Genomic DNA, 56,026 nt, shown 5'->3' with positions numbered 1-56,026 from the left:
GCATCCCCACCCGGCGGCTGGTCCTGCTGGGGGAGCCGGGCTCGGGCAAGACCGTTCTCCTGATCCGTCTGCTGCTGGGCCTTCTCGCGCGGCGCGGGCCGGGGAACGGACGGGTCCCGGTCCTCTTCTCCGTCGCCGGGCTGGACGCCGCCACCTTGCCCGGGGCCGACGCGGAGGACCGCCTGCACACCTGGCTCGCCGGACAGCTGGAACGGGACCACCGGATGCTTGCCGATCCGGCTCCGACCGCGCACGGCGATGTCAGCCTGGCCCGTGCGCTCGTCGACGGCGGCCTGGTCATTCCGGTGTTCGACGGCTTCGACGAACTGCCCGGCGCGCGGCGCGGCCCGGCGATGGCGCTCGTGAACGAGGCGCTGCGCGCGGACCAGCCGGTGGTGCTCGCGTGCCGGTCCGCCGAGTACCGCGACTTCCTGGAGGAGTCGGCACCCCTGGCCGAGGCGGCCGCGGTCGAACTCCTCCCTCTCGACCCCGGGGAGGTCGCGGAGTATCTGCGCGCCACCGCGCTGGGGAACGGGCCGCGCTCGGCGGCGGCCGTCGCCGCCGTCGAGGAACGGTGGGGCGCGGTACTGGAGCGGCTGGGCGGGTCGGATCCGGTGGCCCGTACGCTCGCCACACCGCTCGGTGTCTTCCTCGCCCGTGCGGTCCACGGCCCCGACGGCGAGGGTGGCTCCCCGGCGGAGCTGCTGGCCCTGACCACCCGTGAAGAGGTGGAACGCCACCTCTTCGGCGCCTTCATCCGCACCGCCTACCGGCCGAACCACCGGCGCCCCTGCCGCTGGACCGCCGCCGAGGCCCACCGGGCGTTCGTCGTGCTGGCCCGGCACCTGCGCGACACCCTGGACGGCAGTACCCAGATCGCCTGGTGGGAACTGCACCGGGCGCTCCCCGCCCGGTCCGTGCAGCTGCTGGTGGCGGGGCTCGGTGCCGTGGCGGTCGGGGCCGTCCCCTGGTACGTCGCCGGTCCCGGCGCCGGGGTGGGAGCCGCCCTGATCGTGGGCGCGGTGGCGGCCCTGGCCACCGGCCGGCAGCCCCGGCCCGCGAGCCGGATCCGCTGGTCCTGGCGGGGCGTCACCCTCGTCCCCGGCGCCGTCGCGGGCCTGGTGACCGGGTTCGCCGTCGGCCCCGCCGCGGGGCTCGCGCCCGCCCTGGCCTCCGTGCTCGTCTGCGGTTCCGTGGTGGGCTTCCTGACCGGCCTGAGCCCCGAACCCCTGGACGTCACGGCGGCCGACCCGGCCGGCTCCCTCGCCCGCGACCGCCGTACCGCCCTCCGCACCATGCTGCTCTGGACCCTGGCGGCCGGATCGGTCGCCGGACTGGTCGCCGACCGGGTGGCGGGCCCCGTGGCCGCCTTCGTCGCCGCTCCCGTCGTCGGCACCGTGATGGGCCTGGCGATCGGCTTCGGACAGACCGCCTGGGGCCTCTTCACCGCCGCCCGCGGCTTCCTCCGCGTCCGCAAGGGCCTGCCCCGCGACCTGATGGCCTTCCTCGCCGACGCCCACGGCGAACGCGGCGTCCTGCGCAGGACCGGTGCCGTCTACCAGTTCCGCCACCTCTCGCTGCAACGGCATCTGGAGGGGCAGGAGCTCGACTGAGTCCTGTGAGCCGCGCCCGCTCCTCGCCGGGGAAGGTACCCGGCTGCCTGCGCGGCGGCCTCAGCCGAGGGTCTCCCGCAGCCACGCGCGTTCCGCGCGGCTGGTGGCGCGGGCGATGGTGAGCATGCCGCGCCGGTACGGGTCTTCGGTCTCCTCGGCGCTCAGAGGTCGGTCGCCGTCGTGGAAGAAACTGGTGGGCTGCTCCAGGAAGTCCAGCCGGCGGCGCAGTACGGCGTGCTGGTCGCTGGTGTCGGGCAGCAGGGACAGGAAGGCCAGGACCGTGAAGAAGCGGGTGCTGTCGCTGATGTCCAGGTCGCCGGGGTGCCGGAGCCGGTGCAGCAGCTCGGTGCGGCCGGAGGCGGTCAGGCTCAGGGTGTGCCGCCGGGCGGCCGATGTGCCCGGTTCCGTCCGCCGGGCCAGCAGGCCCGCCTTGACCAGGCGGTTGATGGCCGGGTAGAGGCTGCCGTCGCTCACCGGGCGGGTGTGGCCGGACAAGTGGGCCAGCCGGCGCCGCAGTTGGTAACCGTGCAGCGGCCCGTCGGCCAGGAATCCCAGGATCGCGAGCTCCAGCATGGTGCTAGTCTCGCACATCGAATCGAGGTACCTCGAAGCGAGGTATGAACGGGAGGGGGAGCGGGATGGCCTACACCGAGGAATGGGTGACCGCGCGGGCACGCGACGCCTACGCACACGGCCGCGCGTCCTTCGACGTACGGGCGGAGCGCACGGCGCTCCTGGTCATCGACATGCAGGACGAATTCGTCCGCCCCGGCTGGAGCCCCTACTGGGTGCCGGAGGCGACCCGGATGGCGCCGCGGCTGCGGCGGCTGGTGACGGCCTGCCGGGCCGCCTCGGTCCCGGTGATCTGGACGATCTTCGACGACACCCACCTCGGCCTCGACCGGCCGCACGCCCTCCGGTACCTCCCGCACGCCGCCACCGACTGGCGCCGGCCGGGGCCCGCCGAGGTGTGGGAGCCGCTGGGGCGGCGCCCCGACGAGGCCGTGATCCGCAAGCCGTCCTACGGCGCGTTCTACGACACCCCGCTCGACACGATGCTCCGCAACCTCGGCCGGGACACCGTCGTCGTCACCGGGACGCTCACCAACTACTGCTGCGGCACCACCGCCCGGCAGGCCTACGAGCGCGGCTACAAAGTCGTGTTCGGATCCGATGTCACGGCCACCGACGACGAGTCCCGGCAGGAACCGGAACTCGCCGTGCTGCGCAAGGGGTTCGCCCTGGTGCTCACCGCCGAGGAGATAGCCGGCCGGCTGGCCGCCTGAGCGGGTTCACCCACATCACCTGATGTCCCCTCGCGGCCCCCGCTGCGCGCCGTAGGTGTTCGAGGGAATGGGCAGCCGCTCGCCAGTGGCGCGAGGACCGATGGAGCGGACGGAGAGGAGTCGGCCGGCCCATGTACGCAGGTGCTTCCTCGGAGGCTCTCGAACAGCGCTACGATCTGCCCGTCGCGTTCTTCCAGCAGTGGCTGGACCCCTCCCTCACCTACAGCTGTGAGGACCGGTTGCGGTCGCGGCGTGAGGAGGCGCGGTTCCTCGTGGGCGAGGCGGCCAGGGCCATCGCCGCTTCCGGCTCCGCGGGCGGGTCGGCCTCCAGCAGGAACACCCCCCCGCGGGGACCGGCCGCCTCGGGCCAGCACCTCGTGCCAGGAGTCCGGGGTGATATCGGCCCGCGGCAGGACGGTGACGCGTGGCGCTCCGGGCAGGGCCCGGCGACGACGCGCGGCCGGTCCCCGCCGCCCGCCTCACCTATCCCGCCGGGCCTGCCCCGCCGGGGCCGCCGGTCCGGAGCAACGGCTCGATCGCGCCGCGTCGCCCGGTCCCGGTCGGGCTCCTGTCACCTGCCCTTGTGCTTCTTCTCCGCCGCGTGCCGGGCCTTCGCCACCGCGTCGTGGAGCTCGCCCTTGGCCTTCTGGAGGCGGCCCTCCGACTGGGTGTGCCGGTCGCCGGTCATCCGGCCCAGGGTCTCCTTCAGCCGGCCCTTCGTCCGGTCGGCCTTGGCCTTCGTCCTGTGATGCTTGGCGGTCATGTCAGGGCTGCCCTTCGCTTCGGGAGATCGGGGTACGGAGAGAGGCGGGACGCCGCCTGTCCGGCCGCGCGCACGCGGCCCCCGGCCTCCAGTCTCGGCCGATAGGCCCCCACGTGCACCCCGTGGAGCCCGGCGGCCGGGGGCGGCCGTGCTCAGGACGGTTTGAGGGGGTCGTGGCCGATGTTCATCAGGCCGTGTCGCCACTGCGTCCCCCCGGCCGCCGGTTCCCGGTCCGGGCTCCGCTGGGAGCGGACGATGTCACGGACACGGCGCATGACCCGTGCGTCCTCCTCGGTCAGGTCGGTGCGCCGCTTGGCGAGGATGTCGAGGACCTGGCGCCCGGTGGGCGGCCCGGCCCGGTCGGGGAACTCCTCGGCCCGCTCGCCCGCGGCCTGGACGTTCAGCCAGTCCTGAAGCTCGCGTGATGTCATGTTCACAGCCGTGTGGAACTCGTCCCACAGCTCGGTGCTCACCTTGTCGGACGCCGCCACGGTGCCTCCTCATGGCCGGAAAGTGCGGACGAGGCACGCGTTGCCGTTCGACGGCCCGGTAAACGGGGCGGGGGATGGGGATGTTACGCCGTGGTGATCCCCGGGCGGGGCGCCGGCACAAGGCCGATGCGACGGCGCCGCACGTCCACCTCCGTGATCCGCACGGTCATCTCATCACCGATACGGACGCCGAACCCGTCACCCGCCCGCGCCGGTGCGGGGGCATGGACCAGACCGCCGACTCCGTCCTCCAGGCCGACGCCCACCCCGAACGGGAAGACCTGCGTGACGCGGCCCCGCAGGACACGGCCGACCTCGTCGGCCCACGCCACCCACGGGTTGGGGCGCAGGGCGCACAAGGACAGCACGACCTGCCCGCGCGTCACTGTGTCCACCGCGAGGACCTCCGCCGTCACGCGCATGCCGCGCGTCACGACCTCGTGGCAGGAGGAGATCCACGACCAGGAGACCTCGGTCGGCGGGATGAAGCCCACCGAGGGCTCGGGGGCGCCGTCGAGGTCGACGAGGACGCCGAAGCCCTCGACCGCGGTGACCGCGCCGGTCCGGCGCTCGCCGGGAACGACCGTGGCCAGGAAGGCCCGCAGCGCCGGTGAGAGGGGCGGGGTGGTCATGTCGCGGTTCAGGCGCCCACTTCCCCGTCGACCGCCTCCCGCAGGAGGTCCGCGTGGCCGTTGTGGCGGGCGTACTCCAGGAGGACGTGCACCATCACCATCCGCAGGGAGACCTCCTTCTCCCAGCGCGGCTGGTAGCCCGTCATGTCAAGGGAATCCGCCGCGCGTTCGACGCGCCGCGAGACCGCGACCTCGGCCTCCCAGGCGGCGAAGGCCTCCGCCCGGGTCGACGCGCTCGCGTCGTACGCCGCCTGGAAGTCGGCCCCGTCGGACCAGACCAGGGGAACCGTGTTGTCCTCGAACACCCGCCGGAACCAGGTGCGTTCCACCTCCGCCATATGACGGACCAGTCCGAGGAGCGTCAGGGCCGACGGAGGTGACGAGCGCCGGCGCAACTCCTCGTCGGTGAGTCCGGCGCACTTCCTGGCCAACGTCGCGCGGTGGTAGTCCAGGTAGGCCCGCAGGGTCTCCCGCTCGTCGCCGGCGGTGGGCGGGGCGGTGCGCTCGTCGGGGATCACTGGCCGTACTCCTGTTCGCTCGGGTCGCAGAGCAGGTCTATCCCGTAGCGCTTCCCGGGACAAGCCCCGCCTTCCGGTGGCGGAACCCCGTACCGGCCCGGTCGTTCTCAGGGCGGCAGGTCGCCGAGCGGGGTCACGGGGAAGTGCGGGGAATGGCCGACGACATCCAGGAAGTGCGCCGCGGGTGGGACCGGCTGGGTTCGGAGGTCCTGTACCGCGGGGAGCATCTGACGCTGCACCGCGACCGCGTCGTGCAGCCGGACGGCGCGGAGGGGACGTACGAACGGCTCACGCTCGCGGACGGCGCCCGTGTCGTCGCCGTCGACGACGGGGGACGGGTGGCCCTGGTCGAGGACGCCTTCGCCCCGCTGGGCCGGAGGCTCCTGCACGTACCGGGCGGGGGTGTGGCCGCGGGGGAGGAGCCCGAGGAGGCGGCGTCGCGGGAGTGCGAGGAGGAGACGGGCTGGCGTCCCGGCGCGCTGCGGCCGTTGGGCGTCTTCCACCCGCTTCCGAGCCGGACGTCGGCCGTGACCCACCTCTACCTCGGCACCGCCCTGCGCCGGGGGAGCGTCCGGAGGGACCCGACCGAGGCCGGGATGGCCGTGCGCTGGATGCCGCTGGACGAGGCGGTCGGCGCGGTGGGGTCCGGAGTGGTGACGGAGGCCGGTACGGTGATCGGCCTCCTCCTGGCGGCCCGGCTCCTGCTGGTCCGACCACCGGCGCCGCCCCTGCCGTGACGGTACAAGGCCGCGCCGCCCCGCCCGGCCGGCGAAATCCCGTCGCCCGCAGGGCGGTTCGCGTCACGCCCGTCCGCCGGTGCCCCTCGCGCCGACGCGTTTGCTGGAGATGCTTCTGCTATCGAGCCGGGTGCGCCCGGCCGAGGCGTGCGCCCGGCCCCCGCTCCGCCCCGTGGCGGCCCTCGCGGACGGCGGCGCGGGCCCTGCCGTGGTGGGCCGTGTCGGCCCCGGTGAGGACGACGAGCCGGGACTCGGGGCACTGGATGGGCCGCAGCACATGGCTCGTCACACCGATCTCCCGGTTGCCGTGGCACGGCAGGCGGAGGCGGAAACGGTGACCGGAGCGGTGCTCCTCGACCGTGGTCTCGGTCTCCCAGAGGCGGCGGCACACCGCGTCGCCGGCGAGGATCTCGTCGGTGAGGGCCTGGAGGGCCGGGTTTCCCGGCTGGCGGCTGTGGGCGAGCCGCAGCATCGCCAGATAGACGCGCGCGAAGTTGTCCTCCCAGTCGAGCAACTGCTCCCGTGCCTCGGGAGCCAGGAGCGCCCAGCGCATGAGATTGGCGTCACTCTTTTCCGACCACGGGAACCATTCGGTCATGGCGGAATTCACCGCGACGATATTCCAGGTGCCATCGGATATATAGGCGGGATAAGGGCTCTGGTGCTCCAGGAGTTCTTGGAGGTCGGACGCGATTTCGGCGCGCGGTTCATCGGGGTCGGCCGGCGGCCGGCGTCCCGCGACGCCGTGGAAGAGGGTGAGTGTCTCGGCCCTGCTGAGTTGCAGGACTTCCGCGACGCGCAGCAGAAAGGCGTCGGAGAAGTCCTGGCGCGTCCCGCGCTCCAGCGAGCGGTACCACCCCTCGCTGGCGCCGGCCAGCCGGGCAACTTCCGCCTGTGACAGTCCTGTTGCCGCGCTGCGACGCCCGTTCCGGCCGGCCAGGCCGGGCTGGAGCCCTCTGACGTCGCGCCGGACGACGCGGCTCCGCCAGGCCCGCAGAAGGCGGTTCAGCGATTCGTCGGCCTCCCGGCGCACCGGAGGTGCGGACCCGTCCCGGGATGTTGTCGGTGTCGTTTCCGCGGATCGCGCGCTAATGGCGTGCATTTTCTGTGCCCCCGTTGACTCTCGCGGAGAGGTAAAGCGATCCCCTCCGTCTCCGTGATCTTAACAGGGGGGTACGACAGCGGTCCGGTCCTCGGAACCCAAGCCGTAGAACCACGACTGAAAGTGATGGTCCGTTTGGTGCATGCTGGGTTCGGCCGGCGGCGCCGGGGGCTTGCCTCCCGAAATGGCTGCCGTCTGCATTTATTCAACAGAAAACTTTCGAATGCGGGGGAGCGGAATTTCTGTGCACTCAAACGGGGGCAGGCGTACGGGCGGGAACGAACCGCAAGGCGCCCCGGACGTCGTGGCCTTGGTGGCCCACGACGCCAAGAAGGGCGACCTGCTCGCCTGGGCGGAACGCCACCGCGAACTGCTGCGGGGCTGCCGTCTGGTGTCCACCCGGACCACCGGCGACCTGCTCGCCGAGCGGCTCGGTCTCACCGTGCGGCGGGTAGCGAGCGGCCCGATGGGCGGCGACCAGCAGATCGGCGCGATGATCGTCGAAGACCGCATCGCACTGCTCGTGTTCTTCACCGATCCGTTGCGACCGCAACCCCACGACTGCGATGTCAGGGCGCTGAACCGGCTGGCCGTGGTGCACGACGTGCCGACCGCGCCCAACCCGGCCTCGGCCGACCTGCTGCTGGCCGACATTTGCGCGAGCATCGGCAGGCCGGTGCTGGCGGAGGTCGACATCGCGTGAGCGCGCGGCGGACGCGGGACCGGGCCCCGGAACGGGTCCGGCCGCAGAACGAAGGGAATGGAACATGTCGTACTGGCTCATAGCCGGCGGTGCCGGATTCATCGGCGGACACGTCGTCAGGGCCATGCAGGAGGCCGGTGAGCGGGTCGTCGTGGTGGACGACCTCTCGACCGGGTCCCGGGACGCCGTCCCGGACGGGGTCCCCCTGGTCGAGGGCAGCGTCCTCGACGCCGGGGTGCTGGCCGACGTCTTCCGCCGGTTCCCGGTGGAGGGCGTGGTCAACCTCGTCGCCCGGACACAGGTCGGCGAGTCCGTCGAACTGCCGCTGCTGCACTACCACCAGAACGTCGAGGGCTTCCGGATGCTCCTCGCGGCCATGAAGGACGCGGGGGTGCGCAAGCTGGTGTACTCCTCCAGCGCCTCCGTCTACGGCATGGTCGACGACGACCTGGTCACCGAGGCCACCGGCTGTGCGCCGATCAGCCCCTACGGGCAGACGAAACTGGTCGGCGAGTGGCTGGCCGCGGCGGCGCACCGCGCCGACGGGGTGGACTTCGTCAACCTGCGGTACTTCAACGTCGCCGGCGCGGCCGAACCCCGCCTCGCCGACGAGCGGGTCCTCAACCTGGTGCCCATGGTCTTCGAGAAGCTCACCGCCGGCCAGGCCCCGGTGATCTTCGGCGACGACTACCCGACCCCGGACGGCACCTGTGTCCGTGACTACATCCACGTGGCCGACATCGCCTCCGCCCACCTGGCCGCCACCCGCCATCTGCGCGAGCGGCAGGGTGTGGCCCGCACCTACAACGTGGGCCGCGGCGAAGGACTTTCGGTCCGCGAGCTGATCGACGTCATCACCGAGGTGACCGGTCACGCCATCGAGCCCGTCGTCACCGACCGCCGGCCGGGCGACCCGGCGCGGGTGGTCGCCGACGCCTCGCCCATCGAGCGGGAGCTGGGCTGGCAGGCCCGGCACGGCGTCCGCGAGATGGTCGCCTCCGCCTGGGCGGGATGGTGCCTGCGGCACCCCGAAGCCCGGCGCGACAACGAGGCCCGGTGCGACAGCGAAGCCCGGCGCGACAAAGGGACCCGGCCCGCGGCCGGGGCGTGAGTTCCCCACTCTTCCGCCCCGACCGCCCCACCGGTCATCCCACTTCACTTCTTTCAAAGCTTTCTTCGAGTCTTCTTCCTTCCGGAGATCTTTCATGAGCATGCTCTTCTCGCCGCTGACCCTGCGCGGGCTGACGATCCCCAACCGCGCCTGGATGGCCCCGATGTGCCAGTACCAGGCCGACCCGGTCGGGCCGCAGAGGGGTGTCGTCAACGACTGGCACCTCGGTCACCTCTTCTCCCGAGCCGCGGGCGGCGCCGGCCTGATCCTGCTGGAGGCCACCGCGGTGGCCCCCGAGGGCCGCATCACCCCCGGCTGCCTGGGCCTGTGGAACGACACGCAGATGGAGGCGCTGAAGCGGGTCACCCGCTTCCTGGAGGACCACGACGTGGTCCCGGCGATCCAGCTCGCCCACTCCGGGCGCAAGGGCTCGTCCGCCGCGCCCTGGAAGGGCGGCGGCCCGGTCGGCGCCGAGGAGCACGGCTGGCCGACCGTCGGCCCCAGCGCCGTGGCCTACGGTGACTTCCCCGTCCCGCACGAGCTGACCGTCGACGAGGTCCAGGCGCTGGTACGGAAGTTCGCCGAGGCCGCCGAGCGCGCCCTGGAAGCCGGCTTCAAGGTCGCCGAGGTCCACGGCGCCCACGGCTTCCTCATCAACTCCTTCCTCTCGCCGCACAGCAACCACCGCACCGACGCCTACGGCGGCAGCTTCGAGCGCCGTGCGCGCTTCGCCCTCGAGGTCGTCGACGCCGTGCGCGCCGTGTGGCCCGACGAACTGCCCGTCTTCTTCCGCACCTCCGCCACCGACTGGCTGTCCGCCGAGAACCCGGACGACAACCGCCAGGGCTGGACCGGCGAGGACACCGTCCGCCTGGCCGAGGAGCTCACGGAGCACGGCGTGGACCTGCTCGACGTCTCCTCCGGCGGCATCGCCCCCGACGCCCGGATTGCCACAGGCCCCGGCTACCAGGTGCCCTACGCGGCCGCGGTGCGGGCGCAGACCAAGATGCCGGTCGGCGCCGTCGGCCTGATCACCGAGCCGCGGCAGGCCGAGGAGATCCTCGCCTCCGGACAGGCCGACGCCGTCCTGCTCGGCCGCGAGCTGCTGCGCGACCCGCACTGGCCGCACCGCNCCGCGGCAGGCCGAGGAGATCCTCGCCTCCGGACAGGCCGACGCCGTCCTGCTCGGCCGCGAGCTGCTGCGCGACCCGCACTGGCCGCACCGCGCGGCCAAGGAGCTCGTTGTCGCGGCCAACTGGCCCGACTCGTACGGCTACGCCGTCTGACCGACCCGTTCCCCCTCCGCCGGGGGCGCCACCGCGGCGCCCCCGGCCACGGGGCCGCCGCCCGTCCGCCACGGCCGCGCGGCGGCCCCGCCCCGCACCACCTCTCCACCGAAGGAACCATCGCTGTGAGCCGTTCCGTCCTGATCACCGGCGGCAACCGGGGCATCGGCCTCGCCATCGCCCGAGCGTTCGCGGCGGAGGGCGACCGCGTGGCCGTGACCTACCGCAGCAGCCCGCCGCCCGACGCCGACATCCTGTCCGTGCCCTGCGACGTCACCAGCACCGAGCAGGTCGACGCCGCCTTCGCGACGGTCGAGGCCGCCCACGGCCCCGTCGAGGTCCTGGTCGCCAACGCCGGTGTCACCCGTGACGGACTGCTGCTGCGCATGAGTGACGAGGACTTCACCTCGGTGCTCGACACCAATCTGACCGGTGCCTTCCGTGTCGCCCGCCGCGCGAGCAAGGCCATGCTCCGGGCCCGCGGCGGCCGTATGATCTTCGTCTCCTCGGTCGTCGGCAGCACCGGCGCCGCGGGACAGGTGAACTACGCCGCGTCCAAGGCGGGCCTCGTCGGCATGGCCCGCTCCATCGCCCGGGAGCTCGGCTCGCGCGGCATCACGGCCAACGTCGTCGCCCCGGGCCTCGTCACCACCGACATGACGTCCGTCCTCTCGGAGGACCGGCACGCCGAGATCCTGTCCCGCGTCCCGCTGGGCCGCGCCGCCACCCCCGAGGAGGTGGCCGGTACGGTCGTCCACCTGGCCGGTCCCGCGGCGGCCGCCGTCAACGGCGCGGTGCTCACCATTGACGGCGGGATGGCCACGGGCGCCTGACCCGTTCTTCCCGCCACCCGGGGCGGGCGCCGCGGTGACGGACCGCCGGCGCCCGCCCGCACCGCCCGGTGCGCCACCAGCCGCGCACCCGGACCCGATCCACCCGGAGGTACCTCCATGACCGCCCGTCCCGCACCGGCCCCGCCGGCCGGCCTCGCCTGCGTCGTCACCGTAGGAGACGAACTGCTCAACGGGGAGGTGACCGACACCAACGGCACGGAGGCCAGCCGCGTCCTGCTGCGGTACGCGGTCAGGACCCGCTCCCGGCACACCGTGCCGGACGACGAGCACGCCATCAGCGAGGCGATCACCCTCGCCCTGGGCCAGGCGCCGCTCGTCCTCGTGATCGGCGGACTCGGCCCCACCTCCGACGACGTCACCCGCTTCGCCGTCGCCAGGGCCCTCGACCGGGCGCTGGAGGAGCGCGCGGAGGCCTGGACCGCCATCCAGGAGCGGCTCGCCGACCTCGGCATCCACCTGCACCCCGACAACCGCCGCCAGGCGCAGTTCCCGCAGGGCAGCACGCTGTTGCCGAACCCCAACGGCACCGCGTGGGGCGCCGTGATCGCCGATGGCGACCGGCACGTCGTCCTCCTCCCCGGGCCGCCCAAGGAGTGCCTGCCCATGCTGGAGGCGGCGCTGACCGCCGTCGGACTGAGCCCCGCCGAGACGTCCCGCCTCCAGTGGCGGACCATGGGCCTGCCCGAACCCGAGGTCGCCTCCCGCGTGGACGCCGTGCTGGACGCCCTCGGCACCCGGTCCGTGACGGCCGGGTACTGCTGGCGCTATCCCTACGTCGACGTCACCATCGTCCTCCCGGCCGACGAGGAGACGCACGACCTGGAGGAGCGCGTCAGCCGGGCCCTGGAAGGACACGTGGTCAGCCGCGACGGCACCGGCGCCCTCGACCGGCTGTCCGGCGCCCTCGGCGGCCGCGGCATACGGCTCGACGACACGCTCTCCCACGGGCGGTTCGCCCAGTGGGCGGCCGGCCTGCCCGCCGCCGGCGACGCGGGATCCCCGCTCCACATCGCCGCCGGGGGGACCTGGCACACCGGTTCGCCGGACGACCACCGGGGCTTCGTCAGCATGACCTGCCGCGTCACCGCCGACGGCACGACGCGCACCCACAGCATGGAGGAGCCCAACCTCGGCCCCGAAGTGCTCGACGGCGCAGCACACTTCATCGCCTGGTCGGTGCTGCGCTCGCTCGACGCCGGTACGCCCGCCTGACGGGCCGCGGGGCGGGGCCCGTAGCACGGCCCCGCCCGTTCCCGGCCCTGCGTCAGACCGGCTCCGCCTCCACGATCGCGAACGTGCTCGGCTCCGGCAGGGCGGTGACGGCCGTCACCGAGAAGCCCGACCGCGCACAGAGCTCCTCGAAGTCCTCCGCCGTCCGCTCCCTGCCGCCCAGACCGACCATCATGGTGAGGTCGCTGAGGTAGTGGTGGGCACTCCCGCCGCCCGGGTCCGCGAGCGCCGGCAGCACCGGCTCGACGATCAGCAGCCGGCCGTCGGCGGGGACGACCCGGCGGATGCCGCCGAGGATGTCGGCGCACCGGTCGTCGTCCCAGTCGTGCAGGACGCTCTTCAGCAGGTACAGGTCCCCGCCGGCCGGGGCGGAGACGAAGAAGTCGCCGGTCTCCAGGGCACACCGGCCGCTCAGGCCCGCCCGCTCCATCCGGGCCGCGGCCTGGGCGAGTCCTTCCGGGGAGTCGTAGAGGATCCCGCGGGGCGAGGGGTGCCGGGCGAGGATGCCCGCCAGCAGTGTGCCGTCGCCGCCTCCCACGTCCACCACGGTGCCGTACCGGCCGAAGTCGTAGTGGAGCGCCAGCACGTCGGCGGTCGCCCGGGTGGCCTGGCTCATGGCCCGGTTGAAGTCGGCCGACAGCTCGGGGTGCTCCCTGAGGTGGGTGAAGTAGTCGTGCCCGACGAGCGCGTCGAAGGCGGGACGACCGGTCCGCAGGCTGTCCTCCAGGTGCTCCCAGGCGTCGACCATGGCGGGGAAGGTGAAGAACCGGATCATGGAGGCCATCCCCTCCGGGTGGTCCGAACGGAGCAGCGCCCCGGCCGGGGTGAGCCGGAACACGCCCGGCCGGACCTCGGTGAGCAGTTCGAGCGCGGTCAGGGCCCGGAGCATCCGCACGGTGGGCTCCGGCCGCGTACCGCACCGGGCCGCCACCTCCTCGGCCTTGCCCTCCCCGTCGCCCAGCTGATCGGCCAGGCCCAGCCGGATCGTGGTCTCCAGCAGACAGGACATCGTCCGGCCCCACATCAGGCGGAGGAGGACCGTCTGCGGGGGCGGGCCGGTCCGTAACTCCCTCTCCGATGCTTCCGCGTTCCGTTCCGACGCCATCCCCGGCTCCCTTCGCGCACCGCCGGCGGCTGCCACCGGAGGCGACCGTACGACGGGGTGGTTCGATGCGCGCATGGCCGCATCGGTGCAGTTAGGCAACCCTAAGTGGGCTTGGCGGTCCGGGCAATGGGGCCGACGGATCTTCACCGGGCGCGCCCCCGCGGCCGGATCCAGACCGCCGCGCCGCGAGCGACCGCCGTGCGGAACGGCCGTACCCGCTCTTCGCATAGGGTGGCTCCGCCGGAACCTCCCGCTCGGCGGGGGCACCGGGGCCCGCACCGCGGACGGAGCGGGCGGTGGTCGAAGTGAGGAGTGGATGTGGGGGACGTGGCGGTGGGCGCGCGGTCGGAGCAGGACGGGCCCGGAGAGGAGCCCGTGGAGACGGCCGGGGCGAAGAAGCGCGGGAAGGCGAAGCAGCAGCGTCCCTTCTGGAAGGAGCTGCCCCTTCTCATCGTGGTCGCGCTGGTGCTGGCCCTCCTGATCAAGACGTTCCTGGTGCAGGCGTTCTCCATCCCCTCGGACTCCATGCAGAACACCCTCCAGCGGGGCGACCGGGTGCTGGTCGACAAGCTGACCCCCTGGTTCGGCTCGGAGCCGGAGCGCGGCGAGGTCATCGTCTTCCACGATCCGGGCACCTGGCTGAAGGACGAGCCGACGCCGGAGCCCAACATGGTGCAGAAGGCGCTCAGCTGGATCGGGCTGATGCCCTCCGCCAATGAGAAGGACCTGATCAAGCGCGTCGTGGGCGTCGCCGGTGACACCGTGGAGTGCAAGGGGACCGGCCCGCTGAAGGTCAACGGCAAGCCGCTCGACGAGAAGTCGTACGTCTTCGAGGGCAACACCCCGTGCAGCGCGGGCCCCGAGGGGCAGTTCAAGGTCACGGTCCCCGAGGGCCGGCTCTGGGTCATGGGCGACCACCGGCAGAACTCGGCCGACTCCCGCTACCACCAGGACGAGCCGGGCAAGGGCTTCGTGCCCGTCGACAACGTGGTGGGCCGCGCGATCGTCGTGGCCTGGCCCATCGACCGCTGGAACACGCTGCCCGTGCCCGACACGTTCGACCAGAAGGGCATCGGCAAGGCGGCCGCCGCCGCTCCCGCCGCGGTGGGCTTCGCCGGTGCCGTTCCGCTGGTCCTGCTGCGCCGGCGCCTGCCGGCCCGCCGGACGGAGCGGTCGCGCCCGGCGGACACACGGCAGGCGTGACAGGACCGTCCCCCGTGCGACCGGCGAACCGGCCGCACGGTTGACTCCCCTCGGATGCCGTCGAGCACCACGGCCCCGTCGCCCGGATCGCCCGGGAGGCGGGGCCCTGGCGTTTCCCGCACTGCCGGCCGCCCGTGGGCCCGGACCTGTCGGCAGCGCGGATTCCCGTATCGGGCGGCCTTCGTGTCAGCGGTCCTGGGACAGTGCGTAGAGCTCCTGGAAGAGCCCGCCCGCGGTCACGAGCCGGTCGAACGTCCCGTCCTCGATGACGTGGCCGTGCTCCATGACGACGATGCGGTCGGCGATGCGGGTGTTGTCGAGGCGGTGGGTGACGACGATCGTGATGCGGTCCTTGGCCATGTCCTTGAGCGCCTGGAAGATCATGTGCTCGCCCCGGGCGTCGAGTTCACTGGTGGGCTCGTCGAGGATGAGCACCGGGGGTCTGCGGTACAGGGCCCGGGCGCAGGCGACGCGCTGCCACTGGCCGCCCGAGAGGTTCACGCCGCCCCACAGCTCGCGGGCGAGGAGCATGTCGAGTCCGTCGGGGAACTCCTCGATCGTCGGGCGCAGTCCGACCAGGTCGACGGTCTCCCACACCCGCTCGTCGTCCCAGGTCAGGGGCTGGCCCAGGGTGATGTTCTCGCGCGCGGTGAGGGGCCAGTAGGCGAAGAACTGCGGCACGAGCCCGGTGCGGGACCACACGGTGTCGGGATCGGCGGTCGCGAGGTCCACCCCGTCCCAGGACACCGTTCCTTTGTCGGCGGTGAAGAGGCCGGTCACCAGCCGCATCAGGGTGGACTTCCCGGACCCGTTCTCGCCGACCACCGCGACGAGTTCACCGCGGCGCAGTGTCAGGCTGAGCCCGTCGACGGCCGGGCGGGTCTTGTTGGGGTAGGCGTACGAGACCTGGTCGAAGCGGATCGTCTCCGGGCAGGCAGGGGCCGCGGTCCGGCCGCGGTCGGGGGCCAGCGCGCGGGTGTTGTCCACGAAGCGCTTCCAGTCGCCGAGGTACAGCGTGGAGTGGAACAGACTGGTGCAGTAGTGGACGACGTTGTTCAGGTTGCCCAGCGCGGCGCGCACGGCGACGACGGCCGTGGCGGAAACGGCGAACGAGACCCGGCCGGTTACGGTGAGCCACACCAGGGTGCCCCAGGCAAGGGTCAGACAGGCGCCGCCGGCGCCCGCGGCCAGGAGGTTGGCGCGCAGCCCGAGTCCCGCGGCGGCGACGATGCGGTCGTCGATGCGGTGGGAGACCGTGCGGTACCAGAACATCAGGTACTGCTTCATGCTGTTGGCCCGCACCTCGTCGGCCAGCCGCGGGGTGGTGACGTGCCAGCGCATCATCCCCTTGACGTTCCTGCTGGAGACATTGGAGTAGTGCGTGCGGTGCTCGATCTTGGCCTCGGCGACGGCCCCGGCCCCGGACGGCACGACGGCCAGCACCAGGACGGGCAGCATCAGGGGGTGCAGGATCGTGAGGACCCCGAAGGCGGCGACGAGGCGGATCAGGGCGGACATGAACGCCTGCGCGTCGTACAGCATCCGGTCACAGCGCACCGCTCCGGTCTCGGCGGCCTCGTGCTCGTCGGAGAAGTCGGCCCGGTTGAGCGCGGCCAGTTCCACCGAGATGACCGCTTCGACCAGGGCGACGTCGGCGGCCGTCATCAGCCGGGGTTTGAGGCGGGCCACCGCCCAGGACGCCACTCCGTGGGTGACGCGCGCGATCCCCGCGGCCACCGCCACGACGGCGAGGGCCGGGAGGGCCTCGCGGATGCGGTCGGGCACCAGCCCGCCGCCGAGCACCGGGGCCATGGCCCCGGCGGTCGCCGCGAGGCCGACGGCCGCGGCCGTGCCGGAGAGCAGCTGACAGCCCAGCAGGACCAGGACGTCGCGGCGGTCGATCTCCCAGGCCATCCGGGCGATCTGGGCCAGCAGGGCGGGGATCCGGGCACACAGTTGGAGGAAGGACGCGCTCTCGAACGCGTCCCGTACTCCGACGTTCCTGCATCGGGCTTCCTTCGGTTCGGGCAGCGGCGGACGGGTCGGGCCCGGCGGTCGCTCAAGCCCGCGCTCGGTCGTCACGGTGGTTCTCCCTCCACTCGTTCGGGTGGCGTTCACGGTCACGCCGTGACCAACTGCGCCAAACGGGGGAAGGACACGGCGGCGCGCGAAACCGGGCAAGCGCCATTAAGTGCCTCAACACGCTGTTATGGGCGGACCGTTGATGATGTCGGTCATTCCGCCGGATAACTCACACGATCGGGTGAGGGACCGATTGCGGCCGCCCCGCGGGACGCGAGGCGGCCGGCGCTCCCACCGCTACGTCGCCGACGTACCCACGGGCCGGGGCTCCGCGACCGCCCGCGCGTCACGCGCGTCACCGGATTCGAGGCCCGGACGGTGGAGGTCGAGGGCCGGGGACTCGGAGCGGATCCGGGGCAGGGAGGGGAAGTTGTGGCGCGGCGGCGGGCAGGAGGTCGCCCACTCCAGGGAGCGGCCCCAGCCCCAGGGGTCGTCGACCGCCACGCGCTCGCCGTACTTGGCGGTCTTCCAGACGTTGTAGAAGAACGGGAGGAACGAGAGCCCCAGCAGGAACGAGCCGATCGTCGAGAGCGTGTTCAGCGCCGTCCAGCCGTCGGCCGCCAGGTAGTCGGCGTACCGGCGCGGCATGCCCTCGGCACCCAGCCAGTGCTGGACGAGGAACGTCAGGTGGAAGCCCGCCGTGAGCACCCAGAAGGTGACCTTGCCGAGCCGCTCGTCCAGCATCCTGCCCGTGAACTTCGGCCACCAGAAGTGGAATCCGGCGAACATCGCGTAGACGACCGTGCCGAAGAGCGTGTAATGGAAGTGGGCGACGACGAAGTACGAGTCCGAGACGTGGAAGTCCAGCGGCGGGGCGGCCAGGATGACGCCGGTCAGACCACCGAACACGAAGGTCATCAGGAAGCCCGTCGCCCAGAGCATCGGGGTCTCGAAGGACAGCGAGCCCTTCCACATGGTGCCGATCCAGTTGAAGAACTTCACACCGGTCGGCACCGCGATCAGGAAGGTCATGAAGGAGAAGAACGGCAGCAGCACACCGCCCGTCACGTACATGTGGTGCGCCCACACCGTCACCGACAGGCCGGCGATCGAGATCGTCGCCGCGATCAGGCCCCAGTAGCCGAACATCGGCTTGCGGGAGAAGACCGGGATGATCTCCGAGACGATGCCGAAGAACGGCAGCGCCAGGACGTACACCTCGGGGTGGCCGAAGAACCAGAAGAGGTGCTGCCACAGCAGCGTGCCGCCGTTGGCCGGGTCGAAGATGTGCGAGCCGAACTTGCGGTCCATCTCCAGCGCGAACAGCGCGGCGGCCAGCACCGGGAAGACCAGCAGGATGAGCAGGGCGGTCAGCAGGACGTTCCAGGTGAAGATCGGCATCCGGAACATCGTCATGCCGGGCGCCCGCATGCAGATGATGGTGGTGATGAAGTTGACGGCGCCCAGGATGCTGCCGAAGCCGGACAGCGCCACGCCCATGATCCACAGGTCGGCGCCGACGCCGGGGGAGTGGCTCGCGTCCGACAGGGGCGTATAGGCGAACCAGCCGAAGTCGGCGGCGCCCTGGGGGGTGAGGAAGCCCGCGGCGGCGATCAGCGAGCCGAAGAGGAACAGCCAGAACGAGAGCATGTTCAGGCGGGGGAACGCCACGTCGGGCGCACCGATCTGGATCGGCATGATCCAGTTCGCGAAGCCCGTGAACAGCGGCATCGCGAAGAGCAGCAGCATGATCGAGCCATGCATCGTGAACGCCTGGTTGAACTGCTCGTTCGACATGATCTGCGAGCCGGGGCGGGCGAGTTCGGCCCGCATGAGCAGCGCCAGCACCCCGCCGACGATGAAGAAGACGAAGGCGGAGACGAGATACAGGGTCCCGATCCGTTTGTGGTCGGTGGTCGTCAGCCACTCCACCGGCGAGCTCCTCGGCCGGGGACCGCCGGAGGCCTCCCCGGTGGGGTGCTCCGTCCGGGGTTCCGCACTGCTCCGCATCCCGATGCCGTCCACAGGCACACCTACTCCGCATCTGCTGAAGTTCTCCGCGGACCGGAGGAGGCGCGCCGTGGGGGCCACGGGCCCGTCCGGCCACGTTCATGATCAGCGCCGGGGAGGGGCCTGAGCAGGGGCCGGGCGGGGCCCGGCGGAGGGCCGAACGGCCCTCTCAGGGAACGCGGTTCACCAGGGGGCCCAGAACCGGTCCACGGCGAGCAGCGCGATCACTCCGTACCAGGCGGCCGGGACGACCCAGTGGAACTCCAGCACCCCCAGGCGCAGTGCGCGCGGCGCCGGCAGGAAGCGGTGCTTGATGTTGTGCACGGTGGAGTACCAGAAGATGGCGATGGTCACGACCCAGGCCAGACAGCACCACAGGCACAGCGCGCCGATCGAGTAGAGCGCCTGGGACATCAGCCACATGCAGAACACGGCACCGCACAGCGCCCCCAGGTTGAGGCCCAGCCAGAACCAGCGCCGGAAGCGGGCACCGGTCAGCAGCACCACGCCGAGTGCCACGACGACGGCGTAGGCGACCAGCCCGATCAGCGGATTGGGGAAGCCGAACGCCGACGCCTGCTCGCTCCGCATCACGCTCGTGCACGAGACCACGGCGTCGACGTTGCACGGCGGCCGGTACCCCGGGTTCTCCGCCAGCCGGATCTTGTCCACGGTGATCTCGAAGGAGGCCAGCAGCCCCAGCACCCCGGCGACGATCAGCAGCCAGGCCAGTGGGCGCCCGGCCCCGACCGCCGCGCCGGGCTCCGGTTGTCCGTTCCGGTCGCTCCCGCGGACGCCGTCGCCGGCGGACCGGTCGAGCACGGTGTCGGTCATCGCTCTCTTCCTCATTTCGCTGGTCCGCCGTCTCGCCGTGGCACACACCGCCGTACCGCCCGGGCAGGGCGGAACCGGCCCGCCGCCGCGCCACTCGGCGACGGGCCAGGATTCCGATTCAACAGGGCGCCGCCGTCCCTCGGCAGGGGCCGGTCGGCCCCACCTCCGGGCGCGGGGATACGGTGTTCCCGGGCCGGACCGGGGGTGAACGGCGGGGCGCAGGGGTCAGGAGAGGCGAGGAGAGGCGTGGCGGACACGGGGTCGGGGGCGGTACGGCTGCCGCAGCTCAGACTGGACGAACTGCTGGACGAAGTCCAGGCCCGGCTCGAAGCGGCCCGCGGAACCCGCGACCGCGTGCACAACCTGCTGGAGGCGGTGCTCTCGGTCGGCCGGGGCCTGGAGCTGGAGCAGGTGCTGCGCGGCATCATCGAGGCGGCGGTCGTCCTCGTCGACGCGCGGTACGGGGCGCTGGGCGTGATCGGGCCGGACGGGCGGACGCTGTCGCAGTTCCTCACCGTCGGGCTGACCGCCGAGGAGATCGAGGCCATCGGCCCGTACCCGAGCGGCCACGGCATCCTGGGCGAGCTGATCCGCCGTCCGGAGCCCCTGCGGCTGCCGAAGATCTGCGAACACGCCGCCTCCTACGGCTTCCCGCCGGGCCACCCGCCGATGAACACCTTCCTCGGGGTGCCCATCCGGGTCCGCGACCACGTCTTCGGCAACCTCTACCTGACCGAGAAGCGCGGGGGAGCGGACTTCGAGGACGAGGACGAGGAAGTGCTCGCCACCCTCGCCGTCGCCGCCGGGGTCGCCATCGAGAACGCCCGCCTCTACGAGGAGTCCACACGGCGCGAGCGCTGGCTCCGCGCCGGCGCGGAGGTGACGACCGCCCTCATGTCCGACCGGCCCCGCGCCGAAGTCACCGCCCGCATCGCCGAACTGGCCCGGGAGATCACCGGGGCCGCCCTCGTGGTCTTCTCCCTGCCGGAGGCGGCCGGGGGCGGCGCCCTGACCGTCGGGGCGGCCACCGGGGCGGGAGCCGACGGGCTGCGGGACCTGGTGCTGCAGCCGGAGGGCACGTTGAGCGGCACCGCGTTCACCGGCGCCCGCCCGGTCCGGGAGCCCGTCGCCGACGAGGCCCCGGCCGGACTGGGACCCGCCCTGGCCGTCCCGGTCACCTCCGGGGAGGCCGTCCACGGCGTGCTGCTGCTGGTACGGGCGGCGGGCGCGGCGGAGTTCACCGAGCGGGAGACCGAGCCGCTGCTGGCCTTCGCCGGCCAGACCGGACTGGCCATGGAACTGGCCGAACGGCGCACCGACGCCGCCCAGTTGGCCCTCCTGGAGGACCGCGACCGGATCGCCCGCGACCTGCACGACCTCGCCATCCAGCGGCTCTTCGCCACCGGGATGACCCTCCAGAGCGCCGACCGCTTTATCGACCACCCGGAGGCCGCCGAACGCGTCCGCCGCGCGGTCGGCGACCTCGACGAGACCATCAAGATCATCCGGTCCACCATCTTCGGCCTGCGCTCCCGCGAGACCGCCCCCCAGCACGGCCTGCGCACCCGCGTCGTCCGCGCCGTCGCCGAGGCCGGCCCGGCACTCGGCTTCGCACCGAGCCTGCGCATGGAGGGACTGCTGGATACCCAAGTGCCCCGCGAGGCCGCCGACGACGCCGTCGCCGTCCTTGCCGAGGCCCTGGCCAACGTCGCCCGGCACGCGGGTGCCGGAGCGGTGGACGTCGCCGTCGTCAACGAGGGCCGCGAACTGGTCCTCACCGTCGCCGACGACGGCGTCGGCATCCCGGACGACGGCGGCCGGCGGAGCGGCCTGCGCAACCTCGCCGAACGGGCGGAGCGCCACGGCGGCACCCTCGCGCTGTCCGCACCGGCGGGCGGCGGCACGCTGCTGGAGTGGCGGATCCGGCTGGACGGGCGGTGAGAGCCCCGGCGTTGTGGTTCTCCTGGCGCTCTCGGAAGATAACCGCTTTCGGGCCCGAAGGGCCGTGCAGCATGATGCCGACGTGATCACTATTCATTTGAAGTACGAGATCGACGCCGACAAGCTCGCGGACTTCGAGGAGTACGGGCGCCGCTGGGTCGAGCTCGTCAACCGCTTCGGCGGCACGCACCACGGCTACTTCCTGCCGAGCGAGGGCGACAGCGACATCGCCTACGCCCTCTTCTCCTTCCCCGGCCTCGCCGCCTACGAGCAGTACCGCACGGACAGCATGTCCGACCCGGACTGCCGGGCCGCCTTCGAACTGGCCCGCACCACTCGCTGCATCAAGCGGTACGAGCGGCGCTTCCTGCGGCCGCTCGACGTCGAACCGGGGGGTGATGCGGCGGTGACGTCCTCGTAGCGATCGTCACCCCGGGCAGTGCTCGGCCTGCTGAACGAGGCCGGGCACTGCGGCCCCGGCACGGCCGATGAGTGCGGCGATCCTCCCCCGACAGTCGGCGGAATCGCTCAAGCCTCGCTGCGGGAGGTCGCCTTGGTGGCGGGATCAGGGGCACTGTGCCGAAGTGAACGCCCACAGCGCGAGCCCGAGGCAGCTGAACGCGGCCCCCAGTGCGCATACGGCGCCCCAGCCGGCCACCGTGTAGAGGGAGGTCGCGGCGATGGCGCCGATGGCGCTGCCGATCGAGTAGAAGACCATGTATCCGCCGATCAGCCGGCTGCCCGCGTCCGGGTGCAGTGCGTAGATCAGGGTCTGGTTGGTGACGTGGACCGCCTGCACGGCGAGGTCGAGAAGGACCACCCCGACGGCCAGGGCCCAGAACGAGCCGCGGGTGAACGCCAGGGGCACCCATGAGGCGGCCAGCAGTGCCAGGGCGATGCCGGTGGTCCGCCGGGAGTGACCGCGGTCGTTCAGGCGGCCCGCCACGGTCGCGGCCAGGGCGCCGGCGACACCGATCAGCCCCAGCGCCCCGATCGCGCTGTGGGACAGGAAGTACGGTGCCTCGCTGAGCGGCAGCGCGACGCTGCTCCACAGGGTGCTGAAGGAGGCGAAGATCAGCAGACCGAACAGGGACCGGAGCCGCAGCAGCCGTTCCCGCGCGAACAGGGTGAGCGTGGAGCGCAGGAGCTGCCCGTAGCGCAGGAGCTGCCCGTAGCGCAGGGCGGCCGGGGGAGCGTCACTGTGGCGCGGCAGCACTCGGTACAGGACCAGGGCGAGCAGAGCGGTGAGCGACGCCGAGGCGAGGTAGACGGAGCGCCAGCCGGCGAGATCGGCCATGAGGCCGGACGCGGTCCGGGCGAGCAGGATTCCGACGACCACGCCGCTCGTGACCAGACCGACGACCCGGCCGCGCCCCGCGGGAGGGGCCAGCGACGCCGCGAAGGCCACCAGCGTCTGTGTGACGACCGCGAGAAGCCCCGTCGCGGCCATGCCCGCGAGCAGGACCGCCGCCGTGCGCGCGGCGGCCACCACGACCAGCGCCACCACCAGGAGCAGCAACTGGGCCACGACGAGCCGTCTGCGGTCGGCCACATCGCCCAGCGGCACGAGGAAGAAGAGCCCCAGCCCGTATCCGACGTGCGTGAGGGTGACCACGCTGCCGACCAGCGCCGGGCTCATGGCGAGGTCATGGCCCATGGTCACCAGCAGCGGCTGCGAGAAGTAGACATTGGCCACCGCGGCCCCGCAGGCGACGGCGAACAGCATGACGACGCCGCGGGACAGGACGAACGCGGAGCCTTCCCCGACTCGGCCCTCGGTCCGTTGTGACACAGCCTCACTGTTGCCGGGCATCAGCACTCCTCCGCATGTCTGGTTTCAACTTGCTACCGATGATGCTCGGCGACGGTAGTTGGTTTGGTAGCATGTTGCAACCATTGTGAGAGTGAGGGACGCCATGGTGACCAGGACGCGCTTCGACGACAGCAAATGTCCCGTCGCCCGGTCGGTGGACGCGATCGGCGACTGGTGGTCCCTGTTGATCGTGCGGGACGCCTTCGACGGAAGCCGGCGCTTCGGCGAGTTCCAGCGCAGCCTCGGCGTCGCGAAGAACATCCTCACCGCGCGGCTGCGCACCCTGGTCGCCGGCGGCGTCCTCGAATCCGTCCCCGCCTCGGACGGCAGCGCCTACCGCGAGTACGTGCTGACCCCGAAGGGCGAGGCGCTCTTCCCCGTCATCGTGGCACTGCGGCAGTGGGGCGAACAGCACTTCTTCGCACCCGGCGAACCCCACTCGGAGTTGGTCGACCGCCGGCAGGGGCATCGCCTCCGCGCACTGGAAGTGCTGTCCGCGGACGGGCGACGGCTGAACCCCGACGACACCACCGTCCACAAGATCTCCACCCGGTGATCCGAGCCGGAGTCCCGGTGCCGCACGCCGCTCTGCCGGTGAGGCGGTGAGGCGGTGGGGAGGGGCAGCCGCTGTGGTCCCGCCCCCGGCCCCTGTCGTCGAGGACATCCCGGGCGTGGACATCCGCATCGGCTGAGCCCGCTCCGGCTCCGGACCACCGAAGCCGGCCGCGCGGCCAGGGCCGCCTCGTGAGCGATACCGCGTGACCAAGGGCACCATGGATTCAGCACCACCACAGCCCGCGACAGCGTCAAGAGCCGAGCGCGGCCGGTCAGGGCCCGGACAGCGGAACCCGGAGCCCCCGAGCCACCGCTCACCCTCACATCCCACCGGCGACACCGGCGGAGGAACCGTATGGCAGGCATGCCCGCATTCGCGGTGAACCGGTTCGACTTCACCTCGCCCCCGGCCTTCGCCGACGACGTTCGGCGGGCCGAACGCCTCGGCTGGGACTACGCGTTCATCCCCTCGACCCCGCTCATGCTGCGCGACCCCTACGTGAACCTGGCCTTCGCAGCCGAACGCACCACCCGTATCGGGCTGGGACCGCTGATCGAGAACCCGGTGATGCGACACCCGGCGGTGATCGCCTCGTCCATCGCCACCGTCGCCGGACTGGCCCCCGGCCGGACCATGCTCACCTACGGGGTCGGTGACACCGCCGTCCGCCTGATGGGCGAGCGTCCAGCCACCGTGACCCGTCTGGCCGAAGCCGTCACCACCACCCGGCAGCTGCTGGCCGGGGAGGACGTCGAGGTGCCCGCCACGACACGGCGGGCCCGGCTGACCCATGCCGCTCCGGTCCCCGTCTGGGTCGCGGCAGGCGGCCCGCGCACACTCCACATGGCCGGCCGGACGGCCGACGGCGTGTTCATCCGCGTCGGACGTCACCCGGCCAACCTGCGGGCGGCCATCGACGCGGTACGGGCCGGAGCCACCGCGGCCGGCCGTGACCCGGACCGGATCCGCATCGGTGCCGTCTTCCACACCGTCCTCGACGACGACCGCGAAACCGCTGCGCTGATCAGCCGCTCCATGGCGGCCGGATACTACGAGTACTCACCCCAGCTGTTCGGCCCGCCCGGGTTCGAGTGGAACGGCCCGCCCATCGAAGAACTCAGAGCGAAGGTCTGGCCCGACTTCCACCACGCACCCGATCTTCGCGCCTCCGGCGAGGTGGTCTCCTTCCTGCCGGACCAGGTCGCCGACGCCTTCTCCCTGCACGGAACCCCCACCGAGGTCGCCGACCAGCTGACCCGGGTACTCGACACCCGCCTGCCCATCTCACTGATCGTCGCTCATCCGATGCCGGCCCCGCTCCCGGGCAGCCGTTCACCCTTCATCGAACGCTTCGCGACAGAGGTCATCCCTCGCCTGCGCCGGCGAAACGGCTGACAGCCCACGGTCCACAGAGATCCGCAGGAATGAAGCCGCCGGGTCAGGGATCACTTGGGCGGCAGCCCGGCCGTGGCCTCCCAGGCCGCCCGCAGCCATGCGTCCAGGACCTCGTCGTCGAGGACTTCGCCCGCCACGTACACCCAGCCGTTCAACGTCCGGTCGCGGAACTCGTGGGGCCGCGCGCCGGGCCGGGCCAGGGCGTCGCTCATGTCGTCGGGATCGACGCGCACGAACAGGTCGTCCCCGGCCACCCCGGCCGCCGTGTTCCCCCGGTCCAGGAAACAGACCGCGCCGAACATCTCCTTCTCCGCGGCATCCAGGTCCGCGTGCTCCAGGCGCTGACGGACCCGGTCCGCCAGCACCTCGTCGTATGCCATCGGGTCAGCCCTCCGAACTGCCGGAAGAACCACTGCTGCTTGGTCAGAACACTGCTCGGTAGCATGCCTTACGGCCGCAGGGCGTAGCAGCGCATGATGTCGAGGTCCGTCATGTGAACCTTCGACCACCCTCCGGTCAGCAGGATTTCGTCGTCGGCGGTGATGCCGATCCCGGCCCGGTCCTCGCGCAGGCGGTCGGCCAGGGGAGAGACGACCCAGAACAGACCGTCGTCGGAGAGCAGGTGGCGTACGCGTCGGAGGAAGGACGGCTTGTCGGCGATGAACGCGTACACCAGGCGTGCCGTGATCAGGGCGAACGGCTGCTCGGGCGCGGGCAGTGGTTCCGGGCCTTCGATGTCCGCCTCCCGGAACGTGACTCCGGTGGCGCCGGTTTCCGCGGCGAGGCCGACGGCGGCAGGGGCGCAGTCGATGCCGATGGTGGTGTAGCCGAGCCGGGCCAGGTGGTGGGCGAGGGAGCCGTCGCCGCTGCCGATGTCCAGTGCGGCGCGGCCTTCACCGGCCCCGGCGTGTTGCTCCAGGGCGGTTGTCTCGGTCTCGTCCAAGGGCCGGTACCGGGCTCCGTCCGTCCACAACTGGTCCCAGTACGTAGCCGGGTCTTCGATCACCACGTAGCGATTCCCTTCGTCTCTCTTCGTCCGGCGGGTGGGAGTCGGCAGGAGCTGGGAGGTCGGGTCGCGGTGCGACTGTCGCGGAACAACGATTCTTTCCGGCCCGCGCCGGTCAGGGCCGCTTTCCGGACAGGCTCGGTACGACCATCATGCGGTGGTAGTGGCCCGTGAGGGGGTGGCTCGCCCATCGGGAGGCCGTCGGCCTCTCCCCAGGCGTGGGCGCGGAAGGGCCGCAAGGCAACGCCTGAGCACCTGGGGAGCGCCGGGCCGTACGGCCCGCGTGGTCACCGGACGCGGCGCATCCGGTGACCACGCGGGAACACAGGGATTCCGGACCGCGGCTTCAGCGCGAAGAAGCGCGGGTCCGTGCGGCCCGCCCGACACTCACCGCACCCGGCTCCCCTCCGCCGCGTCGGCCGGTGTGCGCGCACCGGGCAGCGTGACCTCGTGGTACTGGGCGCGCTGCATCTCGTACAGCTCGCGGAAGACGCCCGCCGGCGGACGGTGCAGGAGTTCCTCGAAGGTGCCGGACTCGCGGAGCTCGCCCTTGTCCAGGACGTGGATGAGGTCGGCGTGCCGGACGGAGGCGAGGCGGTGGGTGATCAGGACGACGGTCTGCCCGCTGTCGGCCAGTTTGCGGATCTGGTCGAAGACCTCCAGTTCCGCCTTCGCGTCCAGGGCGGAGGTCGGCTCGTCGACGATCAGGATGCCGGCGTCGCGGTAGCGGGCGCGGGCGATGCCCAGGCGCTGCCACTGCCCGCCGGAGATCTGGTGCCCGCCCTTGTACCCCTTCGACAGCAGGGTGTCCCAGCCGCGCGGCAGTTCCTCCACCATGGTGTCGGCCCCGGCGTAGGCGGCGGCCTCCTCCACCGCCGCCCGGTCGACCGGGCGGTCGGTGCGGCCGACGGCGATGTTCATGCGGCAGGTGAACGGCCAGCGGTGGAAGTCCTGGCTGACCATGCCGATCCGCGCCCACAGCTGGGTGCGGTCCAGGGTGCGGGCGTCGACGCCGTCCCACCGGACGGCGCCGGTGTCCGGCTGGTACAGCCCGGCCAGCAGCTTGGAGACGGTCGTCTTGCCCGAGCCGTTCTCCCCGACCAGCGCCACGATCTTGCCGACCGGGATGTCGAGTGTCACCCCCTTCAACGCCGGGCGTTTCTCGGTGCCTTGCTGTGCATCGTGCGCGTCGATCCCATCGGCCGCGTCGCTCTCATCGGCGGGGTAGTGGAAGGTGACGTTCTCGAAGCGGATCAGCGACACCTCGTCCGGCACCGCGGCGCCGCCCACCGGGATGGTGTGCTTCTTCGCCTCGACGAAGAGCCGTTCGAGGTCGGCCACGTAGTTGGACTCCTCGTACAGGTTGTTGACCTGCAGGACGAGAGTGGTCAGGCTCTGGCCACCGCTGCGGATGGCCAGGACGGCGGTGCCCGCGATGGACAGCGACATCACCCCCGTGGCCAGCAGCGCGCCGAGACAGGCGTAGGTCAGGGCCGCGGCGAGCCCGGTGAGGGCGGAGGCGACGAGCCGGACCCGGGCCCGGCTCGCGGCCAGCCGGGACTGCTCGGCCTCGGACGCCTCCGACATGCCCCGGAAGTGGCGCAGCAGGAACGGGCCGACGTCGTGGACGCGGATCTCCGGAGCGGGACCGGTACGCATCAGCGTCTGCGCCAGCAGCCGCCCCGCGCGTGCGTGCTGCATCCACCGCAGGTAACTCGCGTACCTCGCACGCGCGTTGCGCAGCGAGGCCCATGAGCGCGGCACGGTCATCAGGATCAGCAGCGGCAGCAGCACCGGGTGCAGGACGGTGAGGACGCCCGCGGCCGCGACGAAGCTCACCAGCGAGCCGACGACGCCGGTGCAGACGTTGACCATGCGACGGGCCGCACCGGCACCGTACTGGGCGGAATCCATCAGCCGGTTGAAGCCGGCGTCCTCGATGGCGGCCAGCTCGACCTTGGCGACGTGCGTGAGGTACATCTCCGTGGCGACCCGCTCCACCTTCGGCTCCAGCCGGCCGGTGCCCGCCGTGGACGCGGCGGTGGCGAGCGCGCCGATCACGCCGGTGACCGCGACGCCGATCATGGCGGGGATCGCGGCCTGGACCCGGTGTCCGATCGCGCTCCCGGAGAGCACGGTGGCCAGCACGCTGTTGACGGCGATCAGACCGACGGCCTGACTGATACCGCGGACCAGCTCTCCGGCCCCGACGGTCCACAGGGCGCGGTGATCGGCGCGCCAGGCCAGACGCACGGTGAACGCGACCAGCCGGGGCAGTTGCAGCGCCATCTCCCACAGCGACATCTCGAAGAACGCGTTGTGGTGGTCGGCCCACCGCGCGGCGTACAGCAGACGCCCGCCGAACAGCAGCCGCTCCGACTCCGAGCCCCCCTCCTCCGTTCCCGGTCCGCTGTCCCCGCGTTTCTTCGTGCTCCCCTTCACACCAGCTCCCCATGTGGTTGTACGGGCAGGATCGACATCACGTGTTCGATTTCCGGGCGCCTCCTGGTGGTGTCGCTGTGACCGTCGTGGCGGTGATGCGTCTGCACTCCCTTTTGACCTCCCTGTCGGAACAAGCGATCGGGAAACGGGGCTCGAACGAGGTACGTCACGGCGCCGCGCGGGCGATTCGTCGGTCGTCAGTACGGGCGGAGGTCAATAGGTCAGCAGCCCCAAGCGGTGGGGCGCCGGGATTGCTTGTGCGATTCATCCCTGTGGGTTTCGTTCACCCGTTCCGGGGGTTGCGTTGCGGCCGGAAACGATCAACGCGGCCGTTCGGGGAACCGGACGAAGCGATCAGGCCGGCCGGCCTTCGCGAATGCGGGTGGCCGATACCACCCCGCGGCGAACACTCGTGCGTTTCGTCCGGGCTCCCGTGGCGCCCGCCCCCGGAAGGTGGAACGGTGGGAACCATGCCGGACCTCACCGACGGGGAACTGACCGCGGAACCGACCGACCGGGAGCCCAGCGCCGGGGAACTGTCCGCCCTGGACGCCCACTGGCGCGCCGCCAACTACCTGGCGGCCGGACAGATCTACCTGATGGACAACCCACTGCTGACCGAACCGCTGCGTCCCCGGCACATCAAGCCGCGCCTGCTCGGGCACTGGGGTACCTCGCCCGGCCTGAACCTCGTCCACACCCACCTCAACCGGGTGATCAAGCAGCGGGGGCTCGACGCCCTGTGCGTATGGGGGCCCGGCCACGGCGGCCCCGCCGTGCTCGCCAACTCCTGGCTGGAGGGCAGCTACACGGAGACGTATCCGGACGTCACCCGGGACGCGGCCGGGATGGCACGGCTCTTCCGGCAGTTCTCGTTCCCCGGCGGCGTGCCCAGCCACGTCGCCCCGGAGACGCCGGGCTCGATCCATGAGGGCGGGGAGCTCGGATACTCCCTCGCGCACGCCTACGGGGCCGCCCTGGACCGCCCGGACCTTCTGGTGGCGTGCGTCATCGGCGACGGCGAGGCGGAGACCGGCCCGCTGGCGGCCTCCTGGCACTCGAACAAGTTCCTCGATCCGGTCCGCGACGGCGCCGTACTGCCGATCCTGCACCTCAACGGGTACAAGATCGCCAACCCCACGGTCCTGGCCCGCCTCCCCGAACACGAGCTCGACCGGCTGCTGCACGGCTACGGCCACCACGTCCTGCACGTCGCGGGCGACGACCCGGAACAGGTGCACCGGGACATGGCCGCCGCCCTGGACACCGCCCTCGACCACATCGCCGCCATCCGGCGCACCGCCCGCGACGAGGGCATCACCGACCGGCCCTCGTGGCCCGTCATCGTGCTGCGCACGCCCAAGGGGTGGACGGGCCCGCGCGAGGTCGACGGCCTCCCGGTCGAAGGCACCTGGCGCTCCCACCAGGTGCCGCTGTCCGGCGTCCGCGACAACCCCGGACACCTCAGGCAGTTGGAGGAGTGGCTGCGCTCGTACCGTCCGGAGGAGCTGTTCGACGCGGACGGCCTGCCCACGCCCGAGGTACTGGCCTGCGTGCCCGAGGGCGCCCGGCGGCTCGGCGCCACCCCGTACGCCAACGGCGGGCTGCTGCTGCATGCCCTGCCGCTGCCGCCGCTGGAGCGCCACGCCGTCGCCGTCGACCGGCCGGGCGCCGGGCGGCACGAGCCCACCGAAGTCCTCGGCGGCCTGCTCGCGGACGTCATGACCGCCACCGAGGAGCGACGCGACTTCCGCGTCGTGGGCCCGGACGAGACCGCCTCCAACCGGCTCCAGGCCGTCTACGGGGCCACCGGCAAGGCATGGCAGGCCGAGACCCTGGAGACCGACGAACTCCTCGACCGGCACGGGCGCGTCATGGAGATCCTCTCCGAGCACACCTGCCAAGGCTGGCTGGAGGGCTACCTCCTCACCGGCCGGCACGGGCTGTTCTCCTGCTACGAGGCGTTCGTGCACATCGTCGACTCGATGGTCAACCAGCACATCAAATGGCTGAAGATCTCCCGCACCCTGCCCTGGCGCCGGCCCATCGCCTCCCTCAACTACCTCCTCACCTCCCACGTCTGGCGCCAGGACCACAACGGCTTCTCCCACCAGGACCCCGGCTTCGTCGACCACGTCCTCAACAAGAGCCCCGAGGTCGTCCGGGTCTACCTGCCACCCGACACCAACACCCTGCTGTCCGTCGCCGACCACGTCCTGCGCAGCCGGGACTACGTCAACGTCGTCGTCGCCGGCAAACAGCCCTGCTTCGACTGGCTGACCCTGGACCAGGCCCGCGCCCACTGCGCCCGCGGCGCCGGCATCTGGGAGTGGGCCGGCACCGAGGACGCGCGGCGCGAGCCCGACGCCGTCCTGGCCTGTGCCGGGGACGTGCCGACCCAGGAGGCCCTGGCCGCCGCCTCGCTGCTCCGCAGGCACCTGCCCGACCTGGCCGTACGCTTCGTCAACGTCGTGGACATCGCCCGGCTGATGCCGCACGGCGAGCACCCGCACGGCATGCCGGACCACGAGTTCGACGCCCTGTTCACCCGCGACCGGCCCGTCGTCTTCGCCTACCACGGCTACCCGTGGCTGATCCACCGCCTCGCCTACCGGCGGCCCGTCCACCCGAATCTGCACGTCCGCGGCTACAAGGAGACGGGCACCACGACCACGCCCTTCGACATGGTCGTCCGCAACGACCTCGACCGCTACCGGCTCGTGATGGACGTCATCGACCGCGTCCCCGGCCTGGCCGTCCGCGCGGCGGGGGTGCGGCAGGCGATGGCCGACGTCCGGACGCGCCACCACGCGTGGATCCGGGAGCACGGGACGGACCTGCCGGAGGTCGAGGGATGGAGCTGGGACGGCTGAGGGGAGTGCGGTCCGTCGTGAGAACGGTCTGCCTGAGGACGGTCTGTCCTGAGAGCGGTCCGTCCTGAGAATCGCGATCGGCCCCCGCCTCCGAGGCTAGGGGGCGATGGTGAGCCCGCTGGTGACCGCGGCGTGCCCGAAGAAGACGAGGGACATCATCTCGTGGGCGCTGTCGGGTTTCAGCGTGGGCTTGAGTGCGGCGTCGGGTCCGGTTTCCGGGCCGAGGACGAACTCGTCCGGGATGGACACGGCATGGACCACGGAGCCCTTGTCGCTCATGCTCACCGCACGAAGGCCGCCGCTCCTGTGGACCTGAGGCTGCAGGCGGAGGCGCTTCACCAGGTCGGCCCATGCCCCCACACGGCGGGGCGTCGGCAGGTTCCAGCCGCCGGTGAACCTGCTCTTGTAGATCCGCAGCCGCCGGTCGCCGAGCTGGACCCACGAGGCCGCCGCATCGGCGTAGTCGAGGAACTGTGGAGTGAACCCGTCGATCGCCCACTGCTCCTTCCAGGCGCGGTCGAACTCGACCACGTCGTTCGCGGAGCCGTCGGGACGGGGCGGCGCCCACCAGTGCGGGGCGTCGAAGAGGGAATCCGGGAGGCTGCCCGTCAGGCCACCGGCCTTGGTGAGGTCGTGGAGCTGTTTCACACTTGAGCTGAACGCGCTGACGACGATGCGTCCGACGGCAGGCGAGGGCCGGTGCACGGCGGCCTCGGCGCCGCGGGGGACGTCCCGCGGAATCCAGAGACAGAGCTCCTTGAGGAGTCGCATCAGGGTCGCCGGGGCCACGAAGGGCTCGAAGTGGTTGGACGGTGCGACGGGCACGACGATGACCGCCGACCGGTGCGCGGCGGCGAGCTGGTAGGCGAGGAAGCGCCCCTCCAGCACTTGCGTGATCGGGATCTCGATGAACCGCTGTGTCGCGATGGCACTCCCGTTGCCCATGGTGGCCAAGATGCCGTAGGGGTACGGCGGCCGGAAGGGCGGATGGACCTGGGGGTAGTGCCGCTTGTTGTTGGTGACGGAGGGGTGCAGCCAGACGACGAAGTCGAGCTTCTCCGCCTTGGGGTCGTGGAGCCGGTGGGGCACCCACACGCCCACGGCGAATCGCGTGCCGCCGGCATCGTCGCCCACATCGCCGTACTCGACGAGATAGAACCGCCCTTCCCGCTGCGGGTCGACGGCTGCCTTGCTGGTCGCGAACCGGCGCCACCCCTCGGCGGCCGGCGCGTCGGAGAACAGCTCCGGCCGCGCGACGAGGAACTCGGAGATCGCCGGCTGGCGTACTTGCTGGAGGCGGTAGGCGGTGCGGTCCCGGTTCACCAGCGCCGTTCGGAAGTCCGGGTCGAGCGGCACGAAGTCCGGCTGTGTCAGGGGCAGATGACGCGCCTTCCGGGGGGCGTCCGTCTCCCTGAACTTCTCCAACGCGGGCTGGTGCACGGCCGCCCGCCGGAACAGTTCCGCCTCCGGGATGTGGCTGACCGGCACCGGTCGAATGCGGCCGAGGGTCGCCAGGACCTCGACGTCGTGTCCGGTGGTGCGGACGCGACGGGTGGCGTTGAGCCAGCGCCAGACGGTCTCCCCGGGACTCCGTACCAGAGCCATGTGCAGCGGCGCGTAGCGGAGATGACGCAGCTCGCAGACGATGCTCTGGGCATCGCTCGGCGCGAGGAAGGTGTGGGTCGCGCCGGAGAGGACGATCTGCGGGCTGTGCTGCACCTGGCCGCCCGAGGAGATGTGCAGGGTCAGCCGCGCGCCGTCGACGGGCACACCGCTGGCGTTGCCGACGTTCACGGTGACGCGCCATTCCACTGGAGGCATCGGCTACGCCTCGGGGCCGTACCGTCCGGCGCGGGCAGGGCAGTACACCGCGGTCAGCCCGCCGGCTCGGCGGAAGCGGCTTCTTTCCTGATCGTCACGACGGCCTCGGCGCGGACGCTGAATACTTTCTGGCCGTCGGTGGTGGTGAAGTCGACGAAGTCGCCGTGGACGGTGTAGCTGTCCGCCCGCAGTCTGCGTTCCTTCATGGGCGGGTCCTTCAGAGCCGTGTATTCGACGGTGTAGACATTCACGTCCGAGCCTCCTCCGCAATCACGGCAGTTGCTGTCCGGTCTTCGGGTCGTACTTCACGGCCACCGCGGCCACCTGGTCGGTCGGCAGGACCTCGACCCACTGGTCGAAGACCTCGTAGGGCTTCGCCGGCCGGAAGCCGCCCGCCAGCGGATCGAATCCGGTCTCGAAAACCTTCTCCGAGGCCTGAGTGAATGTGTAGTCGGCGTTGACCGCGTTCAGATGCGTGGTGAGCAGTGCCAGAACCTCGCCGACCTTCTTGTTCTGGTAGCTGTCCGGGTCGCCGGACTGGGGCACATAGTTGACGTCGAGGCCGGCTTCTCCCTCGACACCGGTGAGCCACTTCAACGCGGCCTGCTCCTGGCCGGGCCGGACGGGCAGAACGGCTTTCACCCACGCCGCGTTGAGGAATTCGTTGCGCCGCTCGTCGGCGTCGATCTGAATGAGCCACCCCAGAGAGCTGCCCAGCGGTGCGGGCCGCGTCTGCTCCGTGATGAGATAGTCGACCCGCCACTCGGTGTCACCGTCGGCCGCCCTGTACTTCTCCGCGCGGGAATACCACCCGCCCACCGTCTGGCCCTGAAGGGGCGCCACGGTGCCGCCGGTCGGTGACGACTCGTCGCCGGGAGGCAGCGGATACCTGCCGGTGCTGGTGTTGGTCACCGGAGGGGGCGGCACCGGCCCGGGGCGCCAGAAGTCGGGAGCGACGAAGTACAGCATCTCGTCCACGTCGAAGAGGTGCTGGATGCCCTCCGCCTCCGGGTACGGCCAGTCATCCGGTTTCTTGGGATATTGATCGGCCTCCTCCAGCCGCCGGATGAGATTCCGGAAGACCACCCGGCGCTCCTCGCTGCGCAGGTCCTCGGGTGTGCGGGAGCGCATGGTGCTGACCAGGTGCAGCCGTTCGCGTACGGCTTTCCCGTACGCCTCGTGCTGCAGCCGGGTGACTTCCTTCTTGTAGGCGTTCTCGGCGTCATCGTTGGCCTTGTCGATCGCCGCCTTGGTTTCCGCCTTCAGTGTGTAGACGATGGTGACGTCGATGGGGAGGGACTTGTTTCCCTGGAAGTTGGCGTATGTCAGCCGCAGCGCGAAGGCGTTCGTGGCCGGATCCGGGTTGCCCCCGCCCATGTTGAGGGTGGCGGCGTCGATGGTGAACTGGACCTGGGCGCCATGGACGTCGACCTGCGGGGGAACCCCCTTCTTGATCTCGAAGCCTTCCGGCGGTGGCGGCAGGGTGAAGTCGAAGCGGAACTTGATGAGGTCGTTGTGTCCCACATCCGGTTTGAAAATGCCGACGTTGGGGTCGGTGTCCGGCTTGTAGGTGTTCTCCGCGTCAGTGTCCGCGCCATGGGTCAGGACGAACTTCAGCTCCAGCGGGTGCGTCACCTTCTGGTCCTGCGGATAGGTCTGCTTCTCGGGCTTGGGGATCGCTGTCAGATCGGGCGCCTCCACGACATGGACCATGTCGCCCAGCCCGAGATCCCGGCCCGGATCGCCGATGAACACCTGCCAGCACAGCCGCGAGCCGACGTGCTGGAGCTGCAGTCCGACCTTGCGCAGCTTGCGCCGCAGTTCGTAATTGACCAGTTCGTTGGTGGTGTTCTGCAGGATGTACCGGCGGCTCGACGTGTCCGTCGTCTCCGTCACCGTCCTGAAGCTGGTCTTGAAGTTGCGCTTGATCTCGCTCGTGGCCTTCGCGGCCTGGGTGCGGGTGTGCTTGTGCGTGGCCTCGGAGCCCCGTTTGACCGTGTTCTGGGTGCTGAAACTGGCACTCACGTCGGCGTGGTAGATCGCCGCGTTCACTCCGCCGGTGGCGCTCACCCCGAGTTTTGTGTCGCGGGAGTTCTCCTCCTTGACCGCGTCGGCCACGTCGTCCTGCTCGGTCAGGCTCTCCTCGGTCTTCCGGGAGACCTCCTCCGACACCTCGGCCGCCTTCTCGACCAGCGTGCGCCGGGTACTGCTCTCGACCACCTCGACGGAGCCGCCGGGGCTCACCCAGATGTGCCCCACCGGGGGGCCCAGGAAGGTGTCGAACTCGAAGAAGTACTCCCGGAAGAGGTTCACCAGCCCCACGGGGGACAGCCCACCGGACTCGGCGTCGTCGTAGTGCTCCGCCAGCGCGGCCAGTGGTGCGTAGGTCAGCTTGCGGGCCTCCGGACCGAAGAACCGGTTGAACGCCAGATTGGCGAACGGAGAAGAGGGATGTGCCTCGGAGGCGGCGATGGACGTGTACGCGCCCAGCCACCCGGACAGCGGGTGGTAGACGCCGAACAACTCGCTGGCGTACGGGAGCTGTCCCGCGAAGTCGGCGACCGGTCGCCCCGCGTACGCCGGCAGGCCCGGGGCCGGTACGGTGATCCGCTGCGAATGGCTGGTCTGCCCGCCCGACGAGAGGGCGAAGGGCATCGAGACGAAGGGGTTCCCGGGAGTGCTCTTCATGAGGAGCACTTCCCCGGTGGCCGCCCGGACCGGGGCGATAAAGGCGATCGTCTGCGGCCCGGTCCCCCGGATCTCACGGCTCACGTACTGGCGGGCCTCCGACGGGTCCTTCTGGAGGGACGTGCCCTCCAGGGCGGGCACCCCGGGAACGGCGGCGGGATCCAGCACATTGATGTCTCCGGCCAGCGCGAGAGCCAGCCGATTTCCCTGAGGGAGGTCCTGCGACGTCCCCTCGGCCTTGTACGTCCACAGGTTGTAGGCGGCACCGACCGTTCCGCTGGGGACCTGCGTCGCGCCGACGAACGTGAGCACCAGCGTCATGGGGGCATCCCTTCCGTTTCGCTCTCCCGGGTTCTCCCATCCCATGACACGCCGCGGCTCACACTGAATGGTGGGTGTGATCACCCGGCCGGTCTCCGCCCCGTCCCCGGATGGAGGGCGACCGGATCGTCACGCGGCCCACAGGATCGTCACGCGGCCCACCGGATCCTCAGGCGGCTCACCGGCCGCACTTCATGCGATCTCACGGTTCGGCCAGGGACACCGGCGTGGCCGAAGACGGCATCGCGCGGTGGCCCGGCCCGGGGGCCCGGCGGCTGAAGGAGCCGCAGCCCGCCCTCAGCCGCCCGCCCGGGCCGCCTCCGACGCGATGACGGCCGCCTGGATGCGCCGCTCGACGCCCAGCTTGGCGAGGAGCCGCGAGATGTGGTTCTTGACGGTCTTCTCGGAGAGGAACAGCTGGCGTCCGATCTGGCGATTGGTCATGCCCTCGCCGATCAGGGCCAGGATGTCGCGTTCCCGGGGGGAGAGGCCGGCCAGCCGGTCGTCCTCCGGGTGCGCTCCCTCGTCCCCGCGCAGGCTGCTCATCAGGCGTGCGGTGGTGGCCGGGTCGAGCATGGACTGCCCGGAGGCGACCGTGCGGATCGCGGCCACCAGGTCGGAGCCCTTGATCTGCTTGAGCACGTAACCGGCCGCCCCGGCCATGATCGCGTCGAGGAGCGCGTCGTCGTCGTCGAACGAGGTGAGCATCAGGCAGGCCAGCCCCGGCATCCGCGACCGCAGCTCCCGGCAGACCGTGATGCCGTCGCCGTCGGGCAGCCGGACGTCCAGCACGGCGACGTCGGGGCGCAGGGCGGGCCCGCGGGCGAGGGCCTGTTCGATGGTGCCGGCCTCGCCGACGACCGTGATGTCGTCCTCGGCGTCCAGCAGGTCCTGGATGCCCCGCCGGACGACCTCGTGGTCGTCCAGGAGGAACACCCGGACCGGCTTCTCCGGAGAGAAGACCCTTGCCTGTTCCACTGCCCCTCCTGTCACCGTCCGCGCCGGTCGCATCGGTCGCGCTTCGTCGATCGTGAACGATCGTACGGGGCGGTGCCATGGGCCGAACGGCCCCATCCGGCGGTCCCCGAGCCTCCCGACGCGGGGCCCGCCCCGCGCGCCGGACGTAGCCCCGCCCCGGGGTCGGTTCAGGGCCGCGGGATGTTGCGCAGGTTCGAGCGGGCCATCTGCACCATCCGGCCCACGCCGCCGTCCAGCACCATCTTCCCGGCCGAGAGGGCGAACCCGCTCACCATGTCCGCGCTGATCTTCGGGGGCATCGACAGGGCGTTGGGGTCGGTCACGATGTCCACGAGTGCCGGACCCTTGTGCCGGAAGGCGTCCCGCAGCGCGCCCCGCACGTGCTTGGGCTTCTCCACCCGCACCCCGTACGCCCCCGCCGCGGAGGCGATGGCCGCGAAGTCGGGGTTGTGGTTGGACGTCCCGTACGCGGGGAGGCCGCCCACCATCATCTCCAGCTCGACCATGCCCAGCGACGAGTTGTTGAACAGCACGACCTTGACCGGCAGGCCGTACTGCACCAGCGTCAGGAAGTCGCCCATCAGCATGGAGAACCCGCCGTCGCCCGACATCGACACCACCTGCCGGTCCGGGTCGAGGAACTGCGCCCCGATCGCCTGCGGCAGGGCGTTGGCCATCGACCCGTGGGTGAAGGAACCGATGACGCGGCGGCGGCCGTTGGGGGTGAGGTAGCGGGCGGCCCAGACGTTGTTCATGCCGGTGTCGACGGTGAACACCGCGTCGTCGGCCGCCTCCTCGTCCAGGATCGACGCCACGTACTCCGGGTGGATCGGCGTGTGCTTCTCCACCTTCCGCGTGTACGCCCTGACGACCCCCTCCAGGGCGTCGGCGTGCTTCTTCAGCATCTTGTCGAGGAACTTCCGGCCGCTCTTGACCCGCACCTTCGGCGTCAGACAGCGCAGCGTCTCGCGGACGTCGCCCCATACGGCGAGGTCGAGCGCGGACCGCCGGCCCAGGTGCTCGGGCCGCACGTCCACCTGGGCGATCTTCACGTCGTCCGGGAGGAACGCGTTGTAGGGGAAGTCCGTGCCCAGCAGGATCAGCAGGTCGCACTCGTGGGTGGCGTCGTAGGCGGCGCCGTAGCCCAGCAGACCGCTCATGCCGACGTCGTACGGGTTGTCGTACTGGATCCACTCCTTGCCCCGCAGCGCGTGGCCGACAGGCGCCTTCACCCGCTCGGCGAACCGCATCACCTCGTCGTGCGCCCCCGCCGTGCCGCTGCCGCAGAAGAGTGTCACCTTGCCCGCCTCGTCGACCATCCGGGCGAGCGCGTCGATCTCCGCGTCCCCAGGACGCACCGACGGCCGGGCGGTGACCAGGGCGTGGTCGCCGGTGGGCGCGGCCGCCGGCTCGCCCGCGACGTCCCCGGGCAGCACGATGACGCCGACGCCGCCGCGCCCGATCGCGTTCTGGATGCCGGTCCGCAGCACCCGCGGCATCTGCTGCGGGTTGGACACCAGCTCGCAGTAGTGACTGCACTCCCGGAACAGCTGGTCGGGGTGGGTCTCCTGGAAGAAGCCGGTGCCGATCTCGCCGCTGGGGATGTGCGAGGCCAGGGCGAGCACCGGCGCCATGGAACGGTGCGCGTCGTACAGGCCGTTGATGAGGTGCAGGTTCCCCGGCCCGCAGGAGCCCGCGCAGGCGGCGAGCTTCCCGGTCAGCTGCGCCTCCGCCCCGGCGGCGAAGGCGGCGGCCTCCTCGTGGCGGACGTGCACCCAGTCGACGGCCGCGTTGCGGCGCACCGCGTCCACGACCGGGTTGAGACTGTCGCCGACGACCCCGTAGAGCCGGCGCACCCCGGCCCGCGCCAGGATCTCGACGAACTGCTCCGCCACCGTCTGCTTGGCCATGGGACCGTACCTCCCGTTCGCTGCCGTACCCGACCGGCGCACGGCCGGTCACCCCGCCCCTGCCCCCATCCACCCACGGAACACCTGGACGTGCATCTTCATGCGGGCGGCCGAGGGGACGCGGCCCTCAGCCGAGCCCCCGGGCCGCGCGGAAGCGGGCCAGGCCGTCCGCGAGGCCGACGAGGGGCGCGGGGTAGGGCAGCCGGGCCCGCTCCGCGTCGCCGAGCCTCCAGGGCTCGTGGGCCGATCCGCCCGCGAGACCGGCGAGTTCAGGCACCCAGCGCCGGACGTAGGTGCCGTCCGGGTCGAAACGGCGGCCCTGGACGACGGGGTTGAGGACGCGGTTCGGGCGGGTGTCGGTGCCGGTGCCCGCCATCCACTGCCAGTTGAGCTGGTTGTTGGCCAGGTCGCCGTCGACCAGGTGGTGGAGGAAGTGACGGGCGCCCTCGCGCCAGTCGTGGTGGAGGGTCTTGGTGAGGAAGGAGGCGACGATCATCCGGGCCCGGTTGTGCATCCAGCCCTCGTGGGCGAGCTGGCGCATGGCCGCGTCGACGACCGGGTAGCCGGTCCGCCCCGCCCGCCAGGCGTCGTACTCGGCGGCGTCCCGGCGCCAGCGGTCGTGCCGTGTGCGGTAGTCGCCGGCGGCGGCCCGGGGGACCGCGGCCAGGACCTGGTGGTGGAAGTCGCGCCAGGCCAGCTGCCGGACGAACGCGTCGGCGCCCGGGGAGCCGCCGCGGGCGCGGGTCACGACCTCCGCGGGGGACAGGCAGCCGAAGTGCAGGTAGGGGGAGAGGCGGGACGTGCCGTCGGCGGCCAGGTCGTCGTGGAGGCCGGCGTAGTGCCCCACCCCGTCCCGCAGCCAGGCCGCGAGACGGCGGCGGCCCTCGCGTTCGCCGCCTCGCGGCAGGCCGGGCGCCACGTCACCGGCCGCGAGGTCCGCGGCCGCGGGGACGGGGAGACCGCCGACCTCGGGCACCTCGACCCGGCGGGGCGCGCCGGTGACGGCCCTCGGCGGCTCCGCCGACCAGCGCCGGAAGTAGGGCGTGAACACCGCGAAGTGGTCCTTGCCGGAAGGCGTGACCGCGCCCGGGGCCACCACGGTGATCACCCCCTCGTGCACCCGCAGCCGCCGCCCGTCCGCCTCCAGCGCGGAGCGCAGCCGCTCCTCGCGGTGGTGCGCGTAGCCGCTCACCCCGGCGGCGAGGTGCACCTCCGCCGCGTCCGTCTCCGCGGCGACCCGGCAGGTCTCCTCGACCACGGCGCCGCGGCGGACGACCAGCCGCCCGCCGCGCGCCCGCAGCCCCTCGTCCAGGTCGGCCAGGCAGTCGGCGAGGAACGCGGCCCGGTTGGGCGCGGTGAAGCCGGCCTCCGCCACGCCGGTGTCGACGACGAACAACGGGACGACGCGGTCGGCCGCCCGGAGCGCCGCCCGCAGCACGGGGTTGTCGTGGAGCCGCAGGTCGGAGGTGAAGAGAGCGATGGCGACGCGCATGGCGTCAGGCTAGGGCGTGGGAGCGGGGGCGGACCGGCCCGCGGGGCGTCGAGGGGGCGTCCGGGGGTGAGCCGTTCGGGTGAGGAGACCCCCGGCCGCAGGGCATGCGGTCCCGGCGCTGGAACACCTGACGGTGAGAACCCCGGGGGAGACGCCGGACCGACCGGACGCGACACGATCAGAGAGGCGCCCGCATGCCCGCCGACGAACTGACACGTTTCCTGGAGTCCCTGAGCCCGGCGAGCCGGGAGAAGGTCCTGGCCCAGCCGCGCGAGCGGCAGGAGCAGCTGGCCGCGGCGTGGGAGGCCGAGCTCAGCGAGGACACCGACCTGGACACGCTCAGCGAGCTCTCTCCCGCGGCGGCGGCGGACGAGGCGGCCGAACGGGTGGTGCGGGAGTTCTTCGAGTAGCCGGAGGGCCGGCCGGTCGCCGTAGCGGCGGTCACGGCGTCCGGCGCGCGACGGCGTACTCGGTGCGGGCCGCCGCCGAACGGGCCGTGTCCCGCGAGCCGGTGACGGCCGCGCCCCGCGAGGTCACCTCGGCGCTCTCCAGCACCGCGTCGACCTCTTGCTGCGCCCGGCCCCCGGCGGGTTGGGCGACGCCCATCAGGAAGGCGGCCCGGTCCCCGTCCAGGGCGACGAGGGTGAAGCGGAGCCGGGCGGGCCCGTCCTTCTCGGTGTCCACCCGCAACGCGACCGTGTGGGCGGGACGGTCGTCCACCGTCACCGCCCGCGATTCCTCGGGCGTCGCGGGCCGGTCCGGGAAGAAGAACTCCGCGTTCGACCGGGCGGCCCGTTCCGCGACCCGGCCCAGCTCGGCGGGGGGCACGGGGCGTCCGGACCGCCCCGCGAGGACGGTGGCGGTCTGCTCGCCGTCCGGTTCCCCGCGCTGCTTCTCCCGGCCGATCGTCGTGGTGAACGCGCTGATGAGCTTGCCCTTGCTCTGCTTCCACCCCTCGGGGATCGCGTAGGAGAGCCCGGCCGCGTCGTCCGTCACCCTCGGCCGGCCGGCCAGCGGGGAGCCGTCCTCCCCGCGCGACAGCCACCACGCGGTGCCCGCCCCGCCGGCCAGCAGGACGCCCAGGGCGACGGCACCGGCCACCGCCGCCCGGCGCCTGCGCGGCGGCGCGGGAGGGAACGGGGGAGGGAACGGGGGAGGGAACGCGGGAGGGGGGCCGGGGAAGGGCGGGGCGGCCTGCGGTCCGGTGAACGGGGGCGTCGTCATGGCCCCATCTTCGCTGGTGGGGGACCTGGGCCGCCTGAGCGCTCCTACTCAGTTCCGGTACTCAGGTGATCATCATTTCGGCGAGGGCGAGCCCAGGCCTAGCCGCCGAGGTGGTCGGTGAACCACTCGCAGGCGAGCTCCGCCACCGTGTCCAGCGCCCCGGGCTCCTCGAACAGATGGGTGGCGCCGTCCACGACGACGAGCCTGTTCTCGCACCGCATCCGGGCCGCCGCCTGCCGGTTGAGGTCGAGGACGGTCCCGTCGAGGCCGCCGACGAGGAAGAGCGTCGGCACCCGCACCTCGGCCAGCCGGTCCATGGCCAGGTCGGGCCGCCCGCCCCGGGACACCACGGCCGACAGGCCCTCCGTGCCCTCGTCCGCCGCCGCCCACAGGGCCGCCGCGGCACCGGTACTGGCACCGAAGTAGCACAGAGGAACGGACTCGCGGCGCATCAGCCCGGTGACGTCCATCAGCCGGCCGGCCAGCAGGCCGATGTCGAAGACCTTCGCCCGGTCCTCCGCCTCCTCCGGGGTCAGCAGGTCGAACAGCAGCGTCCCCAGGCCCTCCCGGTTGAGCACGCCCGCCACGGCACGGTTGCGCGGACTGTGCCGGCCGCTGCCGCTGCCGTGGGCGAAGAGGACGACCGCGGGGGCGCCGGGCGGCATCGTCAGGTCGCCGTCCAGGGTGACCGTGCGGCCGTCCACCGGCAGCTTGACCGGGGACGGGCCGTGGATGTGGGCGCCGGTCCTGGGCGGCGACGTGGTGTCGTGCCGCAGCAGGGAGACGACCTCGTCGTCCTCGGTCTGGGAGAAGTCCCGGTACCACTCGCCCACCGCCGAGAAGCCCGGGGGAGCCGAGAGGCACACCAGCTCGTCGGCTTCGCCGCGCAGCGCCTCCACCGCGTCCGGTGACGACACGGGAACGGCGAGGACGACCCGCCGGGCGCCCTGCGCCCGGGCCACCCTGCACGCCGCGGAGGCCGTGGAGCCGGTGGCGATGCCGTCGTCCACCACGATCGCGGTACGGCCCTCCAGGGAGACCCGCGGACGCCCGCCGCGGAACCGTTCGGCCTGCCGCCTCAGCTGGAGCTCCTCGGCCTGCTGGACCTCCACGAGGTCGTCGTCGTCCACCCGGCCCAGGCGCATGATGTCGTCGCGGACCACCCGTACCCCGCCCTCGCCGAGCGCGCCGAACCCCAGCTCCCGGTGGGAGGGCACGCCCAGTTTGCGGACCAGGATCACGTCCAGCGGGGCCCGCAGCGCGTGGGCGACCTGGAAGGCCACGGGGACGCCGCCGCGGGGGAGGCCCAGCACGACGGGATGGTCGCTGCGCAGATGCTCCAGCCGCTCGGCCAGCCGCCGGCCCGCATCCACTCGGTCGTCGAATCGCATGGTCCACCTCCGGCCTCCGGGGGACGGCCCGGCCGGCGGGAAAGGTCTCCCTTCCACTATGCCGACCCCGCCCGGCCGCACCAAGCCGGGGGCCGGCCGCGGCTCACCCGCCCCCGTCCGCCAGGGCCGCCCTGATGCGCGCCGCGACCCCTTCCGCCTCCTCCTCCGACGCGTACCGCGTCCGGGGCCAGAAGAACCCCCGCAGCCCGTCCTTGCGGTTGCGCGGGACCACGTGCACATGGAAGTGCGGCACGGACTGGCTGACCCGGTTGTTGGCGGCGACGAAGGAACCGGCGGCGCCCATCCCGCGCTCCACCGCCCCGGCGATCCGCCGCACCCGGGCGAAGAACGGCCCCACGTCCGCCTCGGGCAGGTCGGTGAGGGTGCCGACGTGCCGCCGGGGCACCACCAGCACATGGCCGGGGAAGAGCGGCCGGGCGTCCAGGAACGCCACCGCCGTCTCGTCCGCGAGGACCCGGTGGGCGGGCGGCCCGCCCGCCGCGATCGCACAGAAGACGCACTCCACCCCACCCATGGTGAGGGCAGCGCCCGCTTTCCGGGCGCGCTGCGCGGAACCGCCGGCGGTCACCAGCGTCATCGTGGCCGCCCCGATCGTCCGCTCCTGGTGGGTGAAGTCCCGCCGGGACGACCGCCGACAGCGGTGATGTCCCGGGGCGTGGGCGCATGAGCCCAGGCCCCGGGACAGACCGGCGGCCTGTGCGCGGTCCCGTACTCCTGAGCAGTCGAACAGATCCGTCATCGGGTATTGCTGTAGATGACAGTCACCGTCTGTTCAAGGACCAGGGACCGCCCATGCCCCTCCTCGTCGGAACCTCGGGATGGCAGTACGCCGACTGGCGCGGCGGCCTCTACCCGGACGGGCTGCCCCAGCGGCTGTGGCTGGAGGAGTACGTCCGCCACTTCGCCACCGTGGAGAACAACAACGCCTTCTACCGGCTGCCCTCCCCGGAGAACTTCGCCGCCTGGCGCGAGCGCACCCCCGAGGGGTTTGTGATGGCCGTCAAGGCCAGCCGCTACCTCACCCACATCAAACGGCTCCACGACCCGGCGGAGCCCGTCGCCCGGCTGATGCGCCACGCGGCGGCCCTCGGGGACCGGCTCGGCCCCGTCCTGCTCCAGCTGCCGCCCACCCTGCGCGCCGACCCGGCGGCGCTGGACGCCGCGCTCGCCGGGTTCCCGGCCGGCACCCGGGTCGCCGTCGAGCCCCGGCACACCTCGTGGTGGACGGACGAGGTGCGGGCCGTGCTGGAGCGCCGCGGTGCCGCGCTGTGCTGGGCCGACTCCGGGTCCCGGCCCGTCACGCCGCTGTGGCGCACGGCGGACTGGGGCTATCTGCGCTTCCACGGCGGCCGGGCCACGCCATGGCCGCGCTACGGGCACCGGGCGCTCGGCACCTGGGCCGCACGGGTGGCGGAGGCGTGGCCCGGACGGGCGGACGTGTACGCGTACTTCAACAACGACCCGGGCGGGGCGGCGGTCCTCGACGCCGTGGTCTTCGCCCGGGCGGCGGCCCGGACGGGACGGGAGGTCGGGAGGGTGCCGTCGCCGTGACACCGCCCGCCCCTCACCCGGAGTTCGCGACGATCCGCGCCAGCGCGCGCTCGGCGAGGGCCGTGATGGTCAGCGACGGGTTGGCGCCGCCGACGCTGCCCGGCAGCAGGGAGCCGTCGACGACGTACAGCCCGGGGACGCCCCGGACCCGGCCCTCCAGATCGGTCGTGCGCCCGACGGCGCAGCCGCCCACGGGATGCGACGTGTAGGCCGGGATCCGCACCGTGAGGGGAAGCGTGCCGGGATTGGCCGCGCCGACGCGCCGGTCGAGCTCCACGGCGGCCCGGGCCGCGGCCGCCGACTTGCCGCGCCAGCCGGTCAGCCGCACCCGGCCGGTGCGCGGGTCGGAACGGAACGCGCCCCGGTGGTCGGTGTCCACGGTCATGCTGAGGGTGACGACCGCCGGCAGGCCGTGGAACCCCGGCAGCACCCAGCTCTCCGCGCGCAGTGGCAGACCGAAACCCGAGGGGACGAGGACCCCCGACGCGCACGGCGCGCCCTGTACGGCGCCGTGGCGGACGAGCGGCTGCGAACGGACGGTCAGCTGGTCGCCGTTGTCGCCGAAGCCCTCGCCGAGGCTCGCGGGCAGGTCGGGCAGGGCGCCGCTGTCGCGGGCGGCGACCAGGAGCCGGTTGGTGTTGAGGGTGCCCGCGGCGACGAACAGCAGGTCGCAGGTGAACTCGTCGGTGCCCCGCACCGATCCGTGCGGGCCCAGCCTGCGGACCTCCACCCGGAAGCGGCCGTCGCGCCGGCGGCCGATGGAGCGGACCTCGTGCAGCGGGCGCAGCTGCACATGCCCGGTGGCCAGGGCGGCGGGCAGGTAGCCGCGCGTCAGGGACTTCTTGGCCCCGTTGCCGCAGCCGAAGTCGGAGCGGCCGACGGTCGCCGAGAGCGGCACCCGGTGGGCGAGCTCGCCGCGCACCACGTCCCAGTCGAACGTCGAGTCGAGGGGCGTGCTCCGGAAGCCCGCCCGGGCCAGCTGACGGTCCCACACCCGCGAGTGCGTGAACGGCTCGGAGCCGTAGACGTCGCGCGGCATGGGCGAGGCGCCCAGCATCCTCCGGGCCAGGGGGAACCAGGTGCGGGCGAACTCCTCGTGGCGCAGTCCGGCCGGGTAGAGCCGCTCGAAGTACGGGCGGGGCGGGGCGACCGTCACGCCCGTGTAGACCACCGAACCCCCGCCGACCCCCGCCCCGCAGAGGATGTCGATGCCGTCCTCCTCCGCCACCTCCAGCACACCGGGGGCCGGCCGGACGGGCGTCGGCAGCAGGCCCGGGTAGCGCGTGGTGCGGCGGAACCAGAACATCGTGTCGGTGACCCCGTCCACCGATCCGAACACCGGCCTCGCGGGGGCGACCGGCCACTCCCGGCCCCGCTCCAGCACCAGGGTGTCCACGCCCGCCCGGCCCAGGCGCAGCGCCGCGACCGCCCCGCCGAACCCCGAACCGATGACCAGCGCCCGGAAGTGGGTCCGCGTGGCCGCCGTCGCGAACGCCCGGCTGCCCCGGCCGCCCAGGACCGCCGCCCCGAGCCCGGCCAGGGTGCCCCGGCCGGCCAGCTCCAGCAGTTCCCGCCGGTTCCGTTCCGGCATCCTCGCCTCCCTCGTTCCCGGCCGTGCCGTCGACCGCGTGCCCACGGTCGTGACGGGTACGGCTCACGGACGGCCACCATCCGCCGCCGGGGGCCGTCCGCGCAGGGGGCACCACCGGGCGGCGCCCGTCCGGGTGCGTCAGGACGACCTGTCCGGCCGAGCCGCCCCGCCGCACGAGGCGGTCAGTCCGGGCGCACCGCGGCCACGGCGGCGCGAAGTTCCGCCAGGGCGGCGTCGAGGAGGCCGGGCAGCCGGTCGGTGCCGGGCACGCCGGAGTCGAAGAGGAAGGAGGCGGAGACCCGGGTCCTCTCCAGGACGAACACGCATCCGCCCGGGGACGGGCCGACGGGCGGGGAGACCGGGATGAGCCCGGCGACGCCCGGGGCGCTGTCGTGCAGGTCCGCGGGGATGACGGTGACCCCCGGCCGGGCGGGGGCCCAGTGGTGTACGACGCGGTGGACGAGCCACGCCACCGGACCCGGCGCGCGGAGCAGGCGGCCGAAGAGTTCGCGGAACCGGTACAGCGTCATGGGGCCGGTGTCGCGGACGACGTCCTCCAGCCGGCGCACGGGGGAGGGTTCGGCACAGGGCAGCGTGAGCGGCATGATGCCCACCGAACTGCCCAGGGCGGCCCGGTCGCCCGGGTGGCGGAGGCTGATGGGCAGGTAGGCGCGCAGCCCGCGGCGCTGCCTTCGGCCGCCCGTGCCGGACCAGTGCTCCGGCGTCCAGGCCCGCAGGGCCCCGGCGAGGGCGGCCAGGCCGATCTGGGCGGCGGTGGCCCCGGTGCGGCGGGTGATGTCGTCGAACGCCGCCCGGTCGAGGGTGACCGTGTGCAGCGTCCGTTTCCCCGTCATCGTGGTCCCGGGCGGCAGCCACCGCGCCGTGCGCCCGAAGAGGTGCGGCAGGAAGCGGACGCAGGAGCGCAGCCCCACCGGTGAGGACGGAGCGGTCGCGGGCCGCGGCGCGGGCGGCGGCAGCCTCGCCCCGGACAGGGCGGCCCCCATCGCCCGCGCCACGGCCAGACCGTCCTGGAAGAGGTGGGCCGCCCGGTACGTCAGCAGGAACTCGTCCTCGCTGTAGCCGCGGATCAGCCGCACGCCCCACAGCGGCCGGCCGGGCGCCAGAGGGCTCTCCAGCGCGTCCAGCGCACACCGGTCCGCGGACCGTCCCGCCGGGACCTCGATCTCCTCGACGTGGCGCGAGACGTCCAGCCGGCCCGCCGGTTCGAACCGCGCGCGGCGGCCCCTCCCGGCCACCCGGTACCCCAGGGCGGGCACCCGCGCGACCATGTCCGCGACCAGCAGTTCGAGCTCGTCGCGCGTAGGCGGCGGGCCGGTCATCCTGGCGGCGATGCAGACGTGGGTGCGGGCGGGGTCCGGGACCGACCGTGCCCGCAGGTACTGGTACCGGTCCGACGGGCCGAAGGACACGGGGCCGTGATCACGGTTCATGGGAAGCACGAGCATGCCGGGAACCCTCCCGTGGGGTGATGCTTTTCGGGTGATTTTCTACCTTTCCTGCCACTATGGCCCTCGACCCGACGCGGGGGCCGCAGGAACACAGCTCCCGTCCTCCCGAGTCGAACCGGGTGACGTCCCGTCAACCTCCGTACGGGACCCCCGTCAAACTTTCAGGTGAAGCACGGCCCGCGAGGCGTGGCCGGGGGGAGCCGGTGGGCAGTTTCCCCCAGGCGCTGCCGGGCCGCAGTGCTCGTGTTCGCTCCCCGCGGGAGAAGACATCGTGACCGTTTCCCCTGACAAGTCCCCTGTCACCGAACATCGGTATCGCCCGGCGGGCGCGGACCGGACCCCCATGGCGACCTCCGTCCTTCTCGTGTGCCTGGCCCTGACGGTCGTGCTGTGCCAACTGTTCGTGCTCCCCCTGTGGTTGCTGCCCCGGGATCCCGCGTGGGGCTGGGCGGAGGTGCCGCTGACGCTCACCGCGGTCCCCCTCTGGTCGTTGGTCCACGAGGGCATCCACGGCAGCCTGTTCGCCGACCGGACCCGGAACGACCGCTGCGGCCGCGTCCTGGCCGTGCTCCACGGCGCACCGTTCGTGGTGCTGAAGACCGGACACCTGCTGCACCACCGGTACAGCCGCACACCGCGCGAGCGCACCGAGGTCTACGACGCCGGGACGACGACCTGGCTCAAGGTCGCGCCGGGCTACTACGCGAGGCTCCTCGGCGGCCTCTATCTGATGGAAGCGGCCTCGGCGTTCCTCGCCGTGCTGCCGGCGGGGGCGATGCGGCGCCTCGCCCGCGCCGCCGAGGCGCCGGACTCCGTGGCGGGCCCGCTGTTCGAACGCCTCGCCCGCGCCCGGGCGCTGCGCCAGCTCCGCGTCGACGCGGCGGCCGTCGTCGCCCTCCACGCGGCGGCCTTCGCGGCCTACGGCGGGTACGCGTGGATGCTGTGCGCCGCCCTCGGCGGGCGGGCGCTCATGGTGTCGCTCGCGGACAACGCGTACCACTACGCCACCCCGCTCGACGCCCCGCTGCAAGCACTGGACCTCCGGCTGCCCCGCCCCCTCGAAGCCTTCGCGCTCAACTTCAACCTGCACGGCGTGCACCACCGTCACCCGGGCCTGCCGTGGTCCGCGCTGCGGGCGCGTGGCGACGGCCACTACGACCTCGGCTGGTTCCCGGCCGTCGCGCGCCAGCTGCGCGGTCCGATCAGGCAGGACCGATGAGCACCGGGACCGAACCCTCGACGGACGGACGACGCGTCCTCGCCCGCGCCGGGAGCGCCGGGTCCGCGCACGGCTACGAGGTCACGCTGGCCACCGACGAACCGGGTGTGCACGCCGCACAGCGGCTGCGGCACGCGGTCCTCACCGGAGAGTTCGGCGACGGCGCGGTGTCCGCGGTGGACGGCCGCGACGCGGACCCCTTCGACGGGCTCTGCGACCACCTCGTCGTCCATGAGCGGGCCACCGGGCAACTGGTGGGCACCTACCGGCTGCTGCCCCCACGGGCGGCCGGCCCCGCCGGGAAGCTCTACGCCGACGGCGAGTTCGACCTCGGCGCGCTCGCGCCCCTGCGCGACGGCCTCGTGGAGGCCGGGCGCGCGTGCGTCCACCCCGGACACCGCAACGGCACGGTGATGCTCGCCCTGTGGTCCGGCATCCTCACCTACCTGACGCAGCGTCGGTCCAGGTGGCTGTGCGGCTGCGTCTCCGTCTCCCTCGACGACGGAGGGCATCGGGCCGCGGCGGCCTGGCGGACGGTCCGCGACCACCACCGGGCGCCCCTCCCGCACCGGGTGACACCCCGCGTCCCCTGGCCCGCCGACACCGTCCCGGAAGGGCCCGACGCCCCTCTCCCCCCGCTGCTCCAGGGCTATCTGCGACTGGGCGCCTGGGTGTGCGGACCACCGGCCCTCGACGCGGCCTTCAACGCCGCGGACCTGTTCGTCCTCCTGTCCCTGGACCGGGTGAGCCCCGCCTACCTCCGCCTGCTGCGCAGGATGAGCGGATGACGGGACCCGGCCCCGCGGCCGTCGCGCCCTGGCGCCCGGTCTCCTCCTGCGGGCGCGACTGCCTGCGGCCCGCCCCGCCGACCGTCGGACACCTGCGCCGGGCCCTGCGGATCGGCGCCTTCCTGCTGCTGCTCGCCCACCTGCCGCTGCTGGCCCTGACCGTGCTCGCCGGGCGCCGCGCGTCGGACGCGGCGTACCGGTGGTTCCTGCGGGGCACCCTGCGGTCGATGGGCGTCCGCCGGACGGTCCGCGGAACGCACCACCGCACCGGTGGCGGCCCGGCCCCGCTGGTCGTCGGCGACCACACGTCGTGGCTCGACGTCGCCGTGCTCCCGGCCGTGCTGCCCGTGCGCCTGGTCAGCCGGGCCGACCTGCGCCGATGGCCCGTCATCGGCTGGCTCGCGGTCATCGGCCGCAGCATCTACGTCGACCGGGACCGGCTGTCCACGCTGCCCCGCAGCGTCGCCGCCGTCGCCGCGGCGCTGCGCGGCGGGGACGCGGTGGCCGCCTTCGCCGAGGGCACGACGTGGTGCGGCGCCGCCCGGGGCCGCTACCGTCCCGCCGCCTTCCAGGCCGCACTCGACGCCGGAGCGGCCGTCCTCCCGGTGGCCCTGCGCTACCACGTCGCCGGCAGAACGGTGACTGCCGCCTCCTTCGTGGGCGACATGACCGCGGCCGAGTCGCTGCGCAACACCGCCGCGATCCGGGGACTGACCGTCGAGGTGACGCTCCTGCCCCCCATCCCCGCCGGTGCGGCTCCCGACCGCCGGAGCCTCGCCGCGCTCGCCGAACACGCGGTCGACGCCCATGGCCCGGCCGTACGCCGGTGCCGCGCCCGGCACTGCCCCGCACCCCACGCGACGTGCACCCGGTGCGGAACGACGGAAGCTCTCGCGCCACGGCGGCACGGTCTGTGCAACCCCTCCTGAGAACGGACGGTGAAGGACGGCGATGAGCAACGCGTACGAGATCCTGACCGAAGCCCTCGTCACCCGGATCGGCATCGATCCCGAACAGCTGGCCCCGGAGCGCACGTTCAAGGAGCTGGCCCTGGACTCCATGGCGATGGTGGAGCTGGCCGTGGCGCTCGACGACCACACCGGGGCCCTGCTCCCGCTCGAGGACCTGAGCAGCCTGACCCTCGCCGAGGCCGCGGCCCTGTTGTCCCCGCCGGACGGTCCGGCCGTCACCGGCGGTCCCGCGGCGGTCCCGCCCGGCGGGGGCGGACGATGAGCGACGGCGCGGTCGCCGTCACCGGCCTGGGACTGGTCACCCCGGCCGGAACGGGCGCGGAAGCCACCTGGGAAGGGCTGCTGACCGGCCGGTGCCGGGCCGCTCCCGACCCCCTGCTGACCGGGCTGCCGGTCGACTTCTCCTGCCGGAGCGGCTTCGACGCGCTCACCGCGCTGGGGCGGCGGGCGGCGGCCCGGCTGGACCGGTTCAGCGCCATGGCCCTGGCCGCCGCCCGCGAGGCGGTCGCCGACGCCGGACTGGACCCGACCGCCTGGGACCCGCTGCGGGTCGCGGTGGTGATCGGGGCGAGCAGCGCCTGCATGGAGCACTACGACCGGGAGTACGCGCGGATCCTGGCCGGCCGCCCCGACCGTGTCTCACCCATGGCGATCATGCGCAGCATCCCCAACATGGCCGCGGGCGAGGTCGGCCTCGACCTCGGCGCACGCGGCCCCAACCTGGCCGTCTCCACCGCCTGCGCCTCCGGCGCCACCGCCATCGGCGTGGCCCGCGACCTGCTGCGGGCGGGCAGTTGTGACATCGCCCTGGCCGGCGGCAGCGAATCCCTGCGGGCGCGCGGCACCGCCGTCGGCTTCCACCAGATGCGCGCCCTGTCCGGCCGCCGCCACGACCCGGAGGGCGCGTCCCGGCCGTTCGACACCGACCGCGACGGCTTCGTCCTCGGCGAGGGGGCCGGGCTGCTCGTCCTCGAACGGCCCGAGCACGCCCGCGCCCGCGGCGTCCGCCCCAGAGCTCTGCTGCGCGGGTACGGCGCCTCCTGCGACGCCCACCACACGGTCGCCCCGCACCCGGAGGGGCGGGGCGCGGCCGACGCCCTGCGCACGGCCCTCGCCGACGCCGGAATGGCACCCGGGGACATCGACCACGTCAACGCCCACGGCACCGCCACCCACATCAACGACCTCGCCGAATACCGGGCCCTCGCCAGCGTCTTCGGCACGCCGCCGCCCGTCACCGCCCCGAAGAGCGTCCTCGGCCACTCCGCGGGCGGCTCGGGCGGCATCGAGGCCGCGTGCGCCGTGCTCACCCTCCAGCACCAGCTCATCCCGCCCACCGCGAACCTCGACAACCCCGACCCCGAACTCCCGCTCGACATCGTCCGCAAGACCCCGCGCCGGGCCCGGCTGAACACGGTCGTCAGCAACTCGTTCGGCTTCGGGGGCCAGAACGCGGTCCTGGCCTTCAGCACGGTGTGAGCGGGCTTCCGGCCCCCTTCCGTCAGATGCTGACGCAGACGCCGTCCTCGATGGAGCGGCCGTCACGCTCCAGGCCACCGCAGACGAGCTTGGAGCCGGCCTGCTCGTAGCCCACCTTCCAGCGGTGGGAGGCGGCGGTGACCTCGGGCGAGTGGAAGTTGCCCCAGTAGGAACGCAGCTTTCCGGGCAGGCCGTCCTTGGTCCGCACGGTGATGTCCTGGACGAACCGGTTGTGGTGGGCCGTCATGACGCAGATGTACGTGCCGCAGTGCGTGCTGACCCCGGCCTGCGCGGGCGCCGCCGCCACCAGGCCGAGGGCGAGGGCGGCGAGGACGGTGGTGATCTTCTTCAGCGCATGCATCGGGTGTCCCCCTGTTCACGGTGCCGCACCCCGGTGGCGCGGCCGACCGGGTCAGTAGACCGTCGTCCGGCCGGACGGGCCGGGCTTCCCGGGGAATGTCATCTGATCAGGTGGAATTGGGCGGTCCGCGGCGCGGGCCGCCGGGCGACGGAGCGGTACCCCGTGTTCCGCCGCCCGCCCGCTCAGGGCAAGGTGGTGCCGTACACGGTACGGAACACAGGTAGGGAGTGGACGCCGCGATGGTGTTCAAAAAGCTGCTCGGTTCGCTCGGTGTGGGCGGCCCCACGGTCGACACGGTCCTGGAGGGCGCGGCGCTGCCCGGCGGTGCCCTGACCGGGGTGGTCCATCTGCGGGGCGGCAAGGCGGACTTCGACGTCGAGCACATCACCCTGGAGCTCGTGGCCCGGGTCGAGGCCGAGCACGGCGACGGGGAGTACGAGGGCACGGTCGTCTTCGACCGGCACACCGTCGGCGGGGGCTTCCGCCTCGCGGCCGGCGGGACGCACGACGTCCCGTTCGCGGTGACGCTGCCGTGGGAGACGCCGGTGACCGAACTGGACGGGCAGCACCTGGGCATCGTCCTCGGGGTGCGCACCGAGCTGGCGATCGCCGGGGCGAAGGACAAGGGCGACCTCGACCCGCTGGCCGTCCGGCCGCTGCCGGTCCAGGCGGCGGTGCTGGAGGCGTTCGGCCGGCTCGGCTTCGGCTTCCGGTCCGCCGACCTGGAACTGGGGCACATCCGGGGCAGCGGACAGCGCCTCCCCTTCTACCAGGAGATCGAGCTCACCCCCGCGCCGCGGTACGCCCACGCGGTCAACGAGATCGAGGTGACCTTCCTGGCCGGGCCCGACGGCATGGAGGTCGTGCTGGAGGCCGACAAGCGCGGCGGCCTCTTCTCGGGCGGGCATGACGCCGTCACCCGTTTCCACATCGGGCACGACGACGCGTCGCACCGCGACTGGGACGCGGAGGCCGAGTCCTGGATGCGACAGCTCCTCGACCGCCACGGCTCCCACGGGGGTCACCACGCCGACGGTCACCACCAGGAGAGCGGTCACCGGCGGGGCCCGGGCATGGGCACCGCCCTCGCCGCCGGCGCGGCGGGTGTCGCGGTCGGTGTGGTGGGCGGCCTGGTCGCGGCCGAGGTCGTCGACGAGATCGGGGACGCCTTCGAAGACGTCTTCGAGGACGAGGGCTGAGACGGACGACGAATGAGGCAGGGGCCTTGGCCCGCGGCCGTCAGCGCAGCAGGCCGGACGCCTTGAGGTCGTCGAAGAGCAACTGGTCGACCGGCGGCACGAGCGCCCGGTCCGCGTACGAGAACCAGGCCACTTCCTCGATCTCGCTGCTGGCGGCCAGGGTCCCGCCGTACTCGCCCGCGTAGCAGCTCATGCGGACGACGGCCCCGTCCGGCAGTTCCGGCACCGCCGCCTCGTACGTCCCCACATGCACGACCGTCCCGGGGTCGAGGAGGACCGTCAGCTCCTCCTCGACCTCCCGCAGCAGGGTCTCCAGATCGCTCTCCGCGCCCTCCCGCTTGCCGCCCGGGACGTAGAACACGTCCTTGCCGCGCGGGCGCGCACAGAGGACGCGTCCGTCCTCGATCCGCACCCAGGCCACCGTGTCGATCAGCACGGACCCCGCTCCTCTCCCCGCGGCCGCCGCGCCGCGCGGGTGCCATCCAACCAGAGAGCCTCAGGGCGGGCAGGCCCCGGTCGCGTCGGCGCGGGCTGTCCGGGGTGCACCGAAGGGTCAGTCCACGGCGGGCTGTTGACGCGGGAGCCGTGTCGTGCGTGTCGTGCGGGCGCGAGCGTCGTTGAGCGCATCGAAGCCTTTTCGGGCTAATCGTCAGTTGTCCAGGAAAAGGACCTAATGATGCGTCTCTTCCGTCCGATCGTCCTCGCTCTCGCCGGGCTCGCGCTCGCCATGGCCGGTCCCGTGGACGCGGCAGTGGCCGCGAAGGGCCAGTTCAGCTGGGTGGGGCCCAAGGGCAGGCCGTTCTTCGTCGACAACCCGCCGGACGGCCGCTGTTACACCATGAGTCAGGAAGCGCACGGCGCGCACAACGGGACGGGCTCGCCGGCCACGATCTACAGCGGCAAGCAGTGCAAGGGCAAGTCGGTGCACCTCACGCCCGGGCACGGGGCCCCGCGGGGCACGGCCTTCTCCAGCGTGCGCTTCGGCTGACCCCGTGGCCCGTCCCCGTCGGGGCTGCCCCGGCGGGGACGGGCTCACATCGGCAGCGAGTGCAGCCGCACCGGTCCCGACGGCCACTCCGTACCCGCGCGCAGCCCCGTCCACAGGGTCCGCAGCGGCATGGTCCGGGGACCGGCGGGCTGCTCCACCTCCACGTCGTCCGTCACCGGGTGCCAGCCGAGCCGTTCGTAGAGCCCGACCAGCTCCGGCAGACAGAACAGCAGCCCGAACGGGAGTCCGAGGTTCCGGGCGTGGTCCATGGCGGCGGTGACGGCCGCCCGCGCGAAGCCGCGGCCCCGCACCCCGGGTGCCACGGCCACCCCGCCGAGCCCCGCCACGTCCATCCGGGTGCCGCCGGCCGTCAACGGCAGGACCACCAGACCGGCGTGGGCCACGAGACGGCCGTCCCACCGGACGCCGAAGTGCTCGTCCTTGGAGCGCCAGGTCAGCCCCCAGCCGTCGACACCGAACGGGTCGGGGGCATCGCCCAGGATCTCGGCGGGCGAGTACTCGGCGAGGCGGACGGTGACCGGACCGGGGGAGTGCTCGTCGTCGCTCATGCGTGGAAGATGGCACATCCCGGCGCGGCCGTCCGTGGTCCGTGTCACGTCGCCCGTTGTCACGTCGTCCCGTTGTCACGTCGTACGGGGCAACGCCCGTCCCCCGCAAGACCGTCCGGCCCGCAGGGGCCGCGGAGACCGGGCCCGCCGGTTCAGCCGGCGCGGCCCGGTGAGCCCTCTAAGGACCCCAGGCAGTGCCGCCGGGCGCGGAGGAACTCCTCGGTCGCCAGGTCCGGACGGCCGGAGTCCTCCGTGAACGAGGCCCACGGCTGGACGGCGGTGTGGGGCCCCATGGCCGCGAACACCTCCGCCGCCTCGGCGTACTGACGGGCCGACCACAGGGCGAAGGCCAGGTGGGACAGGTCGGCCACGGACAGCACCGACGGCCCGGCGGGCCCGAGGGTGGCGAACCAGCCCTGGTACGCCCGCAGCGTCTCGGTGCGGATGGGGTCCACCGACCACTGCGAAC

51 protein-coding genes and 1 pseudogene (2 of these 52 only partly in view) are annotated in these 56,026 nt (G+C 72.7%); 23 read left to right on the top strand and 29 right to left on the bottom strand.

The window, feature by feature from the left end:
- A protein-coding gene (locus HN013_RS10645; RefSeq protein WP_171165545.1) for an NACHT domain-containing protein crosses the window boundary here: on the top strand, positions 1-1,613 show its 3' portion. The gene continues 496 nt to the left of window position 1, outside the view; the window shows 1,613 of its 2,109 coding nt (coding positions 497-2,109); the start codon falls outside the window, past its left edge; the stop codon is at positions 1,611-1,613.
- A 60-nt stretch (positions 1,614-1,673) separates the two neighbouring features.
- On the opposite strand, the gene HN013_RS10640 is transcribed toward HN013_RS10645, so the two are convergent.
- Positions 1,674-2,204 carry a PadR family transcriptional regulator gene (locus HN013_RS10640; RefSeq protein ID WP_249374906.1) on the bottom strand — a complete coding sequence of 177 codons (531 nt, stop codon included), beginning with the start codon at positions 2,202-2,204 and terminating at the stop codon, positions 1,674-1,676.
- A gap of 47 nt (positions 2,205-2,251) precedes the next feature.
- On the opposite strand from HN013_RS10640, the gene HN013_RS10635 reads away from it, so the two are divergent.
- The gene (locus HN013_RS10635) at positions 2,252-2,899 is read left to right on the top strand and encodes a cysteine hydrolase family protein (protein WP_171165543.1); all 648 of its coding nucleotides are present in this window, start codon (positions 2,252-2,254) and stop codon (positions 2,897-2,899) included.
- 571 nt (positions 2,900-3,470) lie between these two features.
- On the opposite strand, the gene HN013_RS10630 is transcribed toward HN013_RS10635, so the two are convergent.
- From HN013_RS10630 to HN013_RS10615, 4 genes are all read right to left on the bottom strand, one after another.
- A complete protein-coding gene (locus HN013_RS10630) occupies positions 3,471-3,662 on the bottom strand; it encodes a CsbD family protein (protein ID WP_171165540.1) in 192 nt (63 codons plus the stop codon).
- A gap of 152 nt (positions 3,663-3,814) precedes the next feature.
- Positions 3,815-4,153, bottom strand: a complete 339-nt coding sequence (locus HN013_RS10625; protein ID WP_171165538.1) for a DUF3140 domain-containing protein — start codon at positions 4,151-4,153, stop codon at positions 3,815-3,817.
- Between the two features lie 83 nt (positions 4,154-4,236).
- On the bottom strand, positions 4,237-4,785 hold the full coding sequence (locus HN013_RS10620; protein WP_171165537.1) for a S1 RNA-binding domain-containing protein: 549 nt from the start codon (positions 4,783-4,785) through the stop codon (positions 4,237-4,239).
- Positions 4,786-4,793: 8 nt separating this feature from the next.
- Positions 4,794-5,303: a DinB family protein gene (locus tag HN013_RS10615; RefSeq protein WP_171165535.1), complete on the bottom strand. Its 510-nt coding sequence runs from the start codon at positions 5,301-5,303 to the stop codon at positions 4,794-4,796.
- Between the two features lie 152 nt (positions 5,304-5,455).
- Here HN013_RS10615 and HN013_RS10610 point away from each other — a divergent pair, with 152 nt between their 5' ends.
- On the top strand, positions 5,456-6,040 hold the full coding sequence (locus HN013_RS10610; protein ID WP_171165533.1) for an NUDIX domain-containing protein: 585 nt from the start codon (positions 5,456-5,458) through the stop codon (positions 6,038-6,040).
- Positions 6,041-6,158: 118 nt separating this feature from the next.
- Here the strand turns inward: HN013_RS10610 and HN013_RS10605 are convergent, their stop codons facing one another.
- Positions 6,159-7,073 (bottom strand): helix-turn-helix transcriptional regulator, encoded by a 915-nt coding sequence (locus HN013_RS10605; RefSeq protein ID WP_171165531.1) that lies wholly within the window; start codon positions 7,071-7,073, stop codon positions 6,159-6,161.
- Positions 7,074-7,386: 313 nt separating this feature from the next.
- Here HN013_RS10605 and HN013_RS10600 point away from each other — a divergent pair, with 313 nt between their 5' ends.
- The 5 genes and pseudogenes from HN013_RS10600 to HN013_RS10575 all read left to right on the top strand — a co-directional run bounded on the left by HN013_RS10600 (position 7,387) and on the right by HN013_RS10575 (position 12,308).
- Entirely contained in the window at positions 7,387-7,845 is a 459-nt protein-coding gene (locus HN013_RS10600) for a methylglyoxal synthase (protein ID WP_212764188.1), read from the top strand.
- Positions 7,846-7,909: 64 nt separating this feature from the next.
- Positions 7,910-8,956 (top strand): UDP-glucose 4-epimerase GalE, encoded by a 1,047-nt coding sequence (gene galE, locus HN013_RS10595; protein ID WP_171165528.1) that lies wholly within the window; start codon positions 7,910-7,912, stop codon positions 8,954-8,956.
- Between the two features lie 94 nt (positions 8,957-9,050).
- Positions 9,051-10,106, top strand: a pseudogene (locus tag HN013_RS10590) (NADH:flavin oxidoreductase/NADH oxidase); the annotation flags it as partial.
- A gap of 261 nt (positions 10,107-10,367) precedes the next feature.
- The gene (gene fabG, locus HN013_RS10580) at positions 10,368-11,075 is read left to right on the top strand and encodes a 3-oxoacyl-ACP reductase FabG (protein ID WP_171165731.1); all 708 of its coding nucleotides are present in this window, start codon (positions 10,368-10,370) and stop codon (positions 11,073-11,075) included.
- 117 nt (positions 11,076-11,192) lie between these two features.
- Positions 11,193-12,308, top strand: coding sequence for a molybdopterin-binding protein (locus HN013_RS10575; RefSeq protein ID WP_171165526.1), 1,116 nt, complete (start codon positions 11,193-11,195; stop codon positions 12,306-12,308).
- A gap of 52 nt (positions 12,309-12,360) precedes the next feature.
- On the opposite strand, the gene HN013_RS10570 is transcribed toward HN013_RS10575, so the two are convergent.
- On the bottom strand, positions 12,361-13,431 hold the full coding sequence (locus HN013_RS10570; protein WP_171165524.1) for a methyltransferase: 1,071 nt from the start codon (positions 13,429-13,431) through the stop codon (positions 12,361-12,363).
- A 318-nt stretch (positions 13,432-13,749) separates the two neighbouring features.
- On the opposite strand from HN013_RS10570, the gene lepB reads away from it, so the two are divergent.
- Entirely contained in the window at positions 13,750-14,634 is an 885-nt protein-coding gene (gene lepB, locus HN013_RS10565; RefSeq protein WP_171165522.1) for a signal peptidase I, read from the top strand.
- Between the two features lie 186 nt (positions 14,635-14,820).
- Here the strand turns inward: lepB and HN013_RS10560 are convergent, their stop codons facing one another.
- From HN013_RS10560 to HN013_RS10550, 3 genes are all read right to left on the bottom strand, one after another.
- Positions 14,821-16,548 (bottom strand): ABC transporter ATP-binding protein, encoded by a 1,728-nt coding sequence (locus HN013_RS10560; protein WP_249374919.1) that lies wholly within the window; start codon positions 16,546-16,548, stop codon positions 14,821-14,823.
- Between the two features lie 405 nt (positions 16,549-16,953).
- Positions 16,954-18,666 (bottom strand): cytochrome c oxidase subunit I, encoded by a 1,713-nt coding sequence (gene ctaD / locus HN013_RS10555; protein ID WP_212764211.1) that lies wholly within the window; start codon positions 18,664-18,666, stop codon positions 16,954-16,956.
- Positions 18,667-18,849: 183 nt separating this feature from the next.
- Positions 18,850-19,500 (bottom strand): vitamin K epoxide reductase family protein, encoded by a 651-nt coding sequence (locus HN013_RS10550; protein ID WP_171165518.1) that lies wholly within the window; start codon positions 19,498-19,500, stop codon positions 18,850-18,852.
- A 246-nt stretch (positions 19,501-19,746) separates the two neighbouring features.
- On the opposite strand from HN013_RS10550, the gene HN013_RS10545 reads away from it, so the two are divergent.
- Positions 19,747-21,441, top strand: coding sequence for a GAF domain-containing protein (locus HN013_RS10545; protein ID WP_171165516.1), 1,695 nt, complete (start codon positions 19,747-19,749; stop codon positions 21,439-21,441).
- Positions 21,442-21,523: 82 nt separating this feature from the next.
- Complete coding sequence (locus HN013_RS10540; RefSeq protein WP_171165514.1) at positions 21,524-21,862, top strand: NIPSNAP family protein; 339 nt, start codon at positions 21,524-21,526, stop codon at positions 21,860-21,862.
- 144 nt (positions 21,863-22,006) lie between these two features.
- Here the strand turns inward: HN013_RS10540 and HN013_RS10535 are convergent, their stop codons facing one another.
- On the bottom strand, positions 22,007-23,254 hold the full coding sequence (locus HN013_RS10535; RefSeq protein WP_171165512.1) for an MFS transporter: 1,248 nt from the start codon (positions 23,252-23,254) through the stop codon (positions 22,007-22,009).
- A 103-nt stretch (positions 23,255-23,357) separates the two neighbouring features.
- On the opposite strand from HN013_RS10535, the gene HN013_RS10530 reads away from it, so the two are divergent.
- Together HN013_RS10530 and HN013_RS10525 are read left to right on the top strand one after the other, a co-directional pair.
- Positions 23,358-23,810 carry a helix-turn-helix domain-containing protein gene (locus HN013_RS10530; RefSeq protein ID WP_171165510.1) on the top strand — a complete coding sequence of 151 codons (453 nt, stop codon included), beginning with the start codon at positions 23,358-23,360 and terminating at the stop codon, positions 23,808-23,810.
- Between the two features lie 363 nt (positions 23,811-24,173).
- Entirely contained in the window at positions 24,174-25,205 is a 1,032-nt protein-coding gene (locus HN013_RS10525; protein WP_171165508.1) for an LLM class flavin-dependent oxidoreductase, read from the top strand.
- Between the two features lie 50 nt (positions 25,206-25,255).
- Here HN013_RS10525 and HN013_RS10520 read toward each other — a convergent pair whose 3' ends face one another.
- The 3 genes from HN013_RS10520 to HN013_RS10510 form a co-directional block, all read right to left on the bottom strand.
- Positions 25,256-25,585 carry a TfoX/Sxy family protein gene (locus HN013_RS10520; RefSeq protein ID WP_171165506.1) on the bottom strand — a complete coding sequence of 110 codons (330 nt, stop codon included), beginning with the start codon at positions 25,583-25,585 and terminating at the stop codon, positions 25,256-25,258.
- A 68-nt stretch (positions 25,586-25,653) separates the two neighbouring features.
- A complete protein-coding gene (locus HN013_RS10515) occupies positions 25,654-26,214 on the bottom strand; it encodes a class I SAM-dependent methyltransferase (RefSeq protein ID WP_312018558.1) in 561 nt (186 codons plus the stop codon).
- A gap of 384 nt (positions 26,215-26,598) precedes the next feature.
- Positions 26,599-28,653 carry an ABC transporter ATP-binding protein gene (locus HN013_RS10510; protein WP_171165504.1) on the bottom strand — a complete coding sequence of 685 codons (2,055 nt, stop codon included), beginning with the start codon at positions 28,651-28,653 and terminating at the stop codon, positions 26,599-26,601.
- A gap of 470 nt (positions 28,654-29,123) precedes the next feature.
- Here HN013_RS10510 and HN013_RS10505 point away from each other — a divergent pair, with 470 nt between their 5' ends.
- Positions 29,124-31,526 carry a phosphoketolase gene (locus HN013_RS10505; RefSeq protein ID WP_249374917.1) on the top strand — a complete coding sequence of 801 codons (2,403 nt, stop codon included), beginning with the start codon at positions 29,124-29,126 and terminating at the stop codon, positions 31,524-31,526.
- A 96-nt stretch (positions 31,527-31,622) separates the two neighbouring features.
- Here HN013_RS10505 and HN013_RS10500 read toward each other — a convergent pair whose 3' ends face one another.
- The 6 genes from HN013_RS10500 to HN013_RS10475 all read right to left on the bottom strand — a co-directional run bounded on the left by HN013_RS10500 (position 31,623) and on the right by HN013_RS10475 (position 40,736).
- Complete coding sequence (locus tag HN013_RS10500) at positions 31,623-33,347, bottom strand: hypothetical protein (protein WP_171165502.1); 1,725 nt, start codon at positions 33,345-33,347, stop codon at positions 31,623-31,625.
- Between the two features lie 53 nt (positions 33,348-33,400).
- Complete coding sequence (locus HN013_RS10495) at positions 33,401-33,598, bottom strand: hypothetical protein (protein WP_171165500.1); 198 nt, start codon at positions 33,596-33,598, stop codon at positions 33,401-33,403.
- Positions 33,599-33,617: 19 nt separating this feature from the next.
- Positions 33,618-36,356, bottom strand: a complete 2,739-nt coding sequence (locus tag HN013_RS10490) for a hypothetical protein (RefSeq protein WP_212764187.1) — start codon at positions 36,354-36,356, stop codon at positions 33,618-33,620.
- 297 nt (positions 36,357-36,653) lie between these two features.
- Positions 36,654-37,334: a response regulator transcription factor gene (locus HN013_RS10485; protein WP_171165498.1), complete on the bottom strand. Its 681-nt coding sequence runs from the start codon at positions 37,332-37,334 to the stop codon at positions 36,654-36,656.
- A 167-nt stretch (positions 37,335-37,501) separates the two neighbouring features.
- Positions 37,502-39,244: a pyruvate dehydrogenase gene (locus HN013_RS10480; protein WP_171165497.1), complete on the bottom strand. Its 1,743-nt coding sequence runs from the start codon at positions 39,242-39,244 to the stop codon at positions 37,502-37,504.
- 127 nt (positions 39,245-39,371) lie between these two features.
- Positions 39,372-40,736, bottom strand: coding sequence for a deoxyribodipyrimidine photo-lyase (locus HN013_RS10475; RefSeq protein ID WP_171165495.1), 1,365 nt, complete (start codon positions 40,734-40,736; stop codon positions 39,372-39,374).
- 194 nt (positions 40,737-40,930) lie between these two features.
- Between HN013_RS10475 and HN013_RS10470 the strand changes: the two genes are divergently transcribed.
- Entirely contained in the window at positions 40,931-41,146 is a 216-nt protein-coding gene (locus HN013_RS10470; protein WP_171165493.1) for a hypothetical protein, read from the top strand.
- A gap of 31 nt (positions 41,147-41,177) precedes the next feature.
- Here HN013_RS10470 and HN013_RS10465 read toward each other — a convergent pair whose 3' ends face one another.
- From HN013_RS10465 to HN013_RS10455, 3 genes are all read right to left on the bottom strand, one after another.
- The gene (locus HN013_RS10465) at positions 41,178-41,960 is read right to left on the bottom strand and encodes a hypothetical protein (protein WP_171165492.1); all 783 of its coding nucleotides are present in this window, start codon (positions 41,958-41,960) and stop codon (positions 41,178-41,180) included.
- A 98-nt stretch (positions 41,961-42,058) separates the two neighbouring features.
- Positions 42,059-43,351, bottom strand: coding sequence for a phosphoribosyltransferase (locus tag HN013_RS10460; RefSeq protein WP_171165490.1), 1,293 nt, complete (start codon positions 43,349-43,351; stop codon positions 42,059-42,061).
- A gap of 103 nt (positions 43,352-43,454) precedes the next feature.
- Positions 43,455-43,886, bottom strand: a complete 432-nt coding sequence (locus HN013_RS10455) for an HIT family protein (RefSeq protein WP_171165722.1) — start codon at positions 43,884-43,886, stop codon at positions 43,455-43,457.
- Positions 43,887-44,164: 278 nt separating this feature from the next.
- Between HN013_RS10455 and HN013_RS10450 the strand changes: the two genes are divergently transcribed.
- Positions 44,165-44,923 carry a DUF72 domain-containing protein gene (locus HN013_RS10450; protein ID WP_171165488.1) on the top strand — a complete coding sequence of 253 codons (759 nt, stop codon included), beginning with the start codon at positions 44,165-44,167 and terminating at the stop codon, positions 44,921-44,923.
- 13 nt (positions 44,924-44,936) lie between these two features.
- On the opposite strand, the gene HN013_RS10445 is transcribed toward HN013_RS10450, so the two are convergent.
- Together HN013_RS10445 and HN013_RS10440 are read right to left on the bottom strand one after the other, a co-directional pair.
- The gene (locus tag HN013_RS10445) at positions 44,937-46,514 is read right to left on the bottom strand and encodes a GMC oxidoreductase (RefSeq protein ID WP_171165486.1); all 1,578 of its coding nucleotides are present in this window, start codon (positions 46,512-46,514) and stop codon (positions 44,937-44,939) included.
- Between the two features lie 182 nt (positions 46,515-46,696).
- Positions 46,697-47,980, bottom strand: a complete 1,284-nt coding sequence (locus HN013_RS10440; protein WP_171165484.1) for a wax ester/triacylglycerol synthase domain-containing protein — start codon at positions 47,978-47,980, stop codon at positions 46,697-46,699.
- Positions 47,981-48,326: 346 nt separating this feature from the next.
- On the opposite strand from HN013_RS10440, the gene HN013_RS10435 reads away from it, so the two are divergent.
- Genes HN013_RS10435 through HN013_RS10415 form a run of 5 tightly spaced genes read left to right on the top strand, consistent with a single transcriptional unit; the run spans position 48,327 to position 52,440 of the window.
- The gene (locus HN013_RS10435; protein WP_171165482.1) at positions 48,327-49,202 is read left to right on the top strand and encodes a fatty acid desaturase; all 876 of its coding nucleotides are present in this window, start codon (positions 48,327-48,329) and stop codon (positions 49,200-49,202) included.
- Positions 49,199-49,990 (top strand): GNAT family N-acetyltransferase, encoded by a 792-nt coding sequence (locus HN013_RS10430; RefSeq protein ID WP_171165480.1) that lies wholly within the window; start codon positions 49,199-49,201, stop codon positions 49,988-49,990. The genes HN013_RS10435 and HN013_RS10430 overlap by 4 nt, the downstream gene beginning before the upstream one ends.
- Complete coding sequence (locus HN013_RS10425; protein WP_171165477.1) at positions 49,987-50,919, top strand: 1-acyl-sn-glycerol-3-phosphate acyltransferase; 933 nt, start codon at positions 49,987-49,989, stop codon at positions 50,917-50,919. The genes HN013_RS10430 and HN013_RS10425 overlap by 4 nt, the downstream gene beginning before the upstream one ends.
- A gap of 22 nt (positions 50,920-50,941) precedes the next feature.
- Positions 50,942-51,223 (top strand): acyl carrier protein, encoded by a 282-nt coding sequence (locus HN013_RS10420; RefSeq protein WP_171165475.1) that lies wholly within the window; start codon positions 50,942-50,944, stop codon positions 51,221-51,223.
- Positions 51,220-52,440: a beta-ketoacyl synthase gene (locus HN013_RS10415; protein WP_171165473.1), complete on the top strand. Its 1,221-nt coding sequence runs from the start codon at positions 51,220-51,222 to the stop codon at positions 52,438-52,440. The genes HN013_RS10420 and HN013_RS10415 overlap by 4 nt, the downstream gene beginning before the upstream one ends.
- Before the next feature lie 22 nt (positions 52,441-52,462).
- Here HN013_RS10415 and HN013_RS10410 read toward each other — a convergent pair whose 3' ends face one another.
- Complete coding sequence (locus HN013_RS10410) at positions 52,463-52,801, bottom strand: hypothetical protein (RefSeq protein ID WP_171165471.1); 339 nt, start codon at positions 52,799-52,801, stop codon at positions 52,463-52,465.
- A 239-nt stretch (positions 52,802-53,040) separates the two neighbouring features.
- Here HN013_RS10410 and HN013_RS10405 point away from each other — a divergent pair, with 239 nt between their 5' ends.
- On the top strand, positions 53,041-54,000 hold the full coding sequence (locus HN013_RS10405; RefSeq protein WP_171165469.1) for a sporulation protein: 960 nt from the start codon (positions 53,041-53,043) through the stop codon (positions 53,998-54,000).
- Positions 54,001-54,040: 40 nt separating this feature from the next.
- On the opposite strand, the gene HN013_RS10400 is transcribed toward HN013_RS10405, so the two are convergent.
- Positions 54,041-54,436 carry an NUDIX domain-containing protein gene (locus HN013_RS10400; RefSeq protein ID WP_171165459.1) on the bottom strand — a complete coding sequence of 132 codons (396 nt, stop codon included), beginning with the start codon at positions 54,434-54,436 and terminating at the stop codon, positions 54,041-54,043.
- 240 nt (positions 54,437-54,676) lie between these two features.
- Between HN013_RS10400 and HN013_RS10395 the strand changes: the two genes are divergently transcribed.
- Complete coding sequence (locus tag HN013_RS10395) at positions 54,677-54,988, top strand: hypothetical protein (protein WP_171165457.1); 312 nt, start codon at positions 54,677-54,679, stop codon at positions 54,986-54,988.
- Between the two features lie 44 nt (positions 54,989-55,032).
- On the opposite strand, the gene HN013_RS10390 is transcribed toward HN013_RS10395, so the two are convergent.
- Complete coding sequence (locus HN013_RS10390) at positions 55,033-55,557, bottom strand: GNAT family N-acetyltransferase (RefSeq protein ID WP_171165455.1); 525 nt, start codon at positions 55,555-55,557, stop codon at positions 55,033-55,035.
- Between the two features lie 152 nt (positions 55,558-55,709).
- On the bottom strand, positions 55,710-56,026 hold the end of the coding sequence (locus HN013_RS10385; RefSeq protein WP_171165453.1) for a hypothetical protein. 745 nt of this gene lie beyond the right edge of the window; the window shows 317 of its 1,062 coding nt (coding positions 746-1,062); the start codon falls outside the window, past its right edge — the gene reads right to left on this strand; the stop codon is at positions 55,710-55,712.

This window comes from Streptomyces sp. I05A-00742 (genome assembly GCF_013055795.1).
Lineage (GTDB): Bacteria > Actinomycetota > Actinomycetes > Streptomycetales > Streptomycetaceae > Streptomyces.
Note: the sequence above shows the minus strand (reverse complement) of the source record. Positions and strands in the feature narration are given on the sequence as shown.

What these genes read in the sequence shown, in the direction of transcription:
- HN013_RS10640 (WP_249374906.1), bottom strand. Translation starts at nt 2,204, where the DNA reads ATGTGCGAGACTAGCACCATGCTGGAGCTCGCGATCCTGGGATTCCTG.
- HN013_RS10635 (WP_171165543.1), top strand. Translation starts at nt 2,252, where the DNA reads ATGGCCTACACCGAGGAATGGGTGACCGCGCGGGCACGCGACGCCTAC.
- HN013_RS10630 (WP_171165540.1), bottom strand. Translation starts at nt 3,662, where the DNA reads ATGACCGCCAAGCATCACAGGACGAAGGCCAAGGCCGACCGGACGAAG.
- HN013_RS10620 (WP_171165537.1), bottom strand. Translation starts at nt 4,785, where the DNA reads ATGACCACCCCGCCCCTCTCACCGGCGCTGCGGGCCTTCCTGGCCACG.
- HN013_RS10610 (WP_171165533.1), top strand. Translation starts at nt 5,456, where the DNA reads ATGGCCGACGACATCCAGGAAGTGCGCCGCGGGTGGGACCGGCTGGGT.
- galE (WP_171165528.1), top strand. Translation starts at nt 7,910, where the DNA reads ATGTCGTACTGGCTCATAGCCGGCGGTGCCGGATTCATCGGCGGACAC.
- HN013_RS10575 (WP_171165526.1), top strand. Translation starts at nt 11,193, where the DNA reads ATGACCGCCCGTCCCGCACCGGCCCCGCCGGCCGGCCTCGCCTGCGTC.
- HN013_RS10570 (WP_171165524.1), bottom strand. Translation starts at nt 13,431, where the DNA reads ATGGCGTCGGAACGGAACGCGGAAGCATCGGAGAGGGAGTTACGGACC.
- HN013_RS10560 (WP_249374919.1), bottom strand. Translation starts at nt 16,548, where the DNA reads ATGGCCTGGGAGATCGACCGCCGCGACGTCCTGGTCCTGCTGGGCTGT.
- ctaD (WP_212764211.1), bottom strand. Translation starts at nt 18,666, where the DNA reads ATGCGGAGCAGTGCGGAACCCCGGACGGAGCACCCCACCGGGGAGGCC.
- HN013_RS10550 (WP_171165518.1), bottom strand. Translation starts at nt 19,500, where the DNA reads ATGACCGACACCGTGCTCGACCGGTCCGCCGGCGACGGCGTCCGCGGG.
- HN013_RS10535 (WP_171165512.1), bottom strand. Translation starts at nt 23,254, where the DNA reads ATGCCCGGCAACAGTGAGGCTGTGTCACAACGGACCGAGGGCCGAGTC.
- HN013_RS10530 (WP_171165510.1), top strand. Translation starts at nt 23,358, where the DNA reads ATGGTGACCAGGACGCGCTTCGACGACAGCAAATGTCCCGTCGCCCGG.
- HN013_RS10525 (WP_171165508.1), top strand. Translation starts at nt 24,174, where the DNA reads ATGCCCGCATTCGCGGTGAACCGGTTCGACTTCACCTCGCCCCCGGCC.
- HN013_RS10520 (WP_171165506.1), bottom strand. Translation starts at nt 25,585, where the DNA reads ATGGCATACGACGAGGTGCTGGCGGACCGGGTCCGTCAGCGCCTGGAG.
- HN013_RS10505 (WP_249374917.1), top strand. Translation starts at nt 29,124, where the DNA reads ATGCCGGACCTCACCGACGGGGAACTGACCGCGGAACCGACCGACCGG.
- HN013_RS10500 (WP_171165502.1), bottom strand. Translation starts at nt 33,347, where the DNA reads ATGCCTCCAGTGGAATGGCGCGTCACCGTGAACGTCGGCAACGCCAGC.
- HN013_RS10490 (WP_212764187.1), bottom strand. Translation starts at nt 36,356, where the DNA reads ATGACGCTGGTGCTCACGTTCGTCGGCGCGACGCAGGTCCCCAGCGGA.
- HN013_RS10480 (WP_171165497.1), bottom strand. Translation starts at nt 39,244, where the DNA reads ATGGCCAAGCAGACGGTGGCGGAGCAGTTCGTCGAGATCCTGGCGCGG.
- HN013_RS10475 (WP_171165495.1), bottom strand. Translation starts at nt 40,736, where the DNA reads ATGCGCGTCGCCATCGCTCTCTTCACCTCCGACCTGCGGCTCCACGAC.
- HN013_RS10470 (WP_171165493.1), top strand. Translation starts at nt 40,931, where the DNA reads ATGCCCGCCGACGAACTGACACGTTTCCTGGAGTCCCTGAGCCCGGCG.
- HN013_RS10465 (WP_171165492.1), bottom strand. Translation starts at nt 41,960, where the DNA reads ATGACGACGCCCCCGTTCACCGGACCGCAGGCCGCCCCGCCCTTCCCC.
- HN013_RS10460 (WP_171165490.1), bottom strand. Translation starts at nt 43,351, where the DNA reads ATGCGATTCGACGACCGAGTGGATGCGGGCCGGCGGCTGGCCGAGCGG.
- HN013_RS10455 (WP_171165722.1), bottom strand. Translation starts at nt 43,886, where the DNA reads ATGGGTGGGGTGGAGTGCGTCTTCTGTGCGATCGCGGCGGGCGGGCCG.
- HN013_RS10450 (WP_171165488.1), top strand. Translation starts at nt 44,165, where the DNA reads ATGCCCCTCCTCGTCGGAACCTCGGGATGGCAGTACGCCGACTGGCGC.
- HN013_RS10445 (WP_171165486.1), bottom strand. Translation starts at nt 46,514, where the DNA reads ATGCCGGAACGGAACCGGCGGGAACTGCTGGAGCTGGCCGGCCGGGGC.
- HN013_RS10440 (WP_171165484.1), bottom strand. Translation starts at nt 47,980, where the DNA reads ATGCTCGTGCTTCCCATGAACCGTGATCACGGCCCCGTGTCCTTCGGC.
- HN013_RS10435 (WP_171165482.1), top strand. Translation starts at nt 48,327, where the DNA reads ATGGCGACCTCCGTCCTTCTCGTGTGCCTGGCCCTGACGGTCGTGCTG.
- HN013_RS10430 (WP_171165480.1), top strand. Translation starts at nt 49,199, where the DNA reads ATGAGCACCGGGACCGAACCCTCGACGGACGGACGACGCGTCCTCGCC.
- HN013_RS10425 (WP_171165477.1), top strand. Translation starts at nt 49,987, where the DNA reads ATGACGGGACCCGGCCCCGCGGCCGTCGCGCCCTGGCGCCCGGTCTCC.
- HN013_RS10420 (WP_171165475.1), top strand. Translation starts at nt 50,942, where the DNA reads ATGAGCAACGCGTACGAGATCCTGACCGAAGCCCTCGTCACCCGGATC.
- HN013_RS10415 (WP_171165473.1), top strand. Translation starts at nt 51,220, where the DNA reads ATGAGCGACGGCGCGGTCGCCGTCACCGGCCTGGGACTGGTCACCCCG.
- HN013_RS10410 (WP_171165471.1), bottom strand. Translation starts at nt 52,801, where the DNA reads ATGCATGCGCTGAAGAAGATCACCACCGTCCTCGCCGCCCTCGCCCTC.
- HN013_RS10405 (WP_171165469.1), top strand. Translation starts at nt 53,041, where the DNA reads ATGGTGTTCAAAAAGCTGCTCGGTTCGCTCGGTGTGGGCGGCCCCACG.
- HN013_RS10395 (WP_171165457.1), top strand. Translation starts at nt 54,677, where the DNA reads ATGCGTCTCTTCCGTCCGATCGTCCTCGCTCTCGCCGGGCTCGCGCTC.
- HN013_RS10390 (WP_171165455.1), bottom strand. Translation starts at nt 55,557, where the DNA reads ATGAGCGACGACGAGCACTCCCCCGGTCCGGTCACCGTCCGCCTCGCC.